The organism is Mucilaginibacter sp. GW821-FHT07H05, assembly GCF_059418485.1.
Window position 1 is genome coordinate 692,058 of the sequence record NZ_JBWKPY010000003.1, and the last position, 57,671, is coordinate 749,728.

Sequence of the window (57,671 nt, forward strand, 5' to 3'; positions counted from 1 at the left end):
AACCGGCAAACTGATATCTCTTTTCAAAGCATCCATCATCACGGTTCACTGTTGCTGAGTACCGCTTCGGTATTTGGGCCGGGCTACGAATCCATTCTTTTTAAAAAAGGGTATTCCATTAATTTTGATACCGGGCAAACGGATATGCAAATTGATAAACAATACCAGAACCAAATTGGGAAGGTTGAGTTTGTTGATGCCAACCAGCCGCATATCGTATTTTATCCAAGCAATTTTTCGGCCACCTATGCCCTATGGTGCGATAAAACAAAAAAAAACACTAAGGAAGCGCTAAAAAAAATAGGGCTGATTAACAGGATCAAAAAACCGCTGGCCAAACTAATTAACCGGGTAGGTTTAGGGAAATATTTCGGGCTTAACAAAGCCGAATACTTTGATTTTTATGTTGAGAATGGCGCTATTAAAGCTTTAAAAAACCGCCTGGAATATGACCAATCGGGCGATAATGATAATTTTTTGAGGAATATTTTTGCATTTATCCAGCAAACCGGGTTTAATGATACCGCTTTCCTTACAGATTTCCTGAACCGGGCTGATGTTCCGGATACCGCAAAAAAATATGCCCGTATGCTGATTGAAGGTAAAACGGTTACCGACGATTTTTATGACGGCCATTTGAATGTTCCTTATGTAAACCTTAAACGCGAGGATATATTACGTGCCGTTGGAAGGAGCTCAAAAAATGAGTAGTGCACCGGTTGATGTGCTATATATATCCTATGATGGCATGACCGACCCGCTTGGCCAATCGCAGGTAATTCCTTATCTCGCACATATTACTAAAAACGGCTTCCGTTTTACGCTGCTTAGCTGCGAAAAAAAAGCACGGCTTATTCAGCAGGGCGATAAGATACGGGCTTTATTAGCCAGCCACAACATTACCTGGGTACCTATAGCGTATACAAAAAATCCGCCGGTATTATCTACCTGGTACGATTTGGAAAAACTAAAAAGCACGGCCGCCCGTCTTCACCGGGAAACCCCGTTTCAAATTGTACATTGCCGCAGCTATATCCCGGCACTGGTGGGTTATTGGATGAAAAAGAAGTTTGGCGTTAAGTTTGTTTTTGACATGCGCGGCTTCTGGGCCGATGAGCGGGTTGACGGCGGTTTATGGAACTTACACAATCCGGTGTTCTGTATAATTTACCGTTTTTTTAAGCGGATGGAACTGCATTTCCTTAAATCGGCCGATCAGGTGATCAGTTTAACCCATGCCGGAAAAGAAGAGTTACTGAAATGGGACCCGGCAATTCGCCCGGCATCCATATCCGTAATCCCCTGTTGCGCCGATATGGAATTGTTCGACCCTGAAAAGGTGAGCGAACAAGAAAAAGCCCGCTGGCGCCAGGAGCTTGGTATTGCACCAGACGATTTTATACTTTGTTACCTGGGCAGTATTGGTACCTGGTATTTACTTGATGAAATGCTCGATGTATTTTCGGGCCTTTCCCTGGAACAGCCATCGGCCAGGTTCCTTTTTATCAGTCATGATCATCCTGAAATGATACGGCAGGCTGCAACAAAAAAAGGAATACCCAGCGGTAAGGTCATCATCAAAAATGCCGTACGTAGTGAAATACCGGGTTTGTTAAGCATTTGCAAATGGAGCTTGTTTTTTATTAAGCCATCATACAGCAAAAAAAGCAGCAGCCCAACCAAGCAGGGCGAGCTGATGGCTATGGGCATCCCCATAATTTGCAATGCAGGTGTAGGCGATACCGATGCTATTGTAAATAAATACGCTTCGGGAATTGTATTGGAATCGTTTACCGGCAAGGGCCTGTTAAAACAGATCCACAATTACAGCACCAGCAGTAAACACATCAGGACCGGGGCGCTTGATTATTTTTCACTGGAGAAAGGGGCATCGGATTATACCGCTTTATACCAATCTATTTTAAATAAGTCGTAATTCAATGTTTATACCTTATACCACTCATCCAGTACAAATTACCGATTCCGGACCACTCCCTATCTATCATTTCCCTATTTCAGAAGAAAATATAGATCAGGAAGTTGTGGACTCGTTTGGCGATGAATGGACCCGGTTTAACAATTTTGGCGATGAAGAGATTGACCGGCTTGCTAAAGCACATTATTTTGATATTGTACCCGAAGCTTATCTGAAGGGCCGGACACTTGATGTAGGTTGCGGCACGGGCAGGTGGACTAAGTATGTTGCCAAATATGCCCTTACAGTAGATGCTGTTGACCCAAGCGCATCAGTATATGCTGCCAGGGATTTGTTGGCCGGTTGTACTAATGTGCGGCTTACACAGGCATCAGTGAGCGACCTCCCGTTTGAGGATGGCTCTTTTGACCTGGTGTATAGTTTAGGCGTGTTGCACCACATTCCGCATACGTTGCAGGCCATGAAAATGGCCGTAGCCAAAGTAAAAAAAGGCGGCTGGTTCCTGGTATATCTTTATTATGATCTGGATAACCGTAGCTCATTATTCCGGAAATTATTTAAACTTTCGGACTACTTACGCCGCGGCATTTCAAAACTCCCGGCAGGCCCCAAAAACTTTTTCTGTGATGTTTTATCGGTAACCGTTTATATACCTTTTATTGTTGCAGGCAGCTTATTGAACCGGATTGGCTTGCATGGCCTTGCCCGTAAAATGCCCCTATCCTTTTATATTGGCAAATCCTTTCATGTTATTCGGAATGACGCGCGCGACCGTTTCGGCACCGTGTTGGAACAAAGATTTACCAAAACTGAAATTGAACTGATGATGCAAAGCTGCGGCCTTTCAGAAATTGTATTTTCAAATCAAACACCTTACTGGCATGCAATTGGTAAAAAAGCGTAAACGGATACTGGTAATTTGCCCCCATCCCCAAGGTTATGTGCCGGGGCAGCGGTTAAAGTATGAACAATATTTTGAAAGCTGGCGGCAAAACGGGTATGAGGTAACTGTCAGTCCGTTCATGTCCGAAAAAATGCAGCAGATTGTTTATAAAAAGGGCCATTTTGCAGCTAAGATATTAGGCACTGCCGATGGCTATTGCAGGCGGTTTATGGATCTGTTCCGCATCAGGCAGTATGACGTGGCTTATATTTTTTTATCGGTAACACCTTTCGGTCCGCCGTTTGCCGAATGGTTATTTACCAGCCTGGCCAAAAAAGTGATCTATGATATTGACGACCTGGTGTTCCTGAAAAATGTGCAGCACGAGAACCGGCTGCTGGGCGCTTTAAAAGGGAAAAAGAAGCCTTTTTTTATGATGCGCAAAGCCGACCATGTGATTAGCTGCACCCCCTACCTGGATAGTATTGCCCGGCAATATAACCAGCATACCACAGATATCTCATCTACCATTAATACCGATACTTATATCCCGGTAAACACTTACAGTAATGACCATGTACCGGTGCTGGGCTGGAGCGGCAGCCACTCCACCATAAGATATTTGTATCTGCTTAAAGATGTGCTGCTGGAATTACGAAAAAAAACAAATTTCCGCCTGCTGGTTATAGGCAGTCAGGATTTTGATATACCAGGTATTGAAACCGAGGTCCATGCATGGTCTGCCGGCACAGAAATACCTTTGTTGCAGCAAATAGATATCGGACTATACCCCTTACCGGCTGATGATCCGTGGATATTGGGAAAAAGCGGGCTAAAGGCCCTGCAATATATGGGTTTAGGTATACCCACCGTGGCTACCCGGGCAGGTTGTAATGACCGCGTAATTGAAAACAATGTCAGCGGTTTCCTGGTATCAACGGAAAAGGAATGGGTAGAAAAATTATCTGAACTGATAGCTGATCCGGAATTGCGTAAAGTAATTGGTACAAACGCACGCAAGCGGGTTGAACAGTATTATTCCATTAAGGCCAATGCCCCAACTTATTTAAGTATTATTCGCTCGGTTGCGGGCTGATTTCGGCATCTTTTTTCCTGACAAACAATCGCTCGGTTCCCGAAACCAGGATCAGGAACAGAAAATAAAAAGGTGTGCACGGAATTTTGTAGCGCGATAAAGTACCGAAGTTATAGGATGATATCCCTACAAAAAAAGCAAATATCAAACTAAACAGCAAGCAAAAGCTGATGTTGGGATCTGCCAGGATTTTGGAAATTAACCGGAACGGGCCAAATGTAAAAATTATTTTAAGCGTAAACAGCAGCATAAATAACGATTCCAACGAGGCCAGTAATACAATAGGCTTGCGTGCCTCCCATATGTATGGCCTAAATAAAGTAACATTTATGGCTGGTAACGTTTTAGACAAAATTCCTTTTGCCGTTGGTTCAAAATTACCCAGATTGTACCCCGAACCATCGGTCCTTTCTGATTGCTTAAGCAAGTAATTACCGGTAACCCTTGCCGTAATTGCTATATTTTGGATAGAATATTTAATAATAGCTTTCTGGCCAACTTTGGATACGTACGTTACGCAAAAAACAAACGAGAAACCTACTACTACTAAAAACACCACCCGCACCAGCCGGTTACGGATAGCAATGGTGCGTACCAGTATGGATTTTATCAGAAGCAGCGGAAAAAATGCAAGCAGGATATATATTTTAACTTCAAACAGGCAAATCATCCCCAGTACAAACAATATGGCATGCTTAATCTTAAAAATACCCTTTTCAAAACAGGTGTATGAAAAAAAAGTAATCCAGCCCACTGCAAACATGCAAAGTGTATCTTTAAACAACGCCGATCCCCATAAAACTGTGCCGGGTAAAAAAAGCGTAGCTATTGCAATAGCTTGTATTTGCTTTGGATATTGTTTGGCAAAGGTGACAAACAACGCCCAAAAACCCGTAAAAGAAATAGCAGCCAGAATACACACAACCGGCAAATATTTGGTAAAGCATATAGTGCCTATAAACGCGCCCACACAAGCTACTAAATAGGTAGATGCATCATCATACCAAAACATTTGCGATAAATAAAGGCTATCCGTTATATCCCCCTTGTCGGCGGTATGGGTGATCAGTCTGAACCAGGTATCTATTGAATCCTGCGCAGATGCATTAATAAGCCGGGAATGAAAAAACATGTGGAAGGTATCACCCTGACCATTATAATAATACTCATACAGCATCCCGATGAATATGGCGCCTATTATTTTAACCGTAAGTCCGGGAATAAAATATGCCCGCCACGGATGTCCTTCCGGATAACGGGAATTTCTGATAGCGTATGCCACAAAATAAATAACGACGAGATAAAATGGCAGCAAAATATAATCTGTTACCGTTATATTTTTCATCAGCTTGTTTTTGTTATCTTTTATTCTCTATTTTCGGGTTGACAACAAATGTATGATATATTATTAGATATGGTACAAGCGGCTTATTTTAAAACAATCATTGCCTAATGTGCGGTATTAACGGCATCATTACAAAAAAGCCAGTTTCGGATATTGGCACGATAGTGGAAAAAATGAACGGTTATATTGTTCATCGCGGGCCTGATGATAATGGTGTTTATACCTCCCGCAATGAAGTGGCCATGGGGATGCAGCGCCTGGCTATCATAGATCTTTCAACCGGTAACCAGCCTTTTTATAATGATGACCGCTCGCTTGCCATTGTTTTTAACGGCGAGATCTATAATTACCTGAACCTAAAACTGCAGTTAGAACAGCAGGGGGTACTTTTTAAAACCAGTTCGGATACCGAGGTGTTGCTAAAACTTTATGAATTACACGGGCCGGATTGCCTGGCAATGCTGAATGGCATGTTTGCATTTTCCATTCACGACCAGCGCCGGGATACGGTATTTATAGCCCGCGACCGGTTTGGCGAAAAACCGCTTTACTACCATCATAGCGATGACCGGCTGATATTTGCTTCCGAACTGAAGAGCATCATCAACCTGTTTCCGGAGCTGAAAAAAATATCGACAGATGCCCTGAACCTGTTTTTTGCCTTAACCTATATCCCGGCTCCGCATACCATTTACCAGGACGTGTGGAAACTACAACCGGGGCATTTTATAGAGATCAGCTTAAAAACGCTGAAAAAAAAAATCACTTGTTACTGGGATATCAATCTAAGCAGGTATACGGGCCCTGCTATCAGTTATGATGAGGCCAAACAGCGTGTTGAACAACTGCTTACCGAATCGGTAACACAACGCATGATTGCGGATGTGCCGCTCGGCGTATTCCTGAGCGGAGGTGTCGACTCTACCATTATAGCTGCCATTATGGCCCGTCATTCAACCGAAAAGATCAAGACGTTTTCGGTTGGATTTCATAACAAAAAGTACGATGAATCAGACCGGGCCCGAACCATTGCCCGGCACATCGGGTCAGACCATCACGAGTACATATTGGATTATAAGGACTTATACAATGAGGTTAACGCCATTGTGCTTAACTACGATGAACCTTATGCCGATTCGTCCTGCCTGCCAACCTATTTTATCTCCAAACAAACTGCAAAAATGGTAAAAGTTGCCTTAACAGGCGATGGCGGCGATGAGGTGTTTGGCGGTTATAATAAATACCTCGCCATCAGATATCGCAACCTGTATAAAAAATACATCCCCGATTTTTTGCGCAAGGCACTCCACAGCGAAGCGATCACATCGGGATTAGAAGGCCGGTCTGGCAAATCTGTTTTAGGGAAAGCGCATAAGCTGCTTGCATCTATAGATGATGATGCCATCAGTAGCCACATGAATATCATAGCATTGGGGTTCAGGACAAGCGATTTGCAACGTTTAATCAATCCCGAATGGCGCAGGGATTATAAAGCCATCCTGCAGCCGCAATTGCAGGCGCTTGATACCCCGGCAGATGAACTTAAGCAGATACGATATATAGATAAGGTGGTTTCGCTGGAGGGCGATATGCTGGTGAAGGTAGACAGGGCAAGTATGCTTTGCTCGCTGGAATGCAGGGCGCCGTTCCTTGATCATCGCCTGATGGAATTAACCTATCAACTGCCCGATGAATACCTGATAAAAGGCGGAAATAAAAAAAGGATCCTGAAAGACACCTTTGAACATTTGTTGCCGCCTGGCTTTTTTAATGCGCCCAAATCGGGCTTTGAAATACCGGTTGGCGACTGGTTTAGGGGGGATATGAAGCAGGAACTGGATGAAATGCTTTCGGTAGAAAAGCTTGGGCGCCACGGGCTACTGAATGTGGCCTACGTCCGGTCGCTGTTTACCGAACATACAGAAAATAAGGCAGACCATTCCTGGAAACTATGGACCATATATTGCTTCCAGAAATGGTACCATTGTATATTTATTTAAAGGTATGACAAAGATACTGAGAGTACTTAACCGCCTTAACATTGGCGGCCCTACCTACAACGTGGCTTATTTATCGGGTTACCTTAATAAAAGTTATACTACCAGGGTTTTAGCCGGGATGAAAGAACCATATGAAGGAAGCTCTGAGTATGTTTTGAAAGACCTTGGAATAGATTATGAGCTGGTGCCCGGTATGGTGAGGCGCATAAGCCCCCGGCAAGATGCCGAGGCTTACCGGTATATCGCGCAGGCCATCCGTACTTTTAAACCCGATATTGTACACACGCACGCTGCAAAAGCAGGTGCGCTTGGCCGCCTGGCCGCGCATTTTTCGGCCTATCGCCCCAAAGCTATTGTTCATACTTATCATGGCAATGTGTTCGATGGCTATTTTTCGCCCATAAAAACTAAAGTTTTTTTAGGTATCGAACGTTATTTATGCTCGGTAAGTGATGCCATTGTGGCCATCAGCGAAAAACAGCGTACCGATTTAGCAGAGCAATATAAAATAGCACCGGCAGAAAAAATACATGTGATACGGTTGGGGTTTGACCTTGATCGGTTTACCACCGACCGCGAACTAAAGCGCAATCAATTTCGCAACGAGTATCGGGTTGATGAAGACACCCTTGTAGTGTCCATAACAGGCCGGCTGACGGCCATTAAAAACCATGCGCTTTTTTTTGATGCCGCCAGGCACATCAAACAAGAGCATCCGCACCTTAAAGTAAAGTATTTTGTGGTAGGTGACGGGGAACTTTTTGATCCATTGATAAGCAAGGCTGTTGCCGATGGCTTTAACGTCAGCGTTCCGGGAAAAGAAAACGCTGATGCCGACGTAGTATTTACATCGTGGCGTAAAGATATTGACACGATTAATGCCGGATCGGATATTATTGCACTTACTTCATTTAACGAAGGCACCCCCGTGAGCATCATAGAAGCCCTGGCCTCGAAAAAAGCGGTCATTGCTACCGATGTTGGAGGCGTAGGCGATGTAGTGAAGGATAATTTTAACGGTTTGTTATCCACACTTGATCCAAAATCTTTTTCAGAAAAACTACTTAATCTACTAACAGACAAATATTTAAGAACACGGCTTGCCGGCGAGGGTGAACTGGGTGTATTCAAAAACTATTCTTATCACCGTTTAATCAGCGATATGGAAAATTTATATGAAAATTTATTAAAAAAATAATAGATATTTATATCAATTATAGCCAATTATAGTTGAGGGGATGACAACAATTTTAATTACCGGCGGGGCCGGGAATGTGGGGAGTGAACTTGCCCGCAAACTTACCGAAAACAAAGAAAACATTGTTGTGGTGGTGGATAACCTTATTACCGGTTCAGTTGAAAAACTACAGGGTATCGACCCCAAAAACTTTAAGTTTATTAAGGCAGATGTGAATAATTTTATGGAGATATCCTCCATCATGCTGTCTTACAAATTCGATTATGTTTTCCATTATGCAGCGTTAGTAGGTGTTTCGCGCACTTTGCGTAATCCTATCCTTGTGTTGCAGGATATTGAAGGCATTAAACACATCCTTTCGCTTGCAAAAAACACCGGGGTAAAAAGGGTGTTTTACTCGTCCTCATCAGAAGTATACGGCGAACCGGTTGAGTTCCCGCAGAATGAGCATACCACACCGCTTAACTCACGCTTGCCCTATGCTATTGTAAAAAATGCGGGCGAGGCGTTTTTCAAGTCGTACCAAAAAGAATACGGGCTTGATTATACCATCTTCCGTTTTTTCAATACCTATGGCCCCAATCAAAGTACCGATTTTGTGGTCCCCCGTTTTATCCGTTACGCGTTAAACAACCAGGATATCACCATTTACGGTAATGGCCTGCAAACACGTACATTTTGTTATATAGACGATAATATTGACGCTACCGTACGCATCCTTGAAGACAACCTTTACGTTAATGATGTGATCAACATTGGCAGTGCAACCGAGGTTACTGTGCTGGCGCTGGCCGAGCTGATCATCTCCATAACCGGCTCGTCATCAAAGATCATCCATCTTGCGCCATTAGCTGAAGGCGACATGACCCGCCGGCAGCCGGATAACTCCAAAATGAAGGCCATCCTGAACAGGAACCTTATCCCTATAGATGTAGGGATTAAACATATATTAAAAAAGCACTTTGACGTACCGGTTAACAATGCTGAACTTTATTGATTTTAATGCTTACCCTTATTTATCGGGATTTATATCGTTTGTTATCTGCGCGGTTATTATGCCGCTCGTTATCAAGCTTGCCATTGCACAAAAATGGGTTGTAATACCCAGGGAAGACCGATGGAACAAAACCCCTACCGCCTTAATGGGAGGTATTGGGATATTTATTGCTTACAGTATTACCATCTGGCTAAACAGCAGCCAGGTTAATCCGATCATTTACCTGGCAACAACCCTGATGTTTACGACGGGCCTGGTAGATGACTTAAAAAACATAAAGCCTATTGCCAAACTGGCCAGCCAGATCATCTGTTCATTTATGCTGCTTTACAGCGGCTTTAGTTTTGGCGGCGGATTGTTGGGTTGGGTTGGCATCCCTTTAACGTTTTTTTGGGTAATTGGCATCACCAATGCCATTAACCTGCTTGATAATATGGACGGCCTGTCTGCAGGCATATCAGCTATTATTGCAACTATAACCGGTGTACTGGCCATATCTAACCATGCGTATGGTATTGCCTCGCTATCTTTCGCGCTTTCCGGCGCGTGCCTTGGCTTTCTTATCTACAATTTTAAGCCGGCAAAAATATTTATGGGCGACTCGGGAAGTCTTTTTCTGGGATTTGCACTCTGTTTTTTTACTATAGCTGTTCAAGGCAAAACAGGCTCGTCTTCGGCCATAGCTATGTTGCTGATTCCTATCAGCCTGATGTCTATCCCCATTATGGATACCACATTTGTTACCATTAAGCGCATAATGGCTGGGCGGCGTATTGATCAGGGTGGCCGCGACCATACATCGCATCGCCTGGTTGCACTTGGCCTGTCAGAGAAGAGAGCCGTTATTTTACTTTACTGTATTAGCGCGGTATGGGGTACGGTTTGCGTATTATTTTACAAAACACAGTTCAACAACCTGCTGCTGTGCATCATTCTATTAACTATTTTTTCCATCTTTTTCGCCATTGTGCTGGCTAAAGTGAAGATATACAATGAGTCGGAAGAAAAGCTGACCTATCTGCGATACCGTGGCCAAAAATCGGGCGATAATTTCCTGTTCAGGTTTTTGCTGCAGCATAAAAGGCTGATTGCCGGTATCTTTATTGATATCTCATTAATCTCCAGCTCGTTCTTTATTGCAGCAGAATGTTTAAAGATCCCGATTGATCACAATTATCTGATCCTGGGTCTCTTTATTTTTGTGAAGATGGCCCTGTTCAACGCCTTTAATTTATACGACAGGATGTGGCGCTACATCGCCTCGTCCGAACTGGTATCCTATTTTATAGCGTGTATCCTTGCATCAGCTATTTTGGGATTCATTCTTTATGTTAAAAACAAAACTACAACCTATCCTTTCTTTTTTTACATGGTAGATTTTCTGCTTACGTTTACCTGTATCATTTTTTCGCGGTTGGTTTACCGTTCGCTGATTGAATTACTGAATACAAGGAAAGAACTGCAGCAGCGGGTGATTGTTTATGGCGCGGGCGATCGTGGTTATCAGTTAATTAAAGAATTGATGCAAAATACCGAACACCAGCTAAAACCCGTAGCTTGTATTGACGACGATATATCAAAGCACAACATGTATCTAAGCGGATGTAAAGTATATGGCGGTTTGGATAAACTAATTGAAACATGCCATAAAAAAAACGCGACGGTTGTAGTGCTTTCTACCCTTAAAATTGAAGATGAAACTCAAAAAGCTTTAGAAACTATGCTTAAGCCGCACCAAATCACAGTCCGCCGGTTTTTAGTAAGCCTTCGTATTACAAATGAGCTGGAAGAGGTTTAAATAAAAAATTATCCATTTTTATTATTGCGATACCATTCAATGGTATCGGCAAGGGAAGCGCGAATATCAGCATCCGGCTTATAATTCAGCAGCTCACGCGCCTGGCTAATATCGGCCAGGCTATGCAATATATCTCCTTTACGGCCAGGACCATATACAGCATCGACAGAGCAGCCCGCAGCATCACGAATGATATTCCATAATGATTTAAGCGTGGTAGTTTGGCCACAAGCCACATTAAGTACATGGTGAAATTGATCCGGAAAAGGAAGCAATAGGCCGTTTACGTTAATTTGGATAACATTTTTAATAGGCGTAAAATCACGGGTGATACTTCCGTCGCCGTTAATAACCGGCGGTTGGTTTTCGAGCGCGGCTGTAATAAACCGTGGCACAACGGCTGCGTAGCCTCCGTCGGCATCTTGTTTGGGGCCAAAAACGTTAAAATACCGGAAGCCGAAAAGCTGCATTCCGTAATTTCTTGAATAAGCCTCGGCATAAAGTTCGTTAGTCATCTTACCTGCAGCGTACGGACTCAGCACTTTACCCGTATGCGCTTCAACCTTTGGCGATCCGGCAAACGTACCGTAAACCGAAGATGACGAAGCATAAACCATACGCTTAACACCTGCACCACGGGCTGCCTCCAGCATGTTTATAAACCCATTAACATTAACTTGATGAGTAGTAACCGGGTCATTAATGCTTCGCGGAACTGAGCCCAGCGCCGCCTGGTGACTGATTACATCAATAGACTGACAGGCCTTAACGCAATCTTCGGCATTACGTATATCCCCCTCCATTAATTCAAAGCGTGGATCGGCCTTAAACTCTTCGAGGTTCGAAGCTTTACCGGTAGCAAAATTATCTAATACCCGAACACAGGTAGCATCGTTCCTGCTAAGCAACTCCCCTGCCAGATTTGAACCTATAAAACCGGCTCCACCGGTAATGAGTATACGCATTATAATCTTGAATTTACTAATTCGTTAGGAAGAAACCCTTTCAGGTCATAAATAATTGCTCCGGGTTTGCAATATTCCCGCCACGATACATCCCGGAATTGATGATGGGCTACCGCGCCAACAACCACATCGTATTTTTCGGCGGGCGGTTCGCATGTAATTTTCAAATCATATTCATGCATAACTGCTTTGGGGTTAGCCCATGGGTCGCAAATGGCAACCTCGCACGAATATAGTTCCAGTTCCCGAACAACATCTACAACACGGGTATTACGCACATCGGGGCAATTTTCTTTAAAGGTGAACCCAAGCACAAGTACTTTAGCATTTTTAACCGGTATATCGCTTTTAATCATTAGCCTGATCAGTTCGTGCGCAACATACCGCCCCATACCATCATTCAGCCTGCGCCCTGCAAGTATAATTTCGGGATGATATCCCATTTCCTGCGCTTTTTGCGCCAGGTAATACGGATCGACCCCAATGCAATGACCGCCTACCAGCCCGGGTTTGAATTTCAAAAAGTTCCATTTGGTACCGGCAGCCTCCAGTACATCATTGGTATCAATACCAATAAGGTTAAAAATTTTAGCCAGCTCATTCACAAAAGCAATATTGATATCGCGCTGTGAGTTTTCAATAATTTTGGCAGCCTCGGCCACCTTAATACTTGGCGCCAGGTGTGTACCGGCAACAATGATAGACCGGTACAGGTTATCAACAATTGCAGCAATTTCGGGTGTAGAGCCTGAAGTAACTTTCAGGATCTTTTTCAGTGTATGTTCCTTATCACCCGGGTTAATGCGTTCGGGACTGTACCCCGCATAAAAATCGGTATTGAATTTTAAGCCGCTTATCTTTTCTAAAACCGGCACACATTCATCTTCGGTAACACCGGGGTATACTGTGCTTTCGTAAATAACAATGTCGCCGCGTTTTAGTACACGCCCCACTGTTTCACTTGCCCGCATAAGGGGTGTAAGATCGGGTCTGTTAAATCTGTCGGTAGGCGTTGGAACGGTAACAATGTAAATATTTGCCTCGCTCAGCTCATCAGAGTTTGCGGTAAGTTGCAGTAACCCTTTTGCCAATGATGCTTTAAGGTATTCTTCAGATATTTCAAGGGTATGATCAAGCCCTTTTTTTAGTTCATTAATGCGGTCGGTTTTTATATCGAAGCCAATTGTGGAATATTTTTGGGAAAATTCTACAGCCAGGGGAAGGCCAACATAACCAAGCCCGATCACTGCAATTCTCTTTTCGTTTAAATTATTCATATTTGGGATAACGCCGTTTTTTTAGTTTGAAGATAGTTCTTTTACAAGGATTACAGGCCATCTCCATCGTTTTGTTCATGATCAGCAGCAAGTTAATAAATAACCGTTTGTTTAGTATCCGAAAATCGTTCATCCGGTAAAGGAATAGATTACTTGCCTCTAATAAGCCGGCAACTACGCCATGTCCAAAGTACATCATTCATTAAACTTCAGCTCTTTTCCGCGCAAAGAAAGTTTAAAAATAGGTATAGCACTTAACGTGGTTGTTATCGCAACCAATATCAGTATCGAATAAAATTCGGTGTTGATAATACCATAAGTAAGGCCTATGTTAATCACAATAAGTTCCATCAATCCCCGCGCATTCATCAACCCACCCGTAGCAGAAGATTCTGCCCAGCTAAAGCCGCCTGATCGCATAGCAAAAAGGCACGACAAATATTTGCTGGCGAATGCGATAACCAATATTACTATACAGGGAATAAAGTACCTCATCCCGGATAATACGAGCAGATTGGCATTTAACCCCGAAAACGTAAAAAACAATGGTAATCCAAACGCCGCTGTAAAATAGTAAAGTTTTGAATTGATCTCCTTTTGGAATACTGTGCCGCGCGGCATGCTTAGCCCAAGTATAAAACCACCAAATACCGAGTATAGCCCAAGCCAATCTGTGGCGAATGCACTTACTAAAATGGTGATCATAATGATAGAGAAATGGTTAAGCGACAACATACCCGATTTCTCGGTAGCTACCCCCATTTTCTTAAAAAGCGGAGTAAGTACAAAAAATGCAGCAAACACAGCCAAAAATGCCGACGCTAAGGTAATACATCCCTGCGACAGCCCCTCATGCTTGGCCATTGATGTAACGAAAGCAAGTAATATCCATGATACCACATCCTGAATGCTGGCCGATAGCATAATAAAAGAGCCGAACTTGGTATTGAGCAGTTTCCGCTCATCCATGATGCGGGCCATCATCGGAAAAGCCGTGATAGCTAACGCGGTCCCTACAAATAGCGAGAAGAAGAAGTAAGATACCTGCCCCCCCGAAAGTATGCGGTAATAGCCCCCGGCAATCAACGCCCCGAAAACAAGCGGGACCAGGATGGTGGAGATGGATACAGCGGCCGATTGCCTGATCTGCTTTTTATTGAAACTTTCCAAATCTAATCCACTGCCAATTAAAAACATATAAAGTACCAGCCCCAGGTTTCCGAGCACATACAAAAAGGGTAATACGGTTGGTGTAAAAACAGCTGCCGATGCATGGGGGAAAAAATACCCAAAACAGGTTGGGCCAAGCAAAACGCCCGATATCATTTCGCCTACCACTTTGGGCTGGCCAACAAGGGCTATTAGCCTACCGCAGATCTGTGTAACAATAAGAATAAAAATAACAGCAATAGTAACTGCAATAAATAGGGCAAGGTTTGACATATAGGTAATATTGGTTCCCGAATATATACTTTAAACCAATATGCTCCAATAAATAAAATAATACACCAACCTTGCAACAGGGCACGGTTAAGGTATTTTAAACTTCCTGGGTGCCGCTGCGTGTTAACTCCCTTTTTTCAAAACGGCCTGTTTTCTTTGTTAATTTAATCCTGTATAGAACAAGTTCCCTGGTTGTGCCAATTTCATGAGCATTATCGGCTACACCATGCGAAGGATGAGCATCTTCCGCTTTCGCTAAATAAGGTTCAATACGGTTAATCAGTTTTTGCATGGCTTGTTCAACAGCATGTATTTCCGTAATCTCTTCGAACGTACCCCAGCATATTACACTTTGCCAGTTAAAAAAGTCTTCAATTCTATCTACCTCAAAGCATACTTCCGGGTTTTTCTTCATCAGGTCAATTTTCATTCCCCTGGCCGAACTGGCATAAAGGTAGGGCGGTTCATAAACATAATGAACAGGTACAATATAAGTTATGCCGTCAGCATGGCAGCCAATCCGGCCAAGCAGTTGCGTTTTTAACAACTCCTCCAGCATTTCTGTATTTAATTCGCCTAACATAATCGGTTATATTATAGTTTGATCAAAGCACTGCACAGCAATCATTCGGGAACACCAGCAGCGGAACGGTTATATGCTTTGCCAGTTTTTGGGTGTGGCTACCCTTAAATATTTTATCTAAAACATCGTGTGGGCGGTGTACCATGGCCATCATATCTACCATACTGTGTATGGCAAGCCAATTTAAGCCATGGTCAACATCCATACTTTTTACATGGCGGTAATAGATCTTTGGATAATTAACCCGATCGGATACCTGGCTTAAAAAGCCATCAACCATCCGCTTGGTTTCGGCTACATCATATTTTTTATCAGTAATATGGGTAATCAGTATTTCGGCGTTAAAGCAGCGGGCTATACCTGCCAATGAATGTATAATTTCGATATCACCCACACTCAGGTCGGTAGCAAAAGCGATCTTTTTGATCCCTCTAAAGATAAACTGGGCCGGCACCAATAACACCGGAAAGCAAGCTGCCTCTATCATATCGCGGCTTTTACTGCCCAGTAAAACGCGGCTTAGCCCGCGCGTGCCCGACATGCCCATTACCACCATATTGGCTTTAGTATCGTTAACCATGTTACACACCACATCTGAAACAGGGCCGACCTCGCTTTTACAGGTTACCGTTGGATGATGGGATGCCGGAATAGTTGAATCTTTATCCCGCTCCTCCATCTGCTGAGCGTAACGTTGTAATTCATCATCAATATTTTGCTTCAGCGAATCATAATCCTCAATGGGTGCGGCAATTTGCCCGGCCATTGGCCCTGCTACCGGTATCAGCATGGCATTACACAAAATAATATGCGATTTTGTCTCTTTAGCCAAATGCATGGCATAACGGGCCGCATTATAGGCGGACGGAGAAAAATCGGTAGGCACTATAATTGTTTTCATGATCTCTGATTTGCATCTGTCACTAATAAACTATCCTCAGGATGGTTAAATGCTGCCATCGGACTGAGCTGTATCAGGTATAATTGACCGTTATTGCCATCCTTAGCCCATTCAAAACACATGGGTTTTTGATATATTTCTTCCAGTAATATGGCCCATTCGGCTAAACGCTGTATTTTCTTTTCGTTCAACACATAACTTTGCTGCAGGACCGGCGGTGTGTTGTTTATCACAGTTTGGTTCGTTTCGTCCGCTTCATCCGCGTAAACCATCATTTTGTTCTTTGCCCCTAATTTTTTTTCGACCACTAAAACCGATAACGTTTTTACCGATGGTTTAAAAACCATGTACTCATCCGGTTCGATACATCCATGATTAATCATTTCACCCAGGCCCCATGTGGCTTGCAGACAGATCATATTTTCAGAGCCAGTCCTTGGGTCGTGCGTAAAAGCAACTCCCGAACAGCCCTTATCAGCCCGAACCATTTCCTGGATACCAACGGCCATGGCAGTAAGGTTAATTTCATAGTCTTTTTCAGCCGCGTGCCGTACAGCCCTATCCGTATATAATGATGCGAAACATTGCCTTACAGCATATAATAAAGCGCCGTGGCCTTTCACATTTAAAAACGAATCGTTTAAGCCGGCTGCGAATGCATCGGCTACCTGGCCATAAACCATGCTGCTGCGTACGGCAACCTCGGTTTCGTTTAAATCAAAAAGATCGTCATAAGCGTCAATAATGGTCATCCCCAAATCGCCGGGCATGCGGCCATCCATAATCATTTTTCTGGCCTGTCCGCTCAACTCCGCCAGGTTTGAAAAATCTTTTTTATCAAGCGCCGCCATCAGGAATTTCAATGGCAGCTCCAGTTTATTATACGCAATAAAATATCTGTATGCTTTGGCGGTAATAGCAAACCCTTTGGGGATTGGTACCCCATTAGGTATCAAATGGTGCATCATTTTACCGATAGACGCGTTTTTATACCCAACCTCTTCCATATCTTTAATACCAATCTCTGTGTACTTTTTGATGTAAGTTTCCATTTTATGTCAATTTAAGTTGGGTTGTTTTAAGCAGTTTTTTTATGCCCTTTTGATAATACAAAAATGAAATATGACGGGCGGCTAAATAATGACTGGCATCACTTTATCTATTGATACAGCGCAAAACTGATGTACAAAAAAAGGCGCTATACAGCGCCCCGGATATGAATTGATTTTTGAGGAGGAATTAAAGCAATGGTTTGTTTTTACCCATGGCACTTTCAACCAGCACAAATAATTGCTTTTTTATATTACGGTATTCGCGCATCAGGTTAGTGGTTAAATGTTCTAACTGTATCTGCTGTGTAGCTAATGATTCCGCATCTTCCGGTATTACATCCTCGGCCATTAATTCCAGATGCTTGATCTGGTCGGTCAGTAATTTATCGGTTTGGCGCTCTTCCTCTTCTAACTTTAATAGTTTTTCACCTACGATCTTCAATTTCCCGGCATAATTTACTGATGAGAGGTAAACGATATAGTCATCCAGCAGCCGGTGAAAAAATGCTGTTTCTGTTTTAAAAAATTCCAGATCGGATGCCCAATGCCGTGCAATTACATAATACTGTAACGAACGTGATGATAAAGTAGTTGCTGTTTCCATTTTGATAATTTGTTTGGTGAGGTAAAATTGATGGTTAGCATGCAATCATACTATGATAAGGGTCAGTCTTGAAAATGATGCCTGTCATTTATTAGCCGGCCAACTCCCGGCACCTTTGCAGTAATAGTTTACATCATCAATCACGCAAAAACATGAAAGCATTAGTATATCACGGGCCCGGTAAAAAAGCCTGGGAAGAAAAACCACAACCAGTTATCCAGGCCCCTACAGACGCGATAGTAAAAATACTGAAGACAACCATTTGCGGGACCGACCTGCACATTATGAAAGGCGATGTGCCCGAAGTAACAGACGGCCGCATTATTGGGCACGAGGGTGTTGGCATAATTGAAGAAACAGGGAGCGCGGTTAGCAACTTTAAAAAAGGCGACCATGTGATCATATCCTGCATTACATCATGTGGCAAATGCAGTTATTGCAAAAAAGGCATGTACTCGCATTGCGCGGATGGCGGCTGGATACTTGGCCATTTAATTGACGGCACACAGGCCGAGTATGTAAGGATACCGCACGCCGATAACAGTTTATACCTGATCCCCGCCGGCGCTGATGAGGAGGCTTTAGTGATGCTTAGCGACATTTTACCAACCGGTTTTGAGTGCGGTGTGCTAAACGGACAAGTAAAGCCGGGCGATGTAGTTGCCATTGTTGGTGCAGGGCCAATTGGCATAGCCACCTTACTTACCGCGCAGTTTTATACGCCTGCTCAAATTATTATGATAGATCAGGACGATAACCGGCTGCAGGTGGCTAAAACCTTTGGTGCTACGCATATCATCAACAGCGCCAGGGAAAACGCGGTTGAAAAAATAATGGGCATAACCGAAAACATCGGGGTAGACGTTGCCATTGAGGCGGTAGGCATCCCCGAAACTTTTGAATTATGTGAAGCAATTATTGCACCGGGCGGCCATATTGCCAATATTGGTGTGCATGGAAAAAGTGTTAATCTGCACCTGGAAACCTTATGGTCTAAAAACATTACCATTACCACCCGCCTGGTAGATACGGTGACATCGCCTATGCTGCTTAAAACCGTACAATCTAAAAAACTGGAACCGGCTAACCTCATTACCCATCATTTCAGGTTAGATCAGATCATAGCAGCCTATGATACCTTTGGTAATGCAGCTCAGGAAAAGGCGTTAAAAGTTATTTTAACCAACCAATAGTTTCCCGAACTATTTTTTTCAAAGTAAAAAATGACCTGCGTCACTTTTTACTTTGAAAAAAATTACTTTTTCTGTGGCTGGCATTGTTGATATTTGCGATGATCATCATGATCACATATTAGTCAGCTATGGAAAAAACCGCCCTGTTAGAAGCTATTATACAAAATGCCATTGATGGCATTATTACTATTGATGACAGAGGGAAAGTGGAGTCTATTAATCCTGCGGCCTGCAAGCTTTTTCAGCGTACGCCGGATGAGGTTATTGGCAATAATGTATCGATGCTGATGCCCCCACCCGACCGCGAACAGCATGATGAATATATCAATCGTTATCAGCGCACGGGCGAGCCCCATATTATTGGCACCGGGCGCGAGGTAATGGGCCTTAAAAAAGATGGTACAAAATTCCATTTCCGCCTGGGTGTCAGCGAAGTTCAATACTCGGGGCGCAAAATATATACCGGCTTTATCCATGACCTGAGCCGCGAAAAGGAAGCTGAAGAAACCCTGAGAGAATATGCGGCGCATTTAGAGGAACTGGTAGCGCAACGCACCAAATCCTTACAACAAACTGTAAGGGAACTACAATCGGCCAAGGAAGAAGTAAGCCTGTCGCTTGAAAAGGAAAAGGAACTGGGGCAGCTCAAAAGCCGTTTCGTATCCATGGCCTCGCACGAGTTCCGCACGCCGTTAAGCGCCATCCAATTGTCTGCCTCCCTCATTGAGAAATATGCGCAGCCTTTTAGTAATCCTAACATTACCAAACATGTAGGTAAAATCAAAAACTCGGTAGCCAACCTTACCGGGATCTTAAATGATTTCCTTTCGCTGGAAAAACTGGAAGCCGGCAAGGTAGAGGCAACTTTTCAATCTTTTAACTTGGTAAAATTAGCTGAAGAAATTACCGAAGAAATGCAGATGGTTGCCAAAGAGAACCAAAACATCATTTACCAGCATACCGGCATCGAAAGTATGGCCAGGCTTGATCCCAACCTGTTGAAAAACTGTGTGATCAACCTTATCGGCAACGCGATCAAGTATTCCGGCGAAAACACCTTTATACAATTTAATACCGAGATCAATAAAAATACCTGTGTTATTACCGTTCAGGATAATGGTATCGGCATACCCGAAACCGATCAGAAACATTTATTTGAAGCTTTTTTCCGGGCACACAATACCGGCAATATACCGGGTACCGGGTTAGGATTAAATATAGTGGCCCGCTATGCCAACCTGATGGACGGGAAAGTTGATTTTAAAAGCGACATTAACCAGGGCACCTTATTCACCATTTCATTTCCGTTGATATGAGCAAAAAAGTACTGATCATTGAAGATAACAACGACATCCGGGATAATGTTGTTGAGATACTGGGCCTGGCTAATTACGAGGTTTTTGAGGCCCCAAATGGCAAAGTGGGCGTTGATCTGGCTATTAAAAACCTGCCCGATATTATACTATGTGATATTATGATGCCCGAACTGGATGGTTACGGTGTATTATATATGCTGAATAAAAATCCGGAAACAGCTACCATACCCTTTATTTTTTTAACCGCAAAAGCCGAGCGGCTTGATTTGCGTAAAGGCATGGAAATGGGTGCCGATGATTACCTGACCAAACCGTTTGACGATATGGACTTGCTTAACGCCATTGAAACGCGGTTAAAGAAAAAAGAGCAGCAACAAAACTATTACAGTAATTCACTTGACCGTTTAAGTACCCTTATTGCCAAAAATAGTGGCCTGGCCGAATTAAAAAAGATTATCCAGGAGCGTAAAAGCCGCGTGTTTAAAAAGAACCAGGTAATATATTACGAGGGCGATAAAGGCAACGGATTATATCTGGTAATGGGCGGGCGTGTAAAAACCATTAAGCTGGCCGAGGATGGCCGGGAACTGATGACCGGTATTTATGCTGCCGATAATTACCTGGGCGTACAAGCGATACTATCCAACGGTGTTTACTCGGATACCGCTACCGCTTTGGAAGACTGCCAGCTGATCCTGATACCCAAGGACCTGTTAGAGCCTTTATTGAACCTGTACCCCGAAGTTGCCCGAGAGTTTATTAAATTACTGGCCAACGATATCCGTGAAAAGGAAGATCAACTGCTGCAGCTGGCTTATCATTCGGTAAGAAAACGCATGGCCGAGGCCATGGTACGGCTGCACAAACAACAAACCGATAGCGCGGAGGGCTTTAAAATTACCCGTGAGGACTTGGCCGCTATAGCCGGTATTGCTACAGAAACCGTCAGCCGTACTTTATCTGATTTTAAGGATGAAGGCCTGATAGACAAAAAAGGCAGCATGATAACTATTTTAGATGCTGCACGCCTGGCTAAAATGAAAAACTAACCAGCTCCCGGGAATAAATTAAAACAATCAGAGATGGGCGTTTATAATAGTGTCCGTTTTATTCCCATCTCTAACCCACGCAGTTCGGCCAGTCCTTTTAAGCGGCCAATTACCGAGTAGCCCGGGTAGGTATTATAATTTACGTCATCCAGCAGTTTGTGCCCGTGATCTGGTCGCATAGGGATAGCAACGTCATCCCGTCCTTCCTTTTCGCGCCTTTGTTGTTCCAATATCACATTTTTCATTACCGCATACATGTCTGTACTGCCCGTCAGGTGATCGTCCTCATAAAAACTGCCGTCGGCCTCGCGGCGCACATTACGCAGGTGCAGGAAATGGATATGCGCCCCCAGGCGTTCTACTATGCCGGGCAAATCGTTATCGGCCCTGGCCCCTAAAGATCCTGTACAGAAAGTTAAGCCGTTACTTGATGACGGGCAGGCTTCTACAATATATTGCAAATCCTGTTCGGTTGATACCACACGCGGTAACCCCAATATCGGGAATGGCGGATCATCCGGATGGATACACATTTTTATACCGGCTTTTTCGGCATAAGGCATAATAGCATTCAGAAAGTAAGCCAGGTTGGCTTTCAGCGCATCAGCATCGGTATGGGCATACTTTTGCAGGTGATCGCGAAATTCTTCTACCGTAAACACATCATCGGTACCGGGCAGGCCGGCCATAATGGTATTAATAATATAGGTTTTCTCATCCGCCGAAAGGCTGTCTAAATATTGCCTGGCCGTTTCCTGCTGTTCAACAGTGAACTCTTTATAGGCACCCTCACGTTCCAGGATATACAGATCAAACGCAGCTACAGCCGGCGCGTGATAACGCAAGGCCGAAGCATTGTTAGGCAGGCGAAAATCAAGGTTGGTGCGTGTCCAATCCAACACCGGCATAAAATTGTAACAAACAGTTTTTAACCCGGCCCGGCCTAAATGCTGTAAAGATTGGATGTACTTATCGATATACCCGTCCCGCTCGGCCGAAGCGGTTTTAATACTTTCGTGAATATTCACGCTCTCCACTACCGACCAGTTTAACCCGGCCTTTGCAATCAGATCCTTCCGCAGGACAATTTCATCCGCCGGCCATACTTCACCTGCTTGTATATGGTGCAGGGCGGTTACAATACCAGTAGCCCCTGTTTGCCTGATGGCGGCCAGTGTAACCGGGTCTGCCGGACCAAACCACCTGAATGTTTGTTCTAAATTAGCGATCATTTGTATACCGTATATTTCTACAAGTGTACAAATAACACTCCGTTTTAGCTTGTTTTTGATCGACTATTTCATCTGCCCCTGTATCTTTTTAATTTCGGATAAGTGCATCTTTAATACCGGCAATGTCTTTTCAATAAAAGCGGACATTTCCGGATACTTCACTTTTTTACTGGCTTGCTCAAATTCTTTAACATCTTTTTCATGGTCTTCAACCATGGCCTGTACATAAGCCTTGTCAAACTCGACACCTGATTTGGCCGAAAGCTCATCTTTCAACTTTTTCTCTTCATCATTCAGGTAACCGGGTAAAGCAATATGTTTGCTTGCAGCCAGATCTTTTAATTCCTGGTTTGCTTTTGAATGGTCGTGTACCATCATAGCGCCAAAATCACGCACAGCGGGGCTTATACCCTTGTTACGCGCCAAATCACCTAATTCAACTTCGGCCATACCACCATTGGCCGCGGCTACGGCAAATTTGGCATCATCACCGCTTACCTCCTGCCCCCAGGTAGCCGGGTGTTTTTTATCTGTCGAATCCTTGGTCTGATTAACGCTGTCTGCTTTTTCGGTGCTATCTTTTTGAGCGTTGCCACAGCCCTGTACAAAACAAGCGGCTGAAATGATTAGTCCTGCGGTGATGATCTTTTTCATATATATATATGTTATGATGCTGGTTAATAGCTATCTAAACAAGAGGCAATACCGTTAGTTTTAATTAATAGATAATTTATTTAATTTAAAAAAATCAAACCGCCCGGAAATTAAAACGTTTCCATAGCAATAAACGTAACATGACACTACAATATATTAATAACCAGTTCTGCCTGGCCTGAGGAATGAATGGACACATTACAACAAGAGGCATTTTATGCCGGCACCAGCGGTTTAGTATTACCTGTACCCAACAAACAAAGCTATCCGCCTCTATTTCGCGACCAACCTCGCTTAGCTTATTATGCTTCACTGTTTAACAGTATAGAGGTTAATAGTTCGTTTTATAAAGTGCCTATGGCTGCTACAGTAAGAAAATGGGCCGAAATAGTTCCGGATAATTTCAGGTTCACCTATAAGCTTTGGCGTGATATCACTCATCAAAAAAACCTTGCTTTTGATCCTGCCGTGGTAAATCATTTTATGACTGTGATTAACCACGCCGGCCATAAAAAAGGCAGCTTATTAATCCAGTTTCCCCCATCTGTAAAAGGGGGCAGTATGCCGCAACTGGTGCACCTGTTAAATATCATTCGCCAGACCGATCCTGATCTGCAGTGGGATATAGCGGTGGAGTTTCGCGATAAATCGTGGTACCAGCAAAATACCTACCACCTGCTGGATGAACTGCAAATGGGTTTGGTTTTGCATGATCTCCCAGCTTCGGCTACGCCGTTAACCGAGACTGAAGTAAATTTTATTTACCTGCGTTTCCATGGGCCAAACGGCGGTTATCGCGGAAGCTATCCGGACGATTTCTTAAATGAATATGCCCACTATATCCGCGATTGGCAATCAGAGGGCAAACGAGTGTATACTTATTTCAACAATACCATGGGCAATGCTGTCCAAAATTTAGTCACCTTAAATACTTTTGTAAACACTTCCTATCAATTTTAACTGATAATTAATTACTGGCACACTATTGGCTTTAGTATGAATATGAAAGTATTAAAATTAAATCCGCCGCAAAAATTAAGCGCTACCGAGAAATTTATCAGGGCCATATTAACCAGGGACCTGGATGCTTTTAAGGCTACAAGCCGCCAGTTTTTACGCAATAATCAACACTATTTTCCGCAATTTACAGGCTTTACCGCCTGATCAATCATATATCTACCCATGAGCAAATAGCTTCCTTTACGGAAGCTTTTTTTGTTTAAGGGGGTAACTATCCCATTACTTTGTAAATGAGCGCTAATTATTTATGTCTGTTTTTTGTGCATAGCTGTCCGTTTTTTTATGCGTTGTCTGCTTTTTTCAACAGTGTCCGGCAGCTAATTTTTAGTTAATCATCAAAAACTTTAATGCTTTATGACTAAGGAAGTATTTTATTGTTTTGACGGTCACCTTCTGTTAAAAATCATGGCACTTAATTAGTGGTACTTACGGGAACTATAAAAGGGGCGCTTAAATCCATCTGCTATGAAAAACAACGATCAAATTTCTTATTACTGCTTTAATAAGGTTTGTAAGGGCTCGGTTTATTACGATTCTATACAAATCATCGATCTCCCTTTTAATGCGCATACCCTAACAACCGAGCATTATTGCAGTCTGTGTAAATCTAAACTCACTTCTGCCATGGATATCAGCTTAAGCCAGGCCATCGCCCCAAAACGGCCCGCTCCTATTTTGGCGGCATAAGCCTTAAAACGGAATGATCACTTTTATGCTCACATTCCTGCCGATATTGTAGATACCAGATTTACCGTTTGGCGATGAATTGTAGTATTCAAAATACTTTAGTCGGTTCAGGTTAGCTTGATAAGCTGTATTAAAAACGTTATCAACCTGTAAAAAAACATCAAACAACACCCTATCCACTCTGTTTTTATAAGCCGCTCCCGCCCCGATATTAAATAAGGTATAACCCGGTGTAGCGGTTTCGGTATCATCCAAAGCATAAAAACGGTTTTGCGCAGCATAGGCGTCGGTCTCTGTTTTAAAGTAAATTTTTGATAACCTGCCATACTGACGCTGCAAGGTCACCTTCAACTCCGACCGGATATGCAGCGGCGGGATAAATGGCAGGTATTTAGCCGCGCCGTTTGATTTGTCCACCAGTTGCTCATTCTTATTTAAGCCGGTTACATAGGCCAGGCTATTATTAAACGCCAGCCATTTTAGCTTACGCGGATGCAGGTTGACCGTAAATTCGGCACCGTATAACCGGGCTTTTGCCTGCTGATAGCTGTAAGTGCTGTTACCCGGAACAATAACCACCGGGTTGCCCGCCGCATCGGTTAATTTAGATTGATAGATGTAGTTATTAATGTTGTTGTTAAAAACCTCGGCAATAATATCTATATCCGGCAGGTAAGATATAAAGCCTATATCCTGCTGCAGGCTAAACTCGGGGTTGAAACTCCGGTTGCCCAGATAAACAATATGCGCGCCGGGGTCAAGCCCGTTTGAACCTATTTCGGTAATATTTGGTGCGCGGTAGCCGCGGGCAATATTAGCCTTCAGCATCATTTGATTGGTAATGTTATAAGTTAAGCCCATGCTGCCCGATAAGCCCTGGTAAACATGTTTAAATGCCGGAAATTGCAGAGTGGCGCCGGCTATATCAGGCGGACTGTATTTCCTGTCGAAACCGTTTTGGGTGTTAGGGCCAATATACATATCGTTCCATTGCATATGCCGGTTATCATAACGGATACCGCCCGATATATCAATCCGGCCCAAACTCTTTTTAACAAACAGGTAGGCACCCGCGTCAAACAGCTTATAATCCGGGATGGGAAAATCGGTACCCGATTTACTTCTGTTATCCTGATACATGCCGTTTACACCAATGGTTGTCTCTACCCCGGCCATAATGGGCAGGTTGTATTTCACATCGTAGTTAAGCGTGTTTAATACCACATATAAGCCAGCCTGCGCAGGCATGGTTGGGTGGTTATATTCCCTGCGGATACTTTGCTGCAAACCCAGTGAAGCGCCTAGGCTGCCATCGCCCAGTTTAAACTGATTATTGCTATAAATACGATAATGCTGGATGTGCTGATGCAGGGGCGTGATGCTGTAGGTCCGCAATTCATCATCGCTGACTATTGGCCGGTTCTTGATATGATCAGCCTCGGCTACTTGTTTTGTAAAACGGCGGGTTAGTGAGTCCCTGCTGCCATCAGGGATCTCCTGCTGGTTATCGTATAACGTAGCTGCAATTTGCGAATACCCCCATTTTTTATCTACCCGTGCCATCCCCGTAAGGTTAAACTCGCGGAAGCCTGTATTATAAACCAGGCCATCTATACGGTTGCGGTAATCATGCGCCATTTTGCCCGTCGTACGGAAAACATACTTCCAGTCGTTATTTTTGTAGGATAAGCCCAGCGATGTGCCCAGCATACCGTTATTGGTATGGTAATCGGCAATGTAATCGCCCTTTAGCTTTTGATCTTCTGTATTGGTAAAAGACGGGATAAGGTTAATCACCCCCGCTATCGCATCCGATCCGTAAGTTAAACTGGCCGGCCCTTTAATTACCTCCGCACGGTTAATGCCATATTGATCTATCTCTATGCCGTGCTCATCGCCCCATTGCTGCCCTTCCTGCCGTATGCCGTCATACAAAGTTAACACCCGGTTATAACCTAAGCCCCTGATGAAGGGTTTTGAAATATTAGGGCCCGTAGTAACCGCGTTAACACCCGGCACGCCCTTTACAATAGCATCAATAATATTATTATTAACGTTTTCGTTCATCTCTTTTTTGGTCATAACGGCTATGGGCACCGGGTTACGGCGCAATTCGGTAGCGCGTGATACGCCGGTTACCACTACTTCGTTAAGTTTAGAATTGCTCTCTTTCAGGTTGGCATGTGCAATAGCGGCCAGGCCGGGTTGTACCGTTATTTTAAGCTTTTCGGTTTCGTACCCAATGGCAGAGAAAACCACTTCATAATTGGCCGGGCTTATATTTTTAATGGTATAATAACCTTTAATATTTGTAGTAGTGCCAATAGTTGTACCCGCTAAGGTAACCGTGGCAAAGGGAACAGGTTCGCTGCCGCTGGTTAATCGGCCGTTAATAGAGCTGGTTTGTGCAAAGGAGGCCGACGATAGTAACAGTAAATAGATAAGGGTGATGTTTTTCATTAATATATTTAACAAGGCGAATTACAAATTATTAACAAAACTAATAAATAAAATTAGGCAAGACTAATTTTATTTAACCAAATTAATTTTAATTAGTTTTGTGGCATATCAAATATTTGTTATGAATACGCTATCCGAAGAAAATTATCTGAAAGCCATCCTGCGTTTAGCGCAAAAGCCGAATGAGAAAATTACCCCTACCGCTATTGCCGAAGCTTTGGGCAACAACGCGGCATCGGTAGTTGATATGATCAGGAAACTGACTGAGAAGCAATTGATAGAGTATGATAAAAAAAAGGGCGCGCGCTTAACCCCGCAGGGTTTAAAAGATTCGATACTAATTGTACGCAAGCACCGCCTTTGGGAGGTTTTCCTACTGGAGAAATTAGGTTATCATTGGGATGAGATCCATGATATTGCCGAAGAGTTAGAACACATCAGCGACGCGACACTTGCCGATAGACTGGATAAATTTCTGGGTTTCCCCGAGTATGACCCGCATGGCGACCCGATACCTAAGGCCAATGGCAAACTGCCCAAAACTTATACCGTTAGCCTTGCCGATACCAAGCCCGGCACAACTTGCAGGGTAGCCGCGGTTAGGGATACCAGCAATTCATTCCTGCAGTACCTGGTTAAACTGGGCATTGGCATTAATACCAATATCCAGGTGGTTGAAAAAATAGGGTTCGATAATTCGCTGGTGATCAATATTAATGGCGATCAGCAGACCACCGTTTCGCAAAAATTCAGTGAGAATATTTTGATCAGTTAATTACGCTGTCTCCCGTGTGGGGATACACAAATCACTCGTTTTTAAGCGATTTAACTGCACTTTGAACCAAAGCTAAGCCCGCCGCACTATAATTTAACTGTAAGGCAGAACTATGCCCGTGCGCATCCATCTTTAACAACGACTTACGCAGAATGGTAATTATTTTATCAGGATCGTTATCGTACTTTTTCCTGAAATCCTCATACTGATATTGCAGGAACACCAGGCAAAGCGCGTTTTCCATCGTCTGGACATCGGCATCAACCTTGATCCGCTTTTTTAGCAGGATCTGACTTACCCGCTCTACCTGTTCATCATTATAGCCAGCCTGTTTCATTAAAGTGCCGGTTATAGCGGCATGGTGCAGGGCCAGGTCTTTCCGCCATTTCAAGTAAGGCTCCCGCCCTTCAGGATAACTTTCGCGCGGCATTTCCCAGCGGCCGATATGCTGGCTGCGCGATGCTAAAAGCAGCTCCTCGCCGGCCTCCGGATCAAGCTTTAAAACCCAATCATATAATTTGATGGCGAAAAAATATTCCTGCGGGTAAGTGGTCCCCTCCCATTCAAAACCGCGTGGGTCCTGTTTATTATAAGTATCAAAAAGCTCAAAAGCGATAGCTAATTTATTCATCGCCTTAAGTTACTATCTTTTCTCTATTAACACAAAACTCTCTTTATCCGATTCACAAACCGGGCAGGTATACGCATCCATATTTATAAAGGCAGTACCGGCAGCAATCCCGTTCTGCTCGTCGCCATAGGTTTTATCATAAATGGTCATACAGTGTTTGCATTGATAAAGCGGGTCATCATTTACCGGCAGATCTTCGGCTTCGTTAATTACAGTCGCCACCGTTTTAGTTTGGTTTTGCGATTGATAGTAGCTATTGCACAAACCCATCAGTTGTTGTACCAGGCTGCCCCTTTTAACCCTGCTTTTATACGAAATGTACTCTTTAGAATTCGGATTAAAATCTACCGTATGCAATATTTCAAACGTACCCGACGGCTGTGTCTTTATAATTATCGAACCCAGCAAACCTGTTTTGGGCTGTGTTTTAATAGCGAAGATTAAACGATAAGTGCGCAGGTCGGCTTCTTCAAACTCGCGCACCAATTGTTGTTTTAATAAAAGCGCGTCCGGGCACATGTCTTCTATCTGCCAGTTCAATTCGTTTGATGCGTGGCGGATATTTAAAAGGTATTTATCCAGGATAAAACCCCAATCGTTCCTGTCGTCGGGCTCAATACCCTTCACCAGGATAGATTTCCATGGCGTAGCATACAATTGCCCTATCCTTGATTTAAGGCACAGGTTACACACATCTTTTAAAAAAGGGATCTCGAAAAGTTCATTCCGTCGATAAACACCCAGCCAGTATTTATTGGCATACTTGTTAAAACCCTCGTAATACGGCAAATAAAAATCGGGGCTTTGCAGCGGTGCAGTTAGCGGCTGCATAGATATGGTTATACCCTTTGTTACTTTTTCAAAAAAAAGCTGCTCATCAATATTCGGCGTATCGTAAAAAAGGGTTTTGTTTTTCAGGATCACCTCTTCGGCTTTTTTACTGATTACCGGGATATCATCCGAATAAATAAGCAGTGGCCAGCAATAAAAACTGCTTGTTTTAGGGAACCGGATATGCAGGTACCAGTAATTGCTTACATCCGAACTGATGAAATTAAAATTGCCGCTAAAAAATGGTATAAAGGTTTGGTGCCGGTCTACCAGGTTTATCTTTAGCTGTGGCTGATAGGTGAACAAATCGAAAATATCCTTGTAAACCCCTTCACGCAACCAACTCTCGTGACTAAATATACTATCGCATACATACGAACTGATGATATTAGGATACTTGTCTGCATCAATTTCATAACTGATGCCGGCGCCCAGCATTTGCAGTTCCATATCTTCCAGTTCATCGCCGGTAACGGTGAAAAAGAGCTGCTGCCGGTTACCAAAACGGATTTGTTGCGCGCCTGCATTTTCGGCAATCACCAATATTTCGTAAAGGTCCCCCGCTGATACAACGCCACCCGGTAAATTTATTTTTATCAGATGCTCCACTACACTAAATTTTGTGAAACCTTTTTTTTCAATTCTTCTTCCATCAGGCGTTTTACTTCGGGCCGGCACGATCCGCAACCTGTACCTGCACCTGTAGCCGCGCACAGGTCCTTCATATTATCGCAGCCGCCGGCCACTTTTTTACTGATATTTTCGCTGCCCACATTATTACAGCTGCATACCAGTTTACCCAATACCGGGTCGGCTTTGCTGCCGCTGCGCAATAGTTGCAGGCGCTTTTCGCTCAGTTCGGTTTTGTTGGCAATCAGTTCCTTAAATTCAAGGAACTCGCTTTTATCACCAATCAAAATAGCGCCAACCAACCTATCCTGGTGAATAATACACTTTTTATAATAACGCTTAGCCTTATCAATAAAAACTACCTCTTCATAATCCTGCCCGTCGGGGCATTCGGGTAAGCCGATACTGCACAGGTCAAAGCCATGTATTTTAATAATATTCATAAACAGGCTGCCTTTATAATAGCTGGCAATATCGCCGTTCATGTATCCGGCCACTACCGCGGCCTGTTGCTCGGCGGCTGCAGTAATGCCATATAGTATACCCTCAAATTGGGCAATTTCGCCTATGGCATAAATATCCGGATCGTTAGTTTGCAGGCGTTCGTTAACTACCACCCCCTGCTTGCATTCCAATCCGCACTCGCGGGCCAGTTCCAGGTTTGGCGTGGTGCCAATAGCTATGATCATGGCATCGCAATCAATTTTACGGCCGCTGCGTAAACCAATACCTGTTAGTTTAGACCGCCCATAGTATAACTGTACTTCATCGTCATAATAAATATCACAGCCCTGGTCAACCATTTCTTCGTGCAATAACTGGCTGCCCAAAACATCCAGCTGGCGGTTTAAAAAGCGGGAGATACGCTGTACAATGGTTATTTTAATGCCCATCTCGCGTAAAGAAGCCGCCATTTCCAAACCCAGCAGACCACCACCTACTATGACCACATGGCCGTCTTTTTTAATGTGCTTTTTAAAGTTATCGGCATCGGTGCGGCTGCGCATACTGAAGATCCCCGGCAGCGATGGCACATTTTTAGGGATAGCGGCCCGGCTGCCTGTTGCCATAATCAGCACATCATAAGGCGTTTTAACACCGCGCGAATCTGTAACGCATTTATTTTCGCGGTCTATCTTCTCAACACTTACGCCCCGCAACAAATTGATATGGTAGGCCGGCTCTTCCGAGTCTTTCATTTTTACCAGTTGCTCCCATTGCTGTTCGCCGCTGATATAATCGGGTAGCATTACCCGGTTGTAGAACGGAAAATTTTCCTTGCTAAAAATGGTAATACGATCGGTAGGGTTTAATTCGCGATATGATTTTACAAAACCATAAGCGCCGGCACCTGCACCAATAACTACAATACGCTGAAATGGCTTTTTATACTTAGCGATATTCACCGCGCAGTATTTAAAGTCGGGTTCTTTAGATATAGGGTCAACCACATCGTTGGTCAGGTTGTTGGCCCGGTGCAAATCGTTACCCAATATTTTGCCCCAATGCATCGGTAAAAAAACTACTCCCTGCTTAATTTGCGAGGTTACCTTTGCTTTTACCTGCACCTCGCCGCGGCGCGAAGCAATAATGGTTACATCACCATCCTTTAGCTGCAAATTGGCGGCGTCATAAGGGTTTATTTCTACAAACGATTCCTTCAGGTGTTGGTTCAGCTTATTTACCTTACCTGTTTTGCTCATGGTATGCCACTGATCGCGGATACGGCCTGTGGTTAGGACAAACGGATAATCGTTATCCGGCTTTTCGCTGTTAAAATCGTCAGGTACGGCATGGATAATTGCCTTTTGCGATGGGGTAAAAAACTTCCTGTCGGCAAAAAGGCGTTCGGTACCACCCGGTTTACTTTTCTTTTTATAAGGCCATTGTACCGATACTTCCTTCAGCACTTCATAATTCAGGCTGCTGATATCAATATTGGTTTTAGTGGTCAGCTTTGCATGCTCGGTATAGATCTCCGCGCTGTTTTTAAAGTCAAAACCCTTATAACCCATTTTTTGGGCAAAGCGGCAAATAATCTCCGCATCAGCCAGGGCCTCGCCCGGCGGATCAATAATTTTGCTAAGGTAACTAATGCGCCTTTCAGAATTGGTCATGGTGCCTTCCTTCTCGGCCCAGGCGGCAGCCGGCAGTATCACATCGGCGTAAGCTAAACTCTCGGGTTTATTGCTTACTTCCTGCACAACAACAAATTTAGCCTTCTTCAGGGCTTGTTCGGCCAAACGCACATTGGGCAAACTTGTCAGCGGATTGGTGCACATGATCCAGATCGCTTTCAGCCTGCCATCATTTAAAGCCTCAAACATTTCGGTGGCGGTTAAGCCAGGTTCGGGGTTAATGGTTTTACCTTTCCAAAATTGCTGTACTTCTTCCCGGTGCAGTGGGTTTTTCAGGTCGCGGTGCGCGGGCAGCAGGTTTGCCAGGCCGCCAACTTCGCGCCCACCCATGGCATTGGGCTGCCCGGTCAGGGATAGGGGTCCTGATCCGGGCTTGCCCACATGGCCGGTTATCAAATTCAAGTTTATAAGGCTCAAGTTTTTATTTACACCAACAGCGCTTTGGTTTAACCCCATGGTCCACATAGAGATAAACCCTTTGGCTTCGCCGATGTATTTTGCGGCAAGCTGTATATCATACTCGCTTACACCACATATTTTTGCAGATTGGGCTACCGTACGCTTAAAAACCAGCGTACTGTACCGTTCAAAACCTTCTGCATGGTTACGGATAAAGTCGATATCGATATCTCCGTTCTCTATCAATATCCTGCCAATGGCATGGTTCAGGGTGATATCCGTACCGGGATTGATCTGTAAGTGCAGATCGGCCAGGCTGCAGGTATCCGTCACCCGCGGGTCTACCACAATAATTTTAACGTTAGGATTAGCCGCCTTATGTGCCTCTACCCGTCTCCAAAGGATGGGGTGGCACCAGGCCGGATTGGCGCCCGTTACATAAAAGCAATCCGCCAGTTCAATATCATCATAACAAAGCGGAACGCTATCTTCACCCAGCGCCATCTTATAAGCGGCCACGGCGCTGCTCATGCACAGGCGCGAATTGGTGTCGATATTATTACTGCCGATGAAACCCTTCATCAGTTTGTTTACCACGTAGTATTCCTCGGTTAAACACTGTCCTGATGCATAAAACGCTACAGAATCGGGGCCGTACTTCTCAATAAATGTTTTAAAAACGGCCACCGTACGGTCAAGCGCGTCGTCCCAGCTTACCCTTTGCAGGGGCATGCTTTTGCTGTAGCGCATTTGCGGGTATAGTAGCCGGTCACTTTTATCATTTACGGTATAATGCAGGTTCATCCCCTTGCTGCACAGCATACCCTTATTTACAGGGTAATCCTTATTCCCGGCAACAGTTACATTGCCATTTTTCTCCTTATTAACAACCACGCCACAGCCAACCCCGCAATAGCAGCAGGTAGATGTGAACGACTGGGTGTTTTTTCCGGGTGATTGCATTTTTATATGTAGACTAAACTGCTGTTAATACTTTCGGGGCCTGTTCCGCTTTCGGGCTGGGTTGATCTTCAACTGTGACTTGTTTCCGGAAACGGGTGATCAATACAATTACAGCTACCACCATTACGGTATAGCCTATGTAGGTAAAGGCTTGCACATAGGTAAATGATGATGATTTAAACAGGAAGCCAAACAGCATCCCACCAAGGTTACCGCCGGCGCCTACAATACCGCTTACCAGGCCTACATTCTTCTCGTTAATAAAGGGTACAATACCGTACGTTGCCCCGTTTGACATTTTAAGGAACAGCGCGAAAGACAGCATGGAAATAATAGCCACCATTAAAGTGCCCGATTGTGCAAACAGCACTAATCCGCAACCTTCTAAAAGCAGTACACCGGCCAGCAATAAGCCCTTGCCGCGCATGCCGTGTTTTTTGCCAACCTTATCGGATACGATCCCGCCTAACGCGCGGGCAAAAATATTCATGAAGCCAAATATCCCGGCCCAAAAGCCAGCCGAGCTTTGCGATAAATGGAAGGTATCTACAAAATGCAGCGAGGCCACATTATCAAAAGTAACCTCCATACCAAAGCACATGGCATAGGCCAGGGTAAGCGCCCAGATCCGCCAATCAGCCAGTACAGACCAGTCGGTTTTTGTTGATTTGGCTTTGTAACCGATCTCGTCATAGTTACCATTGGGGGTATCCTTAGTATATTTATGATATAGCCAGGCCATTACCAGCATCAGGGTGCCGGGTACGATCATGGCATAGCGCCAGGCTTCGGCAGATGTATAGCCAAAACCTACTATGGCGGCAAATATTAAAGGCATTACCATATTGGTAACCCCGCCGCCCAAATTGCCCCAGCCACCGGTAACTGCGTTTGCCGTACCTTTTATATTGGGTGCAAACATCATAGAGGTGTGAAACTGGGTGATCACAAACGAAGCGCCAATAACCCCGATAGCCAGCCTGAACATCAAAAATGTAGCATAGCTATGTGCCAGCCCCACAAAAAACACAGGTAACGACCCAATCAGCAATAACCTTACGGCTGTTTTACGCGGCCCCCAGGTATCGCACAGTTTACCGATGATTAACCGGGCAATAATAGTAGCGGCTACCGAGGCGATGATGATATTGCCTATTTGTGACTTGGTTAAATGTAGTTCGGCGCGGATGGTAGGCATTAATGGTGCCAGGCCAAACCAACCGAAGAAACATACAAAGAACATTAACCATGTAATATGGAAAGTGCGCATTTGTATGCCTTTTACTGAAAATACATTTAATTTATTAAGTGGCTTCATAATGGGGTGTTATAGTTATTTTATTTTTTTATTTGTCTTTTTAGTCGTTAATAGAAAATTTGTCGACCAGCAGGCTAAGTAATTTATCGTGAATGGTCATATATACCGGATCGTGCACAATATCTTTTTTGTTGCGTGGGCGAGGTAACGGCACATCCACAATTTCTTTGATGGTTGCATGCGGACCATTGTTCATAACCACCACACGGTCTGATAAAAAGATCGCTTCCTCAATATCGTGGGTAACCATTACAATGGTTTTTTCGCGGTGACTTATATTCCAAAGCTTTAGCAATTCTACATGCATGGCGCTTTTAGTAAGGGCATCCAATGCGCCAAAAGGCTCGTCGAGCAATAATATTTCGGGGTTGATAGCAAAAGCGCGTGCAATAGCTACCCGTTGTTTCATCCCGCCTGATAACTGGCCCGGTAATTTATCTTTATGATCCCACAGGTTAACCATTTTAAGATTGGTTTCCACAAGCGTTATTTTGCTCTGCTTAGTTTCGTTTTTCAAAGCCGAATCAACCGCTACATAAATATTTTCGTAAACGGTTAACCAGGGCAGTAACGAGTAATTCTGAAAGACGATCCCCCTGTCCGGCCCTGGGGCGGTCACCTTTTTGCCGTTAGCAATTACTTCGCCGCTGGTGGGTTTTACCATGCCACTGATGGTACCCATAAGGGTAGATTTGCCGCAGCCTGAATGGCCTATCAGCGTAATAATTTCGCCTTTGTTTACAGAAAGGCTGATGTTTTCAACCGCGGTGTATTGGCCTTTGTCGGTTTTAAAACTCACGGTAACATTTGTTATCTCGATGCTTTTGTCGGCTGACATAGCCTGTTCCAGTATTTTATCGGCAATCGTATCCACTTCTTCAGTAGTTGAACCTATTAATGATATATCGCTCATAATAATTATGTTAAATTGTTGAAGTATTATGCAGTATAAGAAAACCGGGTTTGCAGCCAGGTAAAACATTTATCAAGTACCGAGCCTACTATGCCTATAATAATAATGGCTACCAAAATTTTGGCTGTACTACCGCCGTTAAACCCTTCTTCCCATACAAAATAGCCCAGCCCCTGGCCGCCGCTCAGCATTTCGCCCGCTACAATTACCATCCATGCAACGCCGATAGACAGTTTTAAACCGGTGATAATGTGAGGCAAACTAAACGGAAGCAAAATTTTAGTAAGGTATTTTAGTTTGGAGAACCCGAAGGCCTTGCTTACGTTTTTATGATCCTGCGGTACATTGGCAGCGCCAAACGCAGTATTGATAAGCGTTGGCCAAACCGAACATATAAATATCATAAAAATACTTGCCTTTGGCGAATCCTGAAAAATGGCCAGCCCCAACGGAAACCAGGCCAGCGGCGATACAGGTTTCAGTATCTGCACCATCGGGTTGATGATCTTCATGGCAATTTTGCTGCTGCCCATTAATAAGCCAAAGGGAATAGCAACCAGGCTGCCTAAACCAAAGCCAATACCTACCCGGCCTAACGAGCTTAACAGCTTAGTGCCGATACCTTTATAGTCGGGGTCGTTTTGAAAAGGCTTATGCATAACCTCTTTAAATACAAGCCAGGTTGCCTGAGGATTTGGAAGCTCGTTTTTTGTAAGTTTAGAAACAAGGGCCCAAATACCGCCCATTATCACCATCCCGATTATAAAATACAGTACCGGCAAGGCTGATTTGATTGAAAAAGAAGTTTTCATAATTCTGTTTTTAAATTTTTTCAAATAAAGCCGGGATGCCTGCACACCCCGACTCCCTGGATTAACTACTTAACTAAACATCGTTTTCAATTTCACTTTTTTGCCCCGGCAATGTAAGCCGCAGGGTTATTAGGGTCGAAAGTGATAGTTTCTAAATTTGTTTTAAAAGGCTTCATATCTTCCTGTGCAGGCATATTCATGCTTTTGGCCACCTCGTTAAACAAATCGCTCATAATCAATTTTTGCGATATTTCTTTATAGTTTGGCGCGGATGAGATCATACCAAAACGCATGTATTGCGCCATAAACCAAATGCCGTATGATACTTTGGGCATGTTTAACGCGCCATTATTGTAAAACAACATATAATCATCTTTATACTTTTGCACGCCCAAATCGCAACCCAAATCATTTGATCCCATTAAACGGGCCTCTATAACCTGCACCGGCGCATTCACGTAATTGGGTTTACTTAAAAACAGGGCTGCTTTTTTGCGGTTGCTCATTACATCAAGCCATTTACAGGCCTCAATAATGGCTTTCATCACATTTTTAAGGTCTTCTTTATTGGTTTCGGTAAAGGCTTTATTGGCAACCAAGGCCTTTTCAGGGTGGTTTTTCCAAATGTCCTGACTGGCAATTTGGGTAAACCCAATGTTTTGCGATGCGGCTACCCCATTCCATGGTTCGCCTACGCAAAAGCCTTCCATATTGTCAACCTTCATATTAGCTACCATTTGCGGCGGCGGGATAGTAATAATCCCAACCGATTTTGCATTTACACCGGCAGCAGCCAGCCAGTTACGCAGCCATATATCATGCGTACCGCCCGGGAAAGTCATAGCAAAAGTTACTTCTTTACGGGCTTTTACCTCTTTAATGGCGCCTGCAACTTTCTTCATATCCTTAAACCCAACAATACCGCAAAAATCTTTAGACAGGGTGATAGCCTGGCCATTATTATTAAGCGTCATCACGATCTTCATTTCCGAGCCTGCCTTACCGCCGATACCGGTATACACCGAGAATGGCATCGAGAACAGGCAGTGGGCTGCATCCAGTTCACCGTTCAGTATTTTATCGCGGACAACAGCCCATGATGCTTCCTTAGATAGCTGCACATCAACGCCATACTTGGCAAAGAAGCCCATCTCCTTGGCGATAACCAGGGGCGCGCAATCGGTTAATGGAATAAAGCCCAGTTTAATTACCCTTTTTGGTGGATTTCCCCCGGCAATGGCATTAAATAATACCATTATTAAGCTTACTGTTAATATCAGCTTAGTTTTTAGGTTAATATTTTGAGTGATCATCGTTTTTTTAATTAGTTATTGTTTAATAGCTACTGGTTTAGCATAGAAAAAATCGGGAGTAAATCTGAACATCACGTATGCCCATGTCCCTGTTTTATTAAATGTTTGGGCAACCGCGTCGGTTGTGGCCTGGCCTTTGGCAAAAGCCATACTGTTGCCCGCTTTCATTAGCGAGTATCCAAATTCAACATTGGTAAACTTGTTCATGGTGTAGCTCAGCTGCAAATCAGCCTCGTTGCCCAGGCTTTTAGCTATTACCGAACCATCGGCTTTTTTCATGTCTTTATTCAGCGCGAAATGATGCAGGTCAAGCCCCAGTCCCAATTTGTTCCCGGTATATTTCAGTTTCAAATATGGATTGCTTAAACCACCTGCAGGCGAACCGGTCCCAGCATAGAAATAATCCATATAACCCCAAAACTTGTGTGGCGTACCATATAAAGGGTCAAAACGATTATCCTTTCCTGATGGGTTAACCGCATCATTACCAGATAGTACATCATAACCCGGCGTTACACTGAACAGTCCCTTTTGATAGGTTAAAGCAACGGAGTAGTGGTAAGCGTTTAACGCTACATTATCGCGGTTAACACCTGATTGCCTGTAGTAAGCCCCCTGAAAGGCGAACTTGCCAAAGCCCGAAGCATTACCAATAGTATGGTTGACCATTAAACCGTAAGTGTAACGGTGTACCGGAGAGTAATCAAACACATCAGTTGGTCCGGTTTGTACAAAACGGCGACCGTAAACGTAGCCTGTTGCTGCTGTACCTACCGAGTCTAAACGATATTTTCCAAAATTATCGTTAAAGAACAGGGCAGAGAATTTGGTTTGATCTATCTTTTTGCTGATATATAAACTGGTGAAAGACTTATAGTTTTGTGTTGCGCTGTTGGTATTGGCGGGGTTGCTGTATACCGGTGTCCCTGTTTTTGAGCTGTTATTAGCCGCGCTGCCGCCAGCCGCCAGCGGAACCAGGCCTGCAGGTGCTGCAACCAGTGTACCCAAAGAGTTTTTTACATAAGCAGGAATATTGCCGGGCACATATTGCGTATTGGTTATCCCAGCCGCGTCGGTGTTTTGATTATAGGCATAACCCAGATCAACCTGCCAGCCATGGTGCACCGTTTTTAAGAGCGCCATATCAAAAGTACGCCCCTGTTGCAGCCAATCAAGGTTTCCAATTAAGCGGGCATCATCATATATTAATTCCTGACGGCCGATTTTAAAGGTTAAAAGATCCAGTAATTTAAACCTGACATTGGTATCGGCTTTGTTTGCAAGGGTAAGCTCGGCCCAACCTTCGTGTAACGAAAGCCGGTTATCTGTATTGGATACGGTAGATGCGTCTGCACCAAATACCCGGATATCCTGGATACTGGCGCCAACTGTTAACAAATCCCATTTATAGCCAAAAATCAAACGGGTGCGTTGCGAAATAAAATTGGCATTCCTGGCGTCGTTTAAAACAAGGTTACCATACCCATCACGGCTTTCGGCCCGGGGCCTGAACTGGCCGGTAAGAGAAATTTGCGCCTGGCTGTTTACAGCGAAAAAACAGGCAAAGAGTAAAAATATTGCAGAAAGGCTGCATCTGTTAAGTACATTTTTATACATTTGATAAGTTTTTTAATTTGTTGAAGCAATTGAAAACTGATAACCCTGTCCGGGAATGCGACCTCCCGGCGGGGCTTTTTTTTGGATTTTCCTATCTATTTTTCTCCCATTTTGATGTTATTATAGTTTAATGATTAATTAGTGTGATTCATTTCTATAAATATATCCATTTTCATGAAAAAATTCAAATTAAAACTAAATATTTCATAATTTTTATGATTAATAATATATAAACATCAATTTTTTAGTAAAAAATCAATAACAAAAACCAATAAACACATAATTCTGCCATATTTTCAATCAGTTTTTCAAATTAAACCTTAAATAGACAAGCAAAATCATATAAAATTTACAAAATATTTCCGGTTTATATCGCTAAAAGCATAAATTATAAAAAAACATGGGTGAAATATTTGATTTCCACTTCACAAAAACTACTTTTACTGCATAACGGAGGCAAATACCAGTGAAGAAAGATAAAAAGGTTAAAAAAAACAGCTCGCTTTGCGATACCCGCACTTGTTTTATGTGCAAAAACAGCATGGAAGAATGGCATCCCGCCATTTGTGCTAATAAAATCAACATCAAGCTAAAAAAAGGCGACCTGTTATTTAGGGAAGGCGATCCTGTTGAGGGCATCTATTTTGTTTATAGCGGCAATTTAAAAGTTTATAAAAATTGGGATAACGATAAGGAACTTATCATCCGCTTTGCTGAAAACGGCGCGATACTGGGACATCGTGGTATTGGGTCTCATCTTAACTATCCGATATCAGCTGCAGCGCTTGAACCTTCGGTTGTTTGCTTTGTAAGCATGAAGTTTTTTGAAAGCACCTTAAAAGTGAACGGCGAGCTTACCTACCAGTTGGTTAACTTCTTTGCCAGCGAGTTACGCAAATCCGAACGCCGGATGCGCGATCTGGCGCACATGCCCGTTAAGGGCCGGGTAGCCGGGGCATTGATTAAGCTACAGAAACAGTTTGGCACAACACCCGAGGGCTTTATTAATATCATCCTAAGCCGGCAGGACCTGGCATCGTTTGCAGGCGCCACTTACGAAACCGTTTTCAGGGTGATCAATGAACTGGTGCAGGAAAAAAGCATCCGTTTATCCGGCAAAAGCATTGCCATTACTAACCTGGATGCCCTTACGGCGCTAAGGCAGCACCGAAACTAAGATCACATTACCCCCACATACACTTTACTATCAATTACCTTAACCGGATAGGTTTTTATTTTGTAATCATCGCCGCTTAAACACTCGCCGCTTAGCAACGAAAACGTTTTTTTATGAAACGGGCAAGCCACTTTAGGCTCGCAAGCCTCACCTGCACTCCCTATCATCCCGCGCGACAGGGACATTTGCTGTTTATGCGGACATAAATTTTGAGTAGCATACCACTCGCCACGCCTGCTGAAATTATATATCGCTATCTGCTCGTCGCCATGTTTCATGCAAACGCCACCATTTTCGGGCACATCATCAGCATAACAAGCCAGCACCCATTGTACATCTATTAGTGTTTCCATGGTTTGAATTATTGATTTATTGAATTATTGATTTCCGTTTACTTAATTTTACAGGTCAAAATCCTAATGACTAATGACTAATGACTAATGACTAATGACTAATGACTAATGACTAATGACTAATGACTAATGACTACCAAGTCGCCTTCACCTGCTCCCGCATACCCTCAAACTTTACAGTCGGGTCTTTTTCGCCGGGCGCATTCACAAAATGGGTAAAGCGCTTACGCAGGTCAGGATTATTTACCACCTCTTTCCATTCGCAATGGAAGCTATCAACCAGTAATTGCATTTCTTCTTCCAACTGCGAGGCAATACCCAAACTATCGTTTATCACCACATTTTTAAGATAACTCATACCACCCTCCATTTTATTTAACCAGGTAGCGGTACGGGTAAGCGGGTCGGCTGTTTTAATGTAAAACATCAGGAAACGGTCAAGGTAACTGATCAGCGTTTTGCTGTCAATATCAGCAGCCAGCAATTGCGCATGCTGTGGTTTAGAACCGCCGTTACCGCAGATATATAAGTTCCACCCTTTTTCGGTAGCGATAATGCCAAAATCTTTACTTTGCGCTTCGGCACATTCCCGGATACAGCCGCTTACCCCGCCCTTTAATTTATGCGGCGACCGCAGGCCTTTGTAACGCTCTTCAATCTCAATAGCAAAGGATACACTATCGTGCAAACCAAACCGGCACCAGGTGCTGCCTACGCAGCTTTTAACCGTACGCAAGGCCTTGCCATAAGCATGACCGCTTTCAAAACCGGCATCAATCAGTTCTTCCCATATCAAGGGCAGATCGCTTACATGCGCGCCGAACAGATCGATACGCTGCCCGCCGGTTATTTTGGTATATAGTCCATATTTTTGAGCAACCTGACCAATAACGATCAGCTTTTCAGGCGTTATCTCTCCGCCGGGTATACGCGGCACTACAGAATAAGTGCCGCCTTTTTGGATGTTGGCCAGGTAACGGTCATTACTATCCTGTATCGTATCCTGCTTAACAATCAGATCATTCCACAAGCTCGACATGATGCTGGCTACCAATGGCTTGCATGTTTCGCAACCATCACCTTTACCAAAATGATCCAGTACCAGATCGTAATTTTTAAGCTTGTTTATCTTAACCAGGTCATATAATTCCTGGCGCGAATAATCAAAATGCTCGCAGATTACGTTTTTAACGTACTGCCCGTTAGCCTTCATGGTACCGGTTATCAAATCCTTAACCAGTGGTATACAACCGCCGCAGCCGGTACCCGCCTTAGTACATTTCTTTATCGTGTCAATATCTGTAGCCCCATCATTAACCACACCGCATATCGTACCTTTACTCACCGCCTCGCACGAGCAGATCAGCGCGTCGTCCGGCAAACTCATTACACCAGCCCCCTCGCTTTGCTCGCCCCCGCGCAATCCCAGGATCATATCTTCGGGGTTTGGTGGCAGGGCAATTTTATTATTCACTGTTTGCAGCAGCATATTATAGGCATCAGCATCGCCAATCAATATACCACCCAGCAATAACTTACCATCGTTACTGATATTAATGCGTTTGTAAACACCCTTATGCGTATCTTCAAAAACAATGGTACGGCAGGCCGGCTCGGCAATAAAGGCATCGCCAAAACTGGCTACATCTACCCCTATCAGCTTCAGCTTGGTGCTCATATCAAAACCATGGAAGCCTTTGTCGTTATCCATTAACTGGGCAACTACCACATCGGCCATTTCATAGCCGGGGGCCACCAGGCCGTAAATCATATTATCGTACAGGGCACATTCGCCAATGGCATATATGGCATCATCGCTGGTTTGCATACGCTCGTTCACCATAATACCGCCACGGGTACCCACGTGCAGCCCGGCCAGTTTAGCCAACTCATCGCGCGGACGAATGCCTGCCGATATCACCAGCATATCTACCGCCAGCAAAGAATCATCGTTAAACTGCAGCGCTTCTATTTTATGATCACCGGCAATACAGGCCGTACTTTTATTTAAATGGATACTTAAACCCAGCTCGCTCAACTTTGATTGCAGCATGGCGCTGCCAGCGGCGTCAATTTGCCGCGGCATTAAACGCGGGGCAAACTCAATTACATGTGTTTCCTTTATGCCCAGGTCAATCAGCGCCTTGGCGGCCTCCAGGCCCAAAAGCCCACCGCCCATTACGGCGCCATTTTTGGCGTTAACGGCATAGGCCTTTATCAATTCCAGATCTTCTATTGTGCGATAAACAAATACCCCTTCTTTCTCAATACCAGGTATATCAGGCACAAAGGCCGATGACCCGGTAGCCAATACCAGGTAATCATACCCAAGTGTAACACCTTTTAAAGAATGGATGGTTTTATTGGCCCGGTTTATTTCCTGGATAGGATCATCCAAATGCAGCTGTATGTCATGCTCGTCATACCATGATGCAGATGACATGGAAAGGTCATCTGCAGATTTACCGGCAAAGTACTCGCTCAGGTGCACACGATCGTAAGCGCGGCGCGGTTCTTCACCAAAAACAATAATGTTAAAGGCTGATGTTTTAGATACCAGTTTCTCGCAAAACTTATATCCAACCATACCGTTTCCTATAACTATAATAGTTGGTTTCGACATAACAGTTCTTTTAAATATTGAAGCTATTTGTATATAAACACATTTAATTTGCGGCCAAATGCATTTACAATAGCAATAATAACCAATTATCTGAACAAAATAACAATCAAGAGCGGTAAATTTTCATTTTTTGAGTCATTTTTATGATTTTAACAATATTTTAATGATATAAATCATAATTTTTATCAGTTTTTTATTAAAAAAATCATTTTTAAATCCGAAATTTGATAACAATCATTAAAATAGGTTTTAATAAATTAGCATATCTACCAATAACGCATCAAATTTTAGTTTTAAATAGAAAATAATGACCAGCAAACCTATACTTCCCGAGCTAATCGTAATGGGTGCCGGTCCCGGCGACCCGGAATTGATCACGGTTAAAGGTCAGCGTATCCTTCAGCAGGCCGATGTGGTGCTTTATGATAATCTGGCTAATAAGGAGTTACTTGACCTGACCCCGGACACATGCGAAAAGATTTATGTAGGTAAGCGCCCATATAGTGAATACACCACACAGGAAGCCATACATGAAATGATTGCCCATTATGCTTTTACCAGGGGTAAAGTAGTGAGATTAAAGGGCGGCGACCCATTTATATTTGGCCGCGGGTTTGAAGAGATCATTTATGCGCGCAGTTTAGGCATAAAGACCCAATTTATTCCGGGCATTACCAGTATGCAGGCCGCCGGCTTTGAAGATATACCACTTACGCACCGGTCGTTAAGCGAAGGGATATGGGTGGTAACCGGTACCAAAAAGGATGGCACCCTATCTGCCGATCTGCGGCTGGCCATGCAAAGCAATGCCACTGTAGTTATTTATATGGGCATGAAACAACTGAGCGTAATTGCCGATACCTATACCAGGGAAAACAAGGGCGATACCCCTGCAGCCATTATACAACATGCATCGTTACCGCAACAAAAGGTGGCCCGCGGAACAATTAAAGACATGCCCGCCCTGGCCGAACAACATGGCCTGACATACCCCGCTATTATTATTATTGGACAAGTAACAGATATTAACGCACTAACGATATGAAAATACGTATTAAAGGAGACTCTTTAAGATACAGGCTAACACGGTCGGAAGTTGAGCGTTTTGCACAGGACGGCTATCTGGAAGATACTACCGACTTTGGCGCGGCCAGGTTAACTTATTCCTTACAAAAAATGATCAGTGGTAATTTGTGCGCCGGTTTTGAAAACAACAATATTACCCTTTACATGCCCGGGTGGATGCTGGATGAATGGACAACAACCGAGCGGGTTGGTTTTGACAGTAATGAAGATGGCCTGTACCTGCTTATCGAGAAGGACTTTATGTGCCTGGATAATGTAGCCGAAGACCAAAGCGATAATTACCCCAATCCGCTAATGGTCAAAATGTGAGATCCTTTTATTAAAAGGTAACGCGTTAAAAGTTAGCGGGGGCCTTATTAAAGCCACCCGCAGTTATTGAATGGCTACAGCGCCAACTTTGTTAAAGGATACTATATTTTTTGCAACACCAATACAACTTTATTAAAATCGGAAGACTGGTTAATGATTTTCCTAAACTGGTTGAACTGGCTAAGCGGGTAAAATGACTTGCGGTATTCTTCCCTGATATGTATGGATAATATATTCCCTTTTATCTCGTAGTTAGATACAAAACCCATGGTTAGCTCGTCATTATCTTTAAACACCTCTTCCATTTTCAAATCGTTGGCATTACTGATGGCATAACCCGCCGGGATCACAAAATCTATCTTTCTTTCTTCCACATGCCCAAATTCCATATTTACGGGCTGCTGCCTTGATTTCTCCTGGTACATCTCTACCTGCTGCCCAATAGCCATCCCAATTTTTAGCAGCAATTTATTGCCGGCCTTCTCAATTAACTCGCCCGATTTAGTTTTGCTGTGCAATATCAGGGGCTTATCGTTGTCAAATTCCGCGTTTAGCGTTTCCGAGAAAAGGATATGATCGGTACTGGATACTTGCTTAACAAGTTCTTTAGTGATGTTCCTTTTTTGCTCCTCGTTTGAGAAATTAAAGGCACCCTTGTAAGGGGCAGCAGCGTAGCCGCCGTATATTTGCCTGGCATCAATACTGATGGAATCAAGGTCTTTATTCAACTCCAGGCGCGTCTCGATGTTATTAAATGATTTACTATAATCTTCCAGCTCAATGGTTTTAATCTCGGCTATAGCGGTTGTAAAACTCCCGATAGAGGTACTTTTTAAAAATACGCCGTTTGTTCCGCCCCAGGTAGGGTTAATAAACGGATAGCGGTAATCGGGCCTGCCAGGGGCTAAAAATTTACCTTCGGTTGGGAAATAAACCAGCACATTATCGCAGTTGTTCCAGTTTTCAAACGTTTTATCAACAATTAGTTTAGTCCTGTCGCCGGTTAGCACAAATTGATAGTTGACACCCAGTTCTTTAAAAATAGCGCCATACAAACGCACCAAACCGCTTGTACCGCCAATTTTATTTTGGATAACATTCCCAACCATATTAGGTTCTTCATCCTTCAGGTCTTCGTTATAGGCGTAGGATTTTTTAATATAATTTTCAACCCCGGTTATCTTTTTGGTCTCGTCGGTAATTTTATCCCAGCCATTTGCCTTAATTATATCCTGTACTTTTTTAAGTTCTTTGTCTGTACAATAACTATACGAGCTTTGTACCCTTTTAGCAAACTCATTCCAGGTAAATAAGCGCTCGCCTTTTTGTACGGCATCGTTATATGAAAGCTTGTATTCGATCCTTTTTAAGTTGGCATAGTAATACGCATACTTCTCTTCATCGGCGCCAGCTGTCCCTTCGGCTACGCATTGGATGATCTTCTTTTTACCGATGATGGTATCGGTAGATGCAACCTCGCCGTTATAAACCTTCACATCAAACCTTAAACGTTCGGGCCCGATCAGTTGAAACAAACTGCGCTGCACCGGGAAACCGCTTTGTATTTGCTCGTGGCCAAAAAAGTTGGTCGGCCTTTTAAAGGTATAGAAATACTCAACCTCGCAACCTTTGCTTAAACCATCCATAGCAAATATCTTGTAGGTATTGCCATCTTCTTCTTTCAGGTCTTTAATGTTATTTTTATCCAGCTCGATAATTTTTCCGCCGGGTAAAATAGCACGGGCCTTAATGTCAACAACGTCTGCCCGCTCGTTAAATCCCAAGTAGATCTTGTTAAAGTTCTCTATCCCGCGGTCATCGTTAATATGGATAAGCTTATGCAGGGTATAATATTGCGCAACCATATTTTTTTCTTCGTCCGCGTATTCTACCCTTCTTTTATCAAGCAATATAACGGCCGATTCTTTACTGTATTTACTATCCAGGTTGTGCAGCACCGGCTTATCGGCCCAGGTCTCTTTTTCTATCTGACCCTGACCGTAGGTATATTGTATTGCTGTAAAAATTGTGAACAGGGTTAGCAGCTGTCTTTTCATGAAAATGATTTTATTAAATTTTAGTTAGGCTTAGTGTTTCTTTATACAGGGGCGACAGATTTTCGAGCACTTTATTCCACAATTCAAACTGATCGTTGGTAAGCAACAGGTTTTCATTATCAAACTCCTGGGTTAAAATAACGTAGCTGCCTTTTTGCTGGTACTGTAAATCAAAACCCCATATTTGATTATGGAAAGCTTTGCCTTGCGGCAGATAGCTTAGCTTATATCCTTCGGGTATCTTTAGCATGGTGACATACTTTTTAATATACTTAAAGTCGTATTCTACCGGTACCTTACGGCGCGGATGGTCGATTTGCTCGTTGGCGTAAAACTTAAAAAGGTTTAAATTTAAATAATACTCGTCTCCGATTTTTTTAGAATAATCGGGTAGGCTGAAATTGGCAGATAGCGTAATATGATCGGCCTTTTGCTGATTATCAATATGGAAATTATCCAGTATAAATTTGTTCGAGCCGCGTGTAAATTCGGCTTTCATACTTTCGTCGGTATTACGGCCATTCAAATACATCAGTTTGCTATAGATCTCTGAGGCAAAATAACCATTGAGATTTTGCTTGATCCTCCCTTTTATACCAGTTGGCGTTAGGTCCAGCCAGGTAGTATCGCTAAGCAAATTGTCGGTTTTATCTACTGCCGGCACTTTAATAATTTTATATTCCTTTTCGCTGATAGATAGCATGGCCTCTTTATCCTGGATACCATAAGACGGCGTACCGAAAACACAGGTAGGATCGGTCCCATCTAAAAAAATGAACTGATCGCCAAGCTTAATAGTACAGATCATGTGGTTACTGACCAGCGGCAAGGGTACCTCGCTAAATTTATAGGGCAGGTTACGGGTACCAATCCAGGTAAAGTAGGCGGGTATACCTGCAGCTTTTATCATTTCGGTCAGGATACTGGCCATATCTTTACAATCGCCAAAGCGGCGGCTGCAAACAAGGCCCGCGTCACGGGGAACAAAGCCTTCCATCCCATCTTCAAAAGCCACATATTTAATATTGTGCTGCACCCAGTTATAAATATTTTTAGCCTTCATTTCAGGCTGGGTTACATTCGCTGTCAGGGAGTCTACAATATGCTTTAACTCCGGGCTTATCGTGGTATTAATTGGCTTGATATAGCTATAGTTTAGCTGGTACAAGTCGTTTACATTAGCCAGGTAACTAACCGTTTTACCATCATCTGCTTTATAACTCTCGATATAAAAAATAACATGAGGTAAATACCACCCATAGCCCGGCGCATCAGGATACCTCCGTTCGGGCGGGCAATTTTTGTAGAGAAAGGTGTAAACCGTGTTTCCCCGGCTATGCTCTGTTTTTACGGTTATATGGCTGGTATCCAAACCCATCAGCCGGTATTTTACCGATACATTATCGGCTACCGTCAGCTTCAGCTGGCTATTAACTACCGGTATAAAACTCGAAAAGTAATATGGACTTAATAAATGCGGCTCCTTATTTTTCCACGATACTTCCAGGTTGCCGATAGCGCCGGGCGCTACTGCCGGGAAATTGAAGGTGGTATTTTTAAAATCATCGTAAAAAACAAAACTCTCTTTACTGGTGCTGGTTTTAAAATCGGTAACCTTTAGCTTTTTACCATCGGCTGTGCGGGTATAGGCCTGGTAAGTGTCGAGTTTTTGAAAATCGCTGTGCGAAAAACTAAAATCGCTTAGATAGGTGGTGGCCGCGCTTTGCAGATAGGCTAACTGCTGCACTTCACGGCTTTCAACATTAGGCTGACCATCCTTTAAGTTTATCGTATACTCCAGATTACGGGTTAACAATACGGCCTTCTCGTCGGGAAACTGCTTGCACAGCTCGTCAAATGTTTGGGCTTTTAATTGGCCACCGGCTAACAAAAAACAACTAAACGCTACTGCAACTAATCCGCTAAGGGGGTTATTTTTCATTTTTCACAGAAATCAAATTACCGTAATTATACAACAGTGTTTTGGTAACTTTGCCAGTTTGATCATAATATTTTGTGGGGCCGTGGTTATTTCCGTTTACGTAAGCCGTTTCTTTTTTCAACGTGCCATTTTTGTAGTATTCCTTCGCCACACCTTCCAGATTATCCAATACATAAACAGATTGGGACATTAGTTTTCCATCGGGATAGTACTCCATAGATACCCCGTCATTAACGCCATAAACCATGTTATCATCCGAACGGATCTGCCCGTTGCTGTAGTACACTTTTATTTTACCGTGTTTTACACCGTCGCTATAACCGCACTCCCGCGAAATCTTCCCGTTTGCATAGTACGATTTAAAATCGCCGCTAACATTGGCAACAGGAATAAACGGTAGCAGTTTGCCGTCCTTACCCAGGTACGAGTATGCTTTAGTGGCATCGTTTTCAAAATCAACCTGATAGGCCAATGTACCGTCAATATCAAATTTTTGGGAGATGCCGTCAAGCATATCATCCTTATAAGTGGCTACAAAATCTTTGGTACCATCATTATTGTAATAAATGCGTTCGCCGCTGGCCTCGCCATTTACATAGTTTGTAATGCTTGATAAAGAACCGTCCTCGTTATAGGCATTCCACTTACCAACCCTGTTGCCGTAATGATATTGCCTTTCGCAGTATTTGGCGCCGCCATAATAATAGGCAACGTAGGTGCTGTCCATCTCTCCGTTTTTATAAAAAAAGCTACTTTCAAGACTGCCATCAAAATAAAACGTTTTGTATAAACCATTCAGGTTGCCATTAACGTAGTTTGATTGTGCATGCACCTTCCCGCTGGTATAAAGCAGGGTATACTTGCCCGATCCTTTGGGGAAACTATCTACCGCTATCTCTTTCCCACTTTCATCATATTGGATCATTTTTTCCAACAAGCCTGTATCATATTTTTGCTCCAGTATTTTTTTTCCGGCAGGATCAAACTCTTCTTTATAACCGCTTACCTCGCTATCTACATAATAAGTTTTCATATTGGGTTTACCCTGTGCATCATAGTAAATCCACTCGCCCTGGCGTTCGCCCATTTGGATCCAGCCTTCCACTTCGGGTTTCCCATTCACATAAAAGCTTTCATAATAGCCGTCTTCTTTATCGTCGGTCATGTTGATTTCCGATTTCTTCCGGCCATTTAAATAGTAGGTAATAACAGGACCGCTCAACTGGCCATTTTTGTACTGGCTAACCTGGTTAACTTTCCCCGACGGATAGAACAAGGTATCAGGCCCTGTCAGGTCGCCTTTCTGATCGTAGGTAAAATGTCCTTTTTTAGTACCATCCGGTGTAAATGATATGATATCGATTAAATTGTTCTTAAAAACCGAGGCAAATAATTGCTTCCCGGCAGGGTCAACATATTTAGCCGACCGGATCACGCCATTATCGTACATAATAGTTGAATATATTTTGCCGGTTTTACTATAATAAACGGCCTCGCCGTTTATTTTCCCTTTTTTAACGTTGTAGGTTTCCGAAAGTTGTCCATTATCATAGTATTCCTGGTGTAGCCCCTCCTCTACTTCGGCGGCATAGTTGCGCTTTTCTTTTGGTTTTCCATTAGTATAATAGGATTTCCACTCCCCATCAACCTTATCTTTTAAAAAGGTCATTTCGGCGGCTATACCGCCTAATTCATTGTATGATTTATAAGGGCCTTCGGTTTTCCCGTTAACATATACGCCCGATTCTTTTATAGCACCGCTTTGATAATACTCTTTAGCTGGCCCGTTCAATACACCATTAACATATCCGTTTACCGATTTTAAGTTACCATTGGTATAGTAAACTTTTTCTGTTCCATCTTTTTTACCGGCTTTAAAGCTGACCTCCATTTTTTTTGCGCCGCCGTAGTAATAAGTAGTTGCGGGGCCTTCCAACTGGCCGTTTGCCTGCATTTCATGCGATGAAAAATTACCATTATCAAAATAGTAATCCTGCTGGCCCTGGAGTTTTCCGCTGGCGTAATGTTCAGTTGCTTTTAGCGTCCCGTTATAATTATAAAAGGTCCACTCGCCGGTACGCTCGCCTGTTTGGGTATACAGCCCCCGGCCTTTGAGGTTGCCCGCCGCGTAATACAGTTCCCAGGGGCCGGTAAGTGTTTTGCCGTTATTGGTCAACACGCCTTTCCCTACCAGCTTACCGCTTTCATAGGCGTACCTGCTGGTAACCGTGTCTCTGCTGCTATATTTTAACATCCGGGTAGAACGGATCGTGTTAAAGTAATTGCCCGCCTCGGCCAGGAAAGCATCTATGGCTTTTCTGTTCTTTTTATTGTAATCCGTTATCAGGGGTACATCAGCGTTAGAAAACGCGGAGTTAATCAGCAGCTCAAATTTGCCGTCCTTAAATACCTGTTTAAAGTAGGGTAAATAGTACTGGATATAAAAATCCTTGCTTTGCGCATCGTATTCCAATTTCTCAAACACAACCTGTATCTGGCGCGACAGTACATCGTCAAGTGCGATAAGTGGTTTGTATTGCTTATCGAGCGCTATTTTTGATAGTACAATTTCCTCTACCATCTGGTAATTGGCGTCCGGCGCCTCAGTACGTTTATTTTTAAATGCCAGTATCTCATCCGTACCCTTAGATATTTGGCTGAGCATGTTGATAGATTTTGAAAAATACCGCCCTTGTGGGCTCATTAACAGGTAACTCACACAGCTTAAAAACGCGGGCACAAGCTTGCCTTGCTGCAATGCTGCCAGCGCTAACTGGTAATGCGCGCTATATACATACGGGTTAACAAAAAGCGTTTTTTGAAACACTTGTTCCGCATCCGCAAATCGGTTTTGCCCTAATAAAGCTATCCCTTTATTAAAATACAATAGGGCTGTTTGGGGATATTTAGCTATAGCCTGGTCAAAAACCTTAACGGCCTGGCCATACTCCTTCATATCGCTTAGTGTGCTGCCGTAAATAACATACAAGTCGGGCTCAAACTCCCTTTGTTCTTTAAGGGCAAGCCCTTCGCGGCAATATTTTATAGCCTGCGCGTATTGGCTATCAGCTTCGCAGGTTAATGCTTTTTCATATAAGCATCTGACATAGTTGGTATCGCTGCGGCTAATTTTTTCGTAAAGCTGCAGCGCTTTTTTATAATCACTGGAATCATGGAGTACGGCTCCTTGTTTTAGTAATTCGCCAGAATTGATCAATCCGGTTTTTTGTGCTGATGCAGAAGTAATAGTTGCGAAGAATAGGATAAAGAGGATCGCATTAAGTTTCATATAATAAGCAAAGGTCTGGTTTTTATTTAGCCTTTAAAGTAACTATATTTTCTTTCAAAAAAAGTAAATGTGGAAAAAAATAGCACAATAATCACAGGCTACCAGCCGTACTTACGCTTAAGTGGCAGCAAACAAGCCAAGCGTTATAAATCGACAGGGCTTAATCATAGCTGCATCTTCAGCTTTATATCGCACTTACCAGTTATCTGTTCGGAATGGTGTAACCGGTAATCCTTCGGTATTGTAAAGATCGCCAATAATCCAGTCTTTAAAAGCATACCGAACGGCCACCGGGGCCTTTACGTTTTCACTTTGAACAGTTACCCCATTGCCGGTTATTTTTGCCCTGGCGGGATAATAGACCCGGTCATCGCCGGCTATTTCAAATGCCGACAGGTCCTTGCCAAAGGTAGTCAACCCATTTGGCGTATCATTAAAATTAACAAATGCAGTACTGCCGGTAATCTTGATGGATTTATAAACAGGGCTTTGGTAATTTACACCTTTTTTACCGTAAGTATTAGCCAGCGCCCAATAGGCCAGCCGTTTACTGACCGGCAATTTATCGGGCGGATGGATCGCCTTTTCGCTGCCCACATCCATTGTCACTGCCATACCCGAGTTGGGAATTTCGGCCAAAGCCTTTTGCTGCGCTTCCCTTAAGTAGGGAGCCAGCCCTTGCTTGTCTTTCGGCGTGTAGGTATAGGGTGCAATTTGCACGTAATAAAACGGCCATTCTCCCATTTCCCAAATCTTACGCCATTGCTTAACCATTGCCGCCAGCAGCTTATCATATTGATAGTAGTTAACGCGGTTTTGCTCGCCCTGGTACCAGATCACCCCTTTAATACCATAACCAACAAAAGGATTGATCATGGCGTTAAACAGCACGGTTGGATCATTTTTATTGATCACCTTCGCGGTATCCGGCGCCATTTTAATTTCCGGGAATTCCTTCAGACTGGCCTGGTCCATCCAGGCTTCTACCATCGTACCGCCCCAAACCGACATGATTACCCCCACAGGCACTTTTAATCTTTCCTGTAGTATTTTGGCGTACATATAGCCGACAGCGCTGAAATCTTTAACGCTTTGCGCGTTGGCTTCTTCCCATGGGGTAGCTTTACAATCGGTTTGAGGAGAACGGGTTAATGCCCTTTCCAACCTAAACAAACGGATATTGGGGTTTTCCGCATCCATCAACAGATCATTGCTGTTTAATATTGGCTGATTGCCGAAGCCCTTCACCGGCATTTCCATGTTAGACTGCCCCGAACATACCCATACTTCGCCAATTAATATATTCTTTAAAACCAGCGGCTGGCCGTCATTAAAACTCACTTCATACGGTCCACCTGCCTTTGGTGTTTGTACTTTTAGCCGCCAGGTGCTGTCTTTTTGTGCCCAAACGGTATATTGCTTATGGTTCCATGAGGTGGTAACAACCACTTTGGCGTTGGCCCTGGCCTTGCCCCACAACGCCACCTGCGCGTTTTGCTGTAGCACCATATTGTTGCCAATAACCGCCGGAAGAACAACTTTGGCAAACGCGCTGCCGCTTAATAGCAGGAGGCTGCACAGGATAAATTTGGTATTTCTTATTTTCATATTTGATAAAACTTGTTAGCCCGGCAGATTACTCCTTAATGATTTTACCTGCCCTAAAGCCGCTTAAACGGAAGCGTTTTAATACAATAGTATAGTTAAAACTGCTGTTAATATTAGATTCGTACAGGCAATAAACCGTTCCATCCGGACCAACCGCGGTATCAGAATATCCGCTATAGCCATTATTGATGAGTTGCCCGGACGACCAGGTTTTACCGGCATCATAACTTATTTTTGCCGTTAAATTGCGCCGGGGAAATTTTGCTATATCATGGCTGTCCGGGTTAATAAACAGTAGCGTACTGGCAGCCCCTTTGCTTTTATCGGGGATATTCACAATACTGGCCATGCACAGGGGATCGAATAATTGCTGATCAAATTGCGGATTCGACCAGCCGCTGATCCCGTCTGCACTATAAGTAACCACACGCCGGTGAACATCCGATCCTGTACGGATATTGAGCATTACCCGCCCATCGTTTAACTGTACGGCCATTGTTTCATTAGGATTTTTTATTTGCGGCGAATTATTGGCTGCAATAACGCCGCGCTGCCAGGTGCGGCCATTATCGTCGCTGTAAATAGTTACTACACAGGTAGGGCTATGGCTCCTGTGCGGTAAAAGCTTTTCAGAGGCACTTAACCAAACCGGCACTAATAACCGGCCATTAGCCATTTGAATGGCATGGCCCGGCCCGGGTGCAAGCACTGTCCAGTTATACGCTGGCTTAAAGCCTTCAAACACGTCGGTAATATCGGCCGCGCTGGTCCAATGCAGGCCGTCATCAACAGATTTGATGTAGTAGGCCCGGGCATAATCGCGCTGATATAACAGGTGTATGGTACCGTCTTTACCCACCACCGGGGTTGGGTTGCTTACGGGGTTGCCGCCCTCATGGGCTGCCAATATAACCGGGGGCGACCATGTTTTGCCGCCATCGGTACTGCGGCGCATCAGCAGGTCCATATCCCCCCAATCAGCCGCGCTTTTGATACGGCCTTCGCAAAAAGCCAGTAAGCTACCCTGCCTGGTAATTACCAAAGCAGGGATCCGCATAGAGGCGTAGCTTCCCTTAACCGGCTCAAAAACAACGGCGCTATCCGCCGCGCTTAGCTGATAGGCCAGGCGTTTAATTTTACAATTACTCATCATCAGCACAACCAAGCCCAATATCCCTATCGCCGTTATCCGGCGGGGCAACCATTTAAAAATACCGCTTCTCATTAGCATCATTATAATTATAAACAATCGCGCGTTAATACCCAAAGGTTTGTACCATGTTCAGGTTTTTTTGCACCTCGCTTTGGGGCAGCGGTAAAAAATAATATCTGTCGTTCCAAATGCGGGTGCTGGTCCTGGTGCGTACATAATATGCGGGGTCGCTCAGTCCTGTGCCGGTAAATACATTCATACCAAAAAAGTCCCCGTTTTGGCGGCCTTCCGGCGTGGTAGCGATCTTCCAGCGGCGGATGTCAAAAAAGCGGTCCCCCTCATAACATAGCTCTATACATCTTTCTCTTTGAATCAGGCCGCGCATCGTATCCTGATCAAATGTTCCGGTTAAGGCAGGGATTCCGCCCCGAACACGGATCGCGTTCAGATAAACCAAAATATCCGCATTACCGGGAGCCGACTCATTCAACGCTTCGGCATAATCCAGGTATAATTCGGCCAACCGGATGTACATGGCCGGCCGGACAACGTTACCTGCATTGGTTGAAAGATTGCGGCTTACATTGGTATTTTTACGTACCAGGTAACCGGTTTTTGGATACATCGATTGGCTGCCATTTGCATTGCCCGAGTTTCCGGCAGGCCAAAACTCCACCTTTGTCAACCCTGTTTTAGGTACAAACGGGATGTTTGAGCCATTAAAAGTTACGTTAGCGTAGAACCTGGGCTCGCGGTTTACATACATGTTGGATGTTCCTGCTACATAATAACCCGTTTTGGCAGTAGCGGTAAAACCACTTTCTACATAAGTGCTTCCGGCTTCGTCAATTTTTTTACCGTTGATCATGCGGTATTTATCAATCATTTCCTGGGGCAGCGATAAAATGGCATTAGTAGCAGTACCATTGGCCGCGCGGGGCGCTGCATCTAATTCCCAGGCTGCATAAGCGGTCACTGTGCGCAGCCAGATGCCTTCATCTGCCCAGCCCGTTAAAAACAAGTTACGGCATGAGTTTACCGCAGCAATAAAAGGATCGGCATTGGTTTCCTTATATAGCTTTTTGCCGTTTGCCGTGGCATGGTCTATAGCAACTTTAGCAGCTGTTGCCGCTCTAGCCCATTTACCCGCATCATAGGTGAGGTTCATCAGCACCTTGCCATCCGGGTTTTTGAAATTGGCAAAAGCCGTATTGCCGTTAAACAGCGGACTGGCATCATACAATAATACTTCGCTGAGCACCGATTCGACGATCAGTTTATTGATCCGGCCCGTTTGTGTCAAGTCCTCAACTCCCGATGATGGGATCACGTGCTTTTCAGGTACCAGGTCTTTAGCCGCATTCATTTCAGAAACAATATAGCTGATGCATTCGCTCCAGGTGTTGCGGGGTAACTGGAAGTTATCATCTACCCCTGCAACTTTATCGCCGACAAGGACAACCGGCCCGTATAATTTAATCAGCATCCAGTAATAATAGGCCCGCAAAAACCGCGCTTCGCCGGTGTATTGTTTGATCAGGTCCAGGCCATTCGGCTCGGCTAAAATGTTACTGTTAGGATTATTGATATTGGCCAAAAAAATATTGGCGAGCCTGATGGCCTGATAGTAGCTGGTATACACGTTAATACTGCTTTGACTGGTTAAGGAACCTGAAGCGATAATGGAAGGGGTTGTTTCTTCCAGTTCGTCGCACAGTTCGGCCAAACCCCGCCCGGTCACACTGCCGTCGGCCCATACATCCGGCAGGCGGTTATATACACCCGACAACCAATTCTCCGCTTCCAGCTTGGTGCTGAAAACCATATCTATGGTCTGTATGTCTTGCGGTGCACCATCAAAATAGCCTTTTTTACAACCGGTTGGCAGCAAAACGATAAGAGCCAGCAAGCCCATCACCATCAGGTTTTTATAATTATGAGTTTTTGTTTTCATGATCAGTTTTTTAAGCGATTAAAAAGTTACGCGGGCGCCTATGTTAAAGGCTTTTATGTTCGGGTATGATTCGCCGCGCGAATAATTGCTA

The 57,671-nt window shown here is 43.8% G+C and carries 47 protein-coding genes (2 of these 47 cut by a window edge); 18 read left to right on the forward strand and 29 right to left on the reverse strand.

The window, feature by feature from the left end; translation table 11 throughout:
- The 4 genes in view from AC07M6_RS10635 to AC07M6_RS10650 are tightly spaced (at most 4 nt apart) and all read left to right on the forward strand, a layout consistent with a single transcriptional unit that may run on beyond the window.
- On the forward strand, positions 1–711 hold the 3' portion of the coding sequence (locus tag AC07M6_RS10635; protein ID WP_494889170.1) for a hypothetical protein. Its footprint begins 252 nt before the window's first position; the window shows 711 of its 963 coding nt (coding positions 253–963); its start codon lies beyond the left edge, outside the window; its stop codon occupies positions 709–711.
- Positions 704–1,936 carry a glycosyltransferase gene (locus AC07M6_RS10640; protein ID WP_494889171.1) on the forward strand — a complete coding sequence of 411 codons (1,233 nt, stop codon included), beginning with the start codon at positions 704–706 and terminating at the stop codon, positions 1,934–1,936. The genes AC07M6_RS10635 and AC07M6_RS10640 overlap by 8 nt, the downstream gene beginning before the upstream one ends.
- A gap of 4 nt (positions 1,937–1,940) precedes the next feature.
- Positions 1,941–2,840, forward strand: coding sequence for a class I SAM-dependent methyltransferase (locus AC07M6_RS10645; protein WP_494889172.1), 900 nt, complete (start codon positions 1,941–1,943; stop codon positions 2,838–2,840).
- Positions 2,818–3,915, forward strand: coding sequence for a glycosyltransferase family 4 protein (locus AC07M6_RS10650; protein ID WP_494889174.1), 1,098 nt, complete (start codon positions 2,818–2,820; stop codon positions 3,913–3,915). The genes AC07M6_RS10645 and AC07M6_RS10650 overlap by 23 nt, the downstream gene beginning before the upstream one ends.
- Here AC07M6_RS10650 and AC07M6_RS10655 read toward each other — a convergent pair.
- A complete protein-coding gene (locus AC07M6_RS10655; RefSeq protein WP_494889176.1) occupies positions 3,893–5,260 on the reverse strand; it encodes a hypothetical protein in 1,368 nt (455 codons plus the stop codon). The two genes, AC07M6_RS10650 and AC07M6_RS10655, sit on opposite strands and share 23 nt — an antisense overlap.
- A 107-nt stretch (positions 5,261–5,367) precedes the next feature.
- On the opposite strand from AC07M6_RS10655, the gene asnB reads away from it, so the two are divergent.
- The 4 genes from asnB to AC07M6_RS10675 are packed head-to-tail and all read left to right on the forward strand — an operon-like array spanning position 5,368 to position 11,253.
- The gene (asnB, locus tag AC07M6_RS10660; protein ID WP_494889178.1) at positions 5,368–7,260 is read left to right on the forward strand and encodes an asparagine synthase (glutamine-hydrolyzing); all 1,893 of its coding nucleotides are present in this window, start codon (positions 5,368–5,370) and stop codon (positions 7,258–7,260) included.
- Between the two features lie 4 nt (positions 7,261–7,264).
- Positions 7,265–8,458 (forward strand): glycosyltransferase, encoded by a 1,194-nt coding sequence (locus AC07M6_RS10665; protein WP_494889180.1) that lies wholly within the window; start codon positions 7,265–7,267, stop codon positions 8,456–8,458.
- Between the two features lie 40 nt (positions 8,459–8,498).
- Positions 8,499–9,455: an NAD-dependent epimerase/dehydratase family protein gene (locus tag AC07M6_RS10670; protein ID WP_494889182.1), complete on the forward strand. Its 957-nt coding sequence runs from the start codon at positions 8,499–8,501 to the stop codon at positions 9,453–9,455.
- Positions 9,439–11,253, forward strand: coding sequence for a hypothetical protein (locus AC07M6_RS10675; protein ID WP_494889184.1), 1,815 nt, complete (start codon positions 9,439–9,441; stop codon positions 11,251–11,253). The genes AC07M6_RS10670 and AC07M6_RS10675 overlap by 17 nt, the downstream gene beginning before the upstream one ends.
- Before the next feature lie 8 nt (positions 11,254–11,261).
- Here the strand turns inward: AC07M6_RS10675 and AC07M6_RS10680 are convergent, their stop codons facing one another.
- From AC07M6_RS10680 to AC07M6_RS10715, 8 genes are all read right to left on the reverse strand, one after another.
- Positions 11,262–12,218, reverse strand: a complete 957-nt coding sequence (locus AC07M6_RS10680; protein WP_494889186.1) for an NAD-dependent epimerase/dehydratase family protein — start codon at positions 12,216–12,218, stop codon at positions 11,262–11,264.
- Entirely contained in the window at positions 12,218–13,495 is a 1,278-nt protein-coding gene (locus AC07M6_RS10685; protein ID WP_494889188.1) for a nucleotide sugar dehydrogenase, read from the reverse strand. Before AC07M6_RS10685 ends, AC07M6_RS10680 begins: the two co-directional genes overlap by 1 nt.
- Complete coding sequence (locus tag AC07M6_RS10690) at positions 13,488–13,694, reverse strand: hypothetical protein (protein WP_494889190.1); 207 nt, start codon at positions 13,692–13,694, stop codon at positions 13,488–13,490. The genes AC07M6_RS10685 and AC07M6_RS10690 overlap by 8 nt, the downstream gene beginning before the upstream one ends.
- Complete coding sequence (locus tag AC07M6_RS10695) at positions 13,691–14,938, reverse strand: cation:proton antiporter (protein ID WP_494889192.1); 1,248 nt, start codon at positions 14,936–14,938, stop codon at positions 13,691–13,693. Before AC07M6_RS10695 ends, AC07M6_RS10690 begins: the two co-directional genes overlap by 4 nt.
- 97 nt (positions 14,939–15,035) lie before the next feature.
- A complete protein-coding gene (locus AC07M6_RS10700) occupies positions 15,036–15,521 on the reverse strand; it encodes a pyridoxamine 5'-phosphate oxidase family protein (RefSeq protein WP_494889194.1) in 486 nt (161 codons plus the stop codon).
- A gap of 22 nt (positions 15,522–15,543) precedes the next feature.
- Positions 15,544–16,422 (reverse strand): universal stress protein, encoded by an 879-nt coding sequence (locus AC07M6_RS10705; protein ID WP_494889196.1) that lies wholly within the window; start codon positions 16,420–16,422, stop codon positions 15,544–15,546.
- A complete protein-coding gene (locus AC07M6_RS10710) occupies positions 16,419–17,474 on the reverse strand; it encodes a PEP/pyruvate-binding domain-containing protein (protein ID WP_494889198.1) in 1,056 nt (351 codons plus the stop codon). The genes AC07M6_RS10705 and AC07M6_RS10710 overlap by 4 nt, the downstream gene beginning before the upstream one ends.
- Before the next feature lie 187 nt (positions 17,475–17,661).
- Entirely contained in the window at positions 17,662–18,078 is a 417-nt protein-coding gene (locus AC07M6_RS10715; protein ID WP_494889200.1) for a hypothetical protein, read from the reverse strand.
- 152 nt (positions 18,079–18,230) lie between these two features.
- Here AC07M6_RS10715 and AC07M6_RS10720 point away from each other — a divergent pair, with 152 nt between their 5' ends.
- From AC07M6_RS10720 to AC07M6_RS10730, 3 genes are all read left to right on the forward strand, one after another.
- Entirely contained in the window at positions 18,231–19,271 is a 1,041-nt protein-coding gene (locus AC07M6_RS10720; RefSeq protein WP_494889202.1) for a zinc-dependent alcohol dehydrogenase family protein, read from the forward strand.
- Positions 19,272–19,399: 128 nt separating this feature from the next.
- Entirely contained in the window at positions 19,400–20,587 is a 1,188-nt protein-coding gene (locus AC07M6_RS10725; protein WP_494889204.1) for a PAS domain-containing sensor histidine kinase, read from the forward strand.
- Positions 20,584–21,636 carry a response regulator gene (locus tag AC07M6_RS10730; RefSeq protein WP_494889206.1) on the forward strand — a complete coding sequence of 351 codons (1,053 nt, stop codon included), beginning with the start codon at positions 20,584–20,586 and terminating at the stop codon, positions 21,634–21,636. The genes AC07M6_RS10725 and AC07M6_RS10730 overlap by 4 nt, the downstream gene beginning before the upstream one ends.
- A 41-nt stretch (positions 21,637–21,677) precedes the next feature.
- Here AC07M6_RS10730 and uxuA read toward each other — a convergent pair whose 3' ends face one another.
- Together uxuA and AC07M6_RS10740 are read right to left on the reverse strand one after the other, a co-directional pair.
- On the reverse strand, positions 21,678–22,868 hold the full coding sequence (gene uxuA / locus AC07M6_RS10735) for a mannonate dehydratase (protein WP_494889208.1): 1,191 nt from the start codon (positions 22,866–22,868) through the stop codon (positions 21,678–21,680).
- Between the two features lie 63 nt (positions 22,869–22,931).
- Positions 22,932–23,522: a DUF4142 domain-containing protein gene (locus AC07M6_RS10740; RefSeq protein ID WP_494889210.1), complete on the reverse strand. Its 591-nt coding sequence runs from the start codon at positions 23,520–23,522 to the stop codon at positions 22,932–22,934.
- A gap of 189 nt (positions 23,523–23,711) precedes the next feature.
- Between AC07M6_RS10740 and AC07M6_RS10745 the strand changes: the two genes are divergently transcribed.
- The 3 genes from AC07M6_RS10745 (at position 23,712) to AC07M6_RS10755 (ending at position 25,229) form a co-directional block, all read left to right on the forward strand.
- The gene (locus tag AC07M6_RS10745; protein WP_494889212.1) at positions 23,712–24,482 is read left to right on the forward strand and encodes a DUF72 domain-containing protein; all 771 of its coding nucleotides are present in this window, start codon (positions 23,712–23,714) and stop codon (positions 24,480–24,482) included.
- Positions 24,483–24,524: 42 nt separating this feature from the next.
- Positions 24,525–24,686, forward strand: a complete 162-nt coding sequence (locus AC07M6_RS10750; RefSeq protein ID WP_494889214.1) for a hypothetical protein — start codon at positions 24,525–24,527, stop codon at positions 24,684–24,686.
- A 321-nt stretch (positions 24,687–25,007) separates the two neighbouring features.
- Positions 25,008–25,229, forward strand: coding sequence for a hypothetical protein (locus tag AC07M6_RS10755; RefSeq protein WP_494889216.1), 222 nt, complete (start codon positions 25,008–25,010; stop codon positions 25,227–25,229).
- 3 nt (positions 25,230–25,232) lie between these two features.
- Here the strand turns inward: AC07M6_RS10755 and AC07M6_RS10760 are convergent, their stop codons facing one another.
- The gene (locus AC07M6_RS10760) at positions 25,233–27,689 is read right to left on the reverse strand and encodes a TonB-dependent receptor (protein ID WP_494889217.1); all 2,457 of its coding nucleotides are present in this window, start codon (positions 27,687–27,689) and stop codon (positions 25,233–25,235) included.
- Between the two features lie 121 nt (positions 27,690–27,810).
- On the opposite strand from AC07M6_RS10760, the gene AC07M6_RS10765 reads away from it, so the two are divergent.
- Positions 27,811–28,464 (forward strand): metal-dependent transcriptional regulator, encoded by a 654-nt coding sequence (locus AC07M6_RS10765; RefSeq protein WP_494889218.1) that lies wholly within the window; start codon positions 27,811–27,813, stop codon positions 28,462–28,464.
- 31 nt (positions 28,465–28,495) lie between these two features.
- On the opposite strand, the gene AC07M6_RS10770 is transcribed toward AC07M6_RS10765, so the two are convergent.
- The 8 genes from AC07M6_RS10770 to AC07M6_RS10805 all read right to left on the reverse strand — a co-directional run bounded on the left by AC07M6_RS10770 (position 28,496) and on the right by AC07M6_RS10805 (position 40,029).
- The gene (locus tag AC07M6_RS10770; RefSeq protein ID WP_494889220.1) at positions 28,496–29,095 is read right to left on the reverse strand and encodes a DUF4202 domain-containing protein; all 600 of its coding nucleotides are present in this window, start codon (positions 29,093–29,095) and stop codon (positions 28,496–28,498) included.
- 12 nt (positions 29,096–29,107) lie between these two features.
- A complete protein-coding gene (locus tag AC07M6_RS10775) occupies positions 29,108–30,535 on the reverse strand; it encodes a rubredoxin (protein WP_494889221.1) in 1,428 nt (475 codons plus the stop codon).
- A complete protein-coding gene (locus tag AC07M6_RS10780) occupies positions 30,535–34,056 on the reverse strand; it encodes a molybdopterin-dependent oxidoreductase (RefSeq protein ID WP_494889223.1) in 3,522 nt (1,173 codons plus the stop codon). The genes AC07M6_RS10775 and AC07M6_RS10780 overlap by 1 nt, the downstream gene beginning before the upstream one ends.
- Before the next feature lie 13 nt (positions 34,057–34,069).
- Entirely contained in the window at positions 34,070–35,374 is a 1,305-nt protein-coding gene (locus AC07M6_RS10785; RefSeq protein WP_494889225.1) for an MFS transporter, read from the reverse strand.
- A 40-nt stretch (positions 35,375–35,414) separates the two neighbouring features.
- On the reverse strand, positions 35,415–36,287 hold the full coding sequence (locus AC07M6_RS10790) for an ABC transporter ATP-binding protein (protein ID WP_494889227.1): 873 nt from the start codon (positions 36,285–36,287) through the stop codon (positions 35,415–35,417).
- A 26-nt stretch (positions 36,288–36,313) separates the two neighbouring features.
- Positions 36,314–36,946, reverse strand: coding sequence for a nitrate ABC transporter permease (gene ntrB / locus AC07M6_RS10795; RefSeq protein ID WP_494889229.1), 633 nt, complete (start codon positions 36,944–36,946; stop codon positions 36,314–36,316).
- A gap of 245 nt (positions 36,947–37,191) precedes the next feature.
- Complete coding sequence (locus AC07M6_RS10800) at positions 37,192–38,412, reverse strand: CmpA/NrtA family ABC transporter substrate-binding protein (RefSeq protein WP_494889231.1); 1,221 nt, start codon at positions 38,410–38,412, stop codon at positions 37,192–37,194.
- Between the two features lie 15 nt (positions 38,413–38,427).
- Entirely contained in the window at positions 38,428–40,029 is a 1,602-nt protein-coding gene (locus tag AC07M6_RS10805; RefSeq protein ID WP_494889233.1) for an alginate export family protein, read from the reverse strand.
- A gap of 466 nt (positions 40,030–40,495) precedes the next feature.
- On the opposite strand from AC07M6_RS10805, the gene AC07M6_RS10810 reads away from it, so the two are divergent.
- Positions 40,496–41,206 (forward strand): Crp/Fnr family transcriptional regulator, encoded by a 711-nt coding sequence (locus AC07M6_RS10810; RefSeq protein WP_494889235.1) that lies wholly within the window; start codon positions 40,496–40,498, stop codon positions 41,204–41,206.
- A gap of 2 nt (positions 41,207–41,208) precedes the next feature.
- Here AC07M6_RS10810 and nirD read toward each other — a convergent pair whose 3' ends face one another.
- Together nirD and nirB are read right to left on the reverse strand one after the other, a co-directional pair.
- A complete protein-coding gene (gene nirD / locus AC07M6_RS10815; protein WP_494889237.1) occupies positions 41,209–41,559 on the reverse strand; it encodes a nitrite reductase small subunit NirD in 351 nt (116 codons plus the stop codon).
- A gap of 133 nt (positions 41,560–41,692) precedes the next feature.
- Entirely contained in the window at positions 41,693–44,182 is a 2,490-nt protein-coding gene (gene nirB, locus AC07M6_RS10820; RefSeq protein WP_494889239.1) for a nitrite reductase large subunit NirB, read from the reverse strand.
- A 307-nt stretch (positions 44,183–44,489) separates the two neighbouring features.
- On the opposite strand from nirB, the gene cobA reads away from it, so the two are divergent.
- On the forward strand, positions 44,490–45,227 hold the full coding sequence (gene cobA / locus AC07M6_RS10825; RefSeq protein WP_494889241.1) for a uroporphyrinogen-III C-methyltransferase: 738 nt from the start codon (positions 44,490–44,492) through the stop codon (positions 45,225–45,227).
- Complete coding sequence (locus tag AC07M6_RS10830; protein ID WP_494889243.1) at positions 45,224–45,577, forward strand: DUF7009 family protein; 354 nt, start codon at positions 45,224–45,226, stop codon at positions 45,575–45,577. The genes cobA and AC07M6_RS10830 overlap by 4 nt, the downstream gene beginning before the upstream one ends.
- A gap of 101 nt (positions 45,578–45,678) precedes the next feature.
- On the opposite strand, the gene AC07M6_RS10835 is transcribed toward AC07M6_RS10830, so the two are convergent.
- The 7 genes from AC07M6_RS10835 to AC07M6_RS10865 all read right to left on the reverse strand — a co-directional run.
- Positions 45,679–47,634, reverse strand: a complete 1,956-nt coding sequence (locus AC07M6_RS10835; protein WP_494889245.1) for a DUF3857 domain-containing protein — start codon at positions 47,632–47,634, stop codon at positions 45,679–45,681.
- Between the two features lie 13 nt (positions 47,635–47,647).
- Positions 47,648–49,576: a DUF3857 domain-containing protein gene (locus AC07M6_RS10840; RefSeq protein WP_494889247.1), complete on the reverse strand. Its 1,929-nt coding sequence runs from the start codon at positions 49,574–49,576 to the stop codon at positions 47,648–47,650.
- Entirely contained in the window at positions 49,566–52,865 is a 3,300-nt protein-coding gene (locus AC07M6_RS10845) for a tetratricopeptide repeat protein (protein ID WP_494889248.1), read from the reverse strand. Before AC07M6_RS10845 ends, AC07M6_RS10840 begins: the two co-directional genes overlap by 11 nt.
- A 195-nt stretch (positions 52,866–53,060) precedes the next feature.
- Positions 53,061–54,473 carry a sialate O-acetylesterase gene (locus AC07M6_RS10850; protein ID WP_494889249.1) on the reverse strand — a complete coding sequence of 471 codons (1,413 nt, stop codon included), beginning with the start codon at positions 54,471–54,473 and terminating at the stop codon, positions 53,061–53,063.
- Between the two features lie 28 nt (positions 54,474–54,501).
- Entirely contained in the window at positions 54,502–55,707 is a 1,206-nt protein-coding gene (locus tag AC07M6_RS10855; RefSeq protein WP_494889250.1) for a sialidase family protein, read from the reverse strand.
- Between the two features lie 22 nt (positions 55,708–55,729).
- Positions 55,730–57,580 (reverse strand): RagB/SusD family nutrient uptake outer membrane protein, encoded by a 1,851-nt coding sequence (locus AC07M6_RS10860; RefSeq protein WP_494889252.1) that lies wholly within the window; start codon positions 57,578–57,580, stop codon positions 55,730–55,732.
- A gap of 18 nt (positions 57,581–57,598) precedes the next feature.
- Positions 57,599–57,671: the 3' portion of a SusC/RagA family TonB-linked outer membrane protein gene (locus tag AC07M6_RS10865; RefSeq protein ID WP_494889254.1), read on the reverse strand. The gene runs 3,050 nt beyond the window's last position; the window shows 73 of its 3,123 coding nt (coding positions 3,051–3,123); the start codon falls outside the window, past its right edge; the stop codon is at positions 57,599–57,601.

Bases quoted from the DNA above. Each gene is read 5' to 3' on its own strand.
- AC07M6_RS10640 (WP_494889171.1), top strand. From the start codon at position 704: ATGAGTAGTGCACCGGTTGATGTGCTATATATATCCTATGATGGCATG.
- AC07M6_RS10645 (WP_494889172.1), top strand. From the start codon at position 1,941: ATGTTTATACCTTATACCACTCATCCAGTACAAATTACCGATTCCGGA.
- AC07M6_RS10650 (WP_494889174.1), top strand. From the start codon at position 2,818: ATGCAATTGGTAAAAAAGCGTAAACGGATACTGGTAATTTGCCCCCAT.
- AC07M6_RS10655 (WP_494889176.1), bottom strand. From the start codon at position 5,260: ATGAAAAATATAACGGTAACAGATTATATTTTGCTGCCATTTTATCTC.
- asnB (WP_494889178.1), top strand. From the start codon at position 5,368: ATGTGCGGTATTAACGGCATCATTACAAAAAAGCCAGTTTCGGATATT.
- AC07M6_RS10665 (WP_494889180.1), top strand. From the start codon at position 7,265: ATGACAAAGATACTGAGAGTACTTAACCGCCTTAACATTGGCGGCCCT.
- AC07M6_RS10670 (WP_494889182.1), top strand. From the start codon at position 8,499: ATGACAACAATTTTAATTACCGGCGGGGCCGGGAATGTGGGGAGTGAA.
- AC07M6_RS10675 (WP_494889184.1), top strand. From the start codon at position 9,439: ATGCTGAACTTTATTGATTTTAATGCTTACCCTTATTTATCGGGATTT.
- AC07M6_RS10680 (WP_494889186.1), bottom strand. From the start codon at position 12,218: ATGCGTATACTCATTACCGGTGGAGCCGGTTTTATAGGTTCAAATCTG.
- AC07M6_RS10685 (WP_494889188.1), bottom strand. From the start codon at position 13,495: ATGAATAATTTAAACGAAAAGAGAATTGCAGTGATCGGGCTTGGTTAT.
- AC07M6_RS10690 (WP_494889190.1), bottom strand. From the start codon at position 13,694: ATGATGTACTTTGGACATGGCGTAGTTGCCGGCTTATTAGAGGCAAGT.
- AC07M6_RS10695 (WP_494889192.1), bottom strand. From the start codon at position 14,938: ATGTCAAACCTTGCCCTATTTATTGCAGTTACTATTGCTGTTATTTTT.
- AC07M6_RS10700 (WP_494889194.1), bottom strand. From the start codon at position 15,521: ATGTTAGGCGAATTAAATACAGAAATGCTGGAGGAGTTGTTAAAAACG.
- AC07M6_RS10705 (WP_494889196.1), bottom strand. From the start codon at position 16,422: ATGAAAACAATTATAGTGCCTACCGATTTTTCTCCGTCCGCCTATAAT.
- AC07M6_RS10710 (WP_494889198.1), bottom strand. From the start codon at position 17,474: ATGGAAACTTACATCAAAAAGTACACAGAGATTGGTATTAAAGATATG.
- AC07M6_RS10715 (WP_494889200.1), bottom strand. From the start codon at position 18,078: ATGGAAACAGCAACTACTTTATCATCACGTTCGTTACAGTATTATGTA.
- AC07M6_RS10720 (WP_494889202.1), top strand. From the start codon at position 18,231: ATGAAAGCATTAGTATATCACGGGCCCGGTAAAAAAGCCTGGGAAGAA.
- AC07M6_RS10725 (WP_494889204.1), top strand. From the start codon at position 19,400: ATGGAAAAAACCGCCCTGTTAGAAGCTATTATACAAAATGCCATTGAT.
- AC07M6_RS10730 (WP_494889206.1), top strand. From the start codon at position 20,584: ATGAGCAAAAAAGTACTGATCATTGAAGATAACAACGACATCCGGGAT.
- uxuA (WP_494889208.1), bottom strand. From the start codon at position 22,868: ATGATCGCTAATTTAGAACAAACATTCAGGTGGTTTGGTCCGGCAGAC.
- AC07M6_RS10740 (WP_494889210.1), bottom strand. From the start codon at position 23,522: ATGAAAAAGATCATCACCGCAGGACTAATCATTTCAGCCGCTTGTTTT.
- AC07M6_RS10745 (WP_494889212.1), top strand. From the start codon at position 23,712: ATGGACACATTACAACAAGAGGCATTTTATGCCGGCACCAGCGGTTTA.
- AC07M6_RS10750 (WP_494889214.1), top strand. From the start codon at position 24,525: ATGAAAGTATTAAAATTAAATCCGCCGCAAAAATTAAGCGCTACCGAG.
- AC07M6_RS10755 (WP_494889216.1), top strand. From the start codon at position 25,008: ATGAAAAACAACGATCAAATTTCTTATTACTGCTTTAATAAGGTTTGT.
- AC07M6_RS10760 (WP_494889217.1), bottom strand. From the start codon at position 27,689: ATGAAAAACATCACCCTTATCTATTTACTGTTACTATCGTCGGCCTCC.
- AC07M6_RS10765 (WP_494889218.1), top strand. From the start codon at position 27,811: ATGAATACGCTATCCGAAGAAAATTATCTGAAAGCCATCCTGCGTTTA.
- AC07M6_RS10770 (WP_494889220.1), bottom strand. From the start codon at position 29,095: ATGAATAAATTAGCTATCGCTTTTGAGCTTTTTGATACTTATAATAAA.
- AC07M6_RS10780 (WP_494889223.1), bottom strand. From the start codon at position 34,056: ATGCAATCACCCGGAAAAAACACCCAGTCGTTCACATCTACCTGCTGC.
- AC07M6_RS10785 (WP_494889225.1), bottom strand. From the start codon at position 35,374: ATGAAGCCACTTAATAAATTAAATGTATTTTCAGTAAAAGGCATACAA.
- AC07M6_RS10790 (WP_494889227.1), bottom strand. From the start codon at position 36,287: ATGAGCGATATATCATTAATAGGTTCAACTACTGAAGAAGTGGATACG.
- ntrB (WP_494889229.1), bottom strand. From the start codon at position 36,946: ATGCATAAGCCTTTTCAAAACGACCCCGACTATAAAGGTATCGGCACT.
- AC07M6_RS10800 (WP_494889231.1), bottom strand. From the start codon at position 38,412: ATGATCACTCAAAATATTAACCTAAAAACTAAGCTGATATTAACAGTA.
- AC07M6_RS10805 (WP_494889233.1), bottom strand. From the start codon at position 40,029: ATGTATAAAAATGTACTTAACAGATGCAGCCTTTCTGCAATATTTTTA.
- nirD (WP_494889237.1), bottom strand. From the start codon at position 41,559: ATGGAAACACTAATAGATGTACAATGGGTGCTGGCTTGTTATGCTGAT.
- nirB (WP_494889239.1), bottom strand. From the start codon at position 44,182: ATGTCGAAACCAACTATTATAGTTATAGGAAACGGTATGGTTGGATAT.
- cobA (WP_494889241.1), top strand. From the start codon at position 44,490: ATGACCAGCAAACCTATACTTCCCGAGCTAATCGTAATGGGTGCCGGT.
- AC07M6_RS10830 (WP_494889243.1), top strand. From the start codon at position 45,224: ATGAAAATACGTATTAAAGGAGACTCTTTAAGATACAGGCTAACACGG.
- AC07M6_RS10835 (WP_494889245.1), bottom strand. From the start codon at position 47,634: ATGAAAAGACAGCTGCTAACCCTGTTCACAATTTTTACAGCAATACAA.
- AC07M6_RS10840 (WP_494889247.1), bottom strand. From the start codon at position 49,576: ATGAAAAATAACCCCCTTAGCGGATTAGTTGCAGTAGCGTTTAGTTGT.
- AC07M6_RS10845 (WP_494889248.1), bottom strand. From the start codon at position 52,865: ATGAAACTTAATGCGATCCTCTTTATCCTATTCTTCGCAACTATTACT.
- AC07M6_RS10850 (WP_494889249.1), bottom strand. From the start codon at position 54,473: ATGAAAATAAGAAATACCAAATTTATCCTGTGCAGCCTCCTGCTATTA.
- AC07M6_RS10855 (WP_494889250.1), bottom strand. From the start codon at position 55,707: ATGATGCTAATGAGAAGCGGTATTTTTAAATGGTTGCCCCGCCGGATA.
- AC07M6_RS10860 (WP_494889252.1), bottom strand. From the start codon at position 57,580: ATGAAAACAAAAACTCATAATTATAAAAACCTGATGGTGATGGGCTTG.